Origin of the sequence: Lactococcus termiticola, from assembly GCF_003116835.1 — a bacterium.
GTDB lineage: Bacteria > Bacillota > Bacilli > Lactobacillales > Streptococcaceae > Lactococcus > Lactococcus termiticola.
The window spans coordinates 57,404-114,088 of record NZ_BFFO01000007.1 but is presented as its reverse complement, the minus strand read 5'-3'; the positions used below and the strand labels follow the sequence as shown (position 1 = coordinate 114,088).

Annotated in this window: 49 protein-coding genes, 1 tRNA gene, 1 other RNA gene and 1 pseudogene (1 of these 52 running past the window's edge); 43 read left to right on the top strand and 9 right to left on the bottom strand. The window is 48.3% G+C overall.

Annotation, left to right across the window (positions count from 1 at the left end):
* Nucleotides 1–782, bottom strand: a pseudogene (locus NtB2_RS06430) (MSCRAMM family adhesin SdrF); the annotation flags it as partial.
* On the opposite strand from NtB2_RS06430, the gene NtB2_RS06425 reads away from it, so the two are divergent.
* The 11 genes from NtB2_RS06425 (at nt 709) to NtB2_RS06375 (ending at nt 12,361) form a co-directional block, all read left to right on the top strand.
* Nucleotides 709–1,656 (top strand): hypothetical protein, encoded by a 948-nt coding sequence (locus NtB2_RS06425; protein ID WP_125194983.1) that lies wholly within the window; start codon nt 709–711, stop codon nt 1,654–1,656. The pseudogene NtB2_RS06430 and the gene NtB2_RS06425 overlap by 74 nt on opposite strands.
* 195 nt (nt 1,657–1,851) lie before the next feature.
* A complete protein-coding gene (ahpC, locus tag NtB2_RS06420; RefSeq protein ID WP_109246125.1) occupies nt 1,852–2,415 on the top strand; it encodes an alkyl hydroperoxide reductase subunit C in 564 nt (187 codons plus the stop codon).
* A 54-nt stretch (nt 2,416–2,469) separates the two neighbouring features.
* Nucleotides 2,470–3,999, top strand: a complete 1,530-nt coding sequence (gene ahpF / locus NtB2_RS06415) for an alkyl hydroperoxide reductase subunit F (RefSeq protein WP_109246124.1) — start codon at nt 2,470–2,472, stop codon at nt 3,997–3,999.
* A 158-nt stretch (nt 4,000–4,157) separates the two neighbouring features.
* Nucleotides 4,158–6,206 carry an adhesive domain-containing protein gene (locus NtB2_RS06410; RefSeq protein WP_109246123.1) on the top strand — a complete coding sequence of 683 codons (2,049 nt, stop codon included), beginning with the start codon at nt 4,158–4,160 and terminating at the stop codon, nt 6,204–6,206.
* A 249-nt stretch (nt 6,207–6,455) separates the two neighbouring features.
* The gene (locus tag NtB2_RS06405) at nt 6,456–8,456 is read left to right on the top strand and encodes a cellulase family glycosylhydrolase (RefSeq protein WP_109246122.1); all 2,001 of its coding nucleotides are present in this window, start codon (nt 6,456–6,458) and stop codon (nt 8,454–8,456) included.
* Between the two features lie 192 nt (nt 8,457–8,648).
* Nucleotides 8,649–9,437, top strand: a complete 789-nt coding sequence (locus NtB2_RS06400) for a dihydroorotate dehydrogenase electron transfer subunit (RefSeq protein ID WP_109246121.1) — start codon at nt 8,649–8,651, stop codon at nt 9,435–9,437.
* A gap of 53 nt (nt 9,438–9,490) precedes the next feature.
* The gene (locus NtB2_RS06395; protein WP_109246120.1) at nt 9,491–9,790 is read left to right on the top strand and encodes a hypothetical protein; all 300 of its coding nucleotides are present in this window, start codon (nt 9,491–9,493) and stop codon (nt 9,788–9,790) included.
* Nucleotides 9,783–10,712, top strand: coding sequence for a dihydroorotate dehydrogenase (locus tag NtB2_RS06390; protein WP_109246119.1), 930 nt, complete (start codon nt 9,783–9,785; stop codon nt 10,710–10,712). The genes NtB2_RS06395 and NtB2_RS06390 overlap by 8 nt, the downstream gene beginning before the upstream one ends.
* Nucleotides 10,699–11,409 carry an orotidine-5'-phosphate decarboxylase gene (gene pyrF / locus NtB2_RS06385; RefSeq protein WP_109246118.1) on the top strand — a complete coding sequence of 237 codons (711 nt, stop codon included), beginning with the start codon at nt 10,699–10,701 and terminating at the stop codon, nt 11,407–11,409. Before NtB2_RS06390 ends, pyrF begins: the two co-directional genes overlap by 14 nt.
* Nucleotides 11,406–11,873 (top strand): hypothetical protein, encoded by a 468-nt coding sequence (locus tag NtB2_RS06380; protein ID WP_109246129.1) that lies wholly within the window; start codon nt 11,406–11,408, stop codon nt 11,871–11,873. The genes pyrF and NtB2_RS06380 overlap by 4 nt, the downstream gene beginning before the upstream one ends.
* A 23-nt stretch (nt 11,874–11,896) precedes the next feature.
* Nucleotides 11,897–12,361 (top strand): hypothetical protein, encoded by a 465-nt coding sequence (locus tag NtB2_RS06375; RefSeq protein ID WP_109246117.1) that lies wholly within the window; start codon nt 11,897–11,899, stop codon nt 12,359–12,361.
* A gap of 10 nt (nt 12,362–12,371) precedes the next feature.
* Here NtB2_RS06375 and rsmG read toward each other — a convergent pair whose 3' ends face one another.
* The 4 genes from rsmG to NtB2_RS06355 are packed head-to-tail and all read right to left on the bottom strand — an operon-like array spanning nt 12,372 to nt 14,636.
* Entirely contained in the window at nt 12,372–13,085 is a 714-nt protein-coding gene (rsmG, locus tag NtB2_RS06370) for a 16S rRNA (guanine(527)-N(7))-methyltransferase RsmG (protein ID WP_109246116.1), read from the bottom strand.
* Nucleotides 13,082–13,612 carry a Gx transporter family protein gene (locus NtB2_RS06365; RefSeq protein ID WP_109246115.1) on the bottom strand — a complete coding sequence of 177 codons (531 nt, stop codon included), beginning with the start codon at nt 13,610–13,612 and terminating at the stop codon, nt 13,082–13,084. Before NtB2_RS06365 ends, rsmG begins: the two co-directional genes overlap by 4 nt.
* A complete protein-coding gene (locus tag NtB2_RS06360) occupies nt 13,609–13,995 on the bottom strand; it encodes a NusG domain II-containing protein (RefSeq protein WP_109246114.1) in 387 nt (128 codons plus the stop codon). The genes NtB2_RS06365 and NtB2_RS06360 overlap by 4 nt, the downstream gene beginning before the upstream one ends.
* Nucleotides 13,992–14,636 (bottom strand): glycoside hydrolase family 73 protein, encoded by a 645-nt coding sequence (locus NtB2_RS06355; RefSeq protein WP_109246113.1) that lies wholly within the window; start codon nt 14,634–14,636, stop codon nt 13,992–13,994. Before NtB2_RS06355 ends, NtB2_RS06360 begins: the two co-directional genes overlap by 4 nt.
* 403 nt (nt 14,637–15,039) lie before the next feature.
* On the opposite strand from NtB2_RS06355, the gene carB reads away from it, so the two are divergent.
* The 5 genes from carB (at nt 15,040) to NtB2_RS06330 (ending at nt 25,210) form a co-directional block, all read left to right on the top strand.
* Nucleotides 15,040–18,231 (top strand): carbamoyl-phosphate synthase large subunit, encoded by a 3,192-nt coding sequence (carB, locus tag NtB2_RS06350; RefSeq protein ID WP_109246112.1) that lies wholly within the window; start codon nt 15,040–15,042, stop codon nt 18,229–18,231.
* A gap of 145 nt (nt 18,232–18,376) precedes the next feature.
* Nucleotides 18,377–20,776, top strand: coding sequence for a 5'-nucleotidase C-terminal domain-containing protein (locus NtB2_RS06345; RefSeq protein WP_109246111.1), 2,400 nt, complete (start codon nt 18,377–18,379; stop codon nt 20,774–20,776).
* A 110-nt stretch (nt 20,777–20,886) separates the two neighbouring features.
* Nucleotides 20,887–21,861, top strand: a complete 975-nt coding sequence (locus NtB2_RS06340) for a ribose-phosphate diphosphokinase (RefSeq protein WP_109246110.1) — start codon at nt 20,887–20,889, stop codon at nt 21,859–21,861.
* Nucleotides 21,862–21,972: 111 nt separating this feature from the next.
* Entirely contained in the window at nt 21,973–24,453 is a 2,481-nt protein-coding gene (gene leuS / locus NtB2_RS06335) for a leucine--tRNA ligase (RefSeq protein WP_109246109.1), read from the top strand.
* A 43-nt stretch (nt 24,454–24,496) separates the two neighbouring features.
* Nucleotides 24,497–25,210: a demethylmenaquinone methyltransferase gene (locus NtB2_RS06330; RefSeq protein WP_109246108.1), complete on the top strand. Its 714-nt coding sequence runs from the start codon at nt 24,497–24,499 to the stop codon at nt 25,208–25,210.
* Between the two features lie 76 nt (nt 25,211–25,286).
* Here the strand turns inward: NtB2_RS06330 and pta are convergent, their stop codons facing one another.
* Both pta and udk read right to left on the bottom strand, forming a co-directional pair.
* Nucleotides 25,287–26,264, bottom strand: a complete 978-nt coding sequence (pta, locus tag NtB2_RS06325; RefSeq protein WP_109246107.1) for a phosphate acetyltransferase — start codon at nt 26,262–26,264, stop codon at nt 25,287–25,289.
* Nucleotides 26,265–26,720: 456 nt separating this feature from the next.
* The gene (gene udk, locus NtB2_RS06320) at nt 26,721–27,347 is read right to left on the bottom strand and encodes a uridine kinase (protein ID WP_109246106.1); all 627 of its coding nucleotides are present in this window, start codon (nt 27,345–27,347) and stop codon (nt 26,721–26,723) included.
* 128 nt (nt 27,348–27,475) lie between these two features.
* On the opposite strand from udk, the gene NtB2_RS06315 reads away from it, so the two are divergent.
* The 5 genes from NtB2_RS06315 (at nt 27,476) to NtB2_RS06300 (ending at nt 30,361) form a co-directional block, all read left to right on the top strand.
* Nucleotides 27,476–28,459 (top strand): Gfo/Idh/MocA family protein, encoded by a 984-nt coding sequence (locus NtB2_RS06315; RefSeq protein ID WP_109246105.1) that lies wholly within the window; start codon nt 27,476–27,478, stop codon nt 28,457–28,459.
* A 21-nt stretch (nt 28,460–28,480) separates the two neighbouring features.
* Nucleotides 28,481–28,553: transfer RNA gene (locus tag NtB2_RS06310), tRNA-Arg, on the top strand.
* Nucleotides 28,554–29,036: 483 nt separating this feature from the next.
* Nucleotides 29,037–29,195, top strand: coding sequence for a hypothetical protein (locus NtB2_RS08645; RefSeq protein WP_165814972.1), 159 nt, complete (start codon nt 29,037–29,039; stop codon nt 29,193–29,195).
* A gap of 9 nt (nt 29,196–29,204) precedes the next feature.
* Nucleotides 29,205–30,101: a hypothetical protein gene (locus tag NtB2_RS06305; RefSeq protein ID WP_439956813.1), complete on the top strand. Its 897-nt coding sequence runs from the start codon at nt 29,205–29,207 to the stop codon at nt 30,099–30,101.
* Nucleotides 30,102–30,202: 101 nt separating this feature from the next.
* Nucleotides 30,203–30,361, top strand: a complete 159-nt coding sequence (locus NtB2_RS06300; protein WP_109246103.1) for a type II toxin-antitoxin system RelE family toxin — start codon at nt 30,203–30,205, stop codon at nt 30,359–30,361.
* A 92-nt stretch (nt 30,362–30,453) separates the two neighbouring features.
* Here the strand turns inward: NtB2_RS06300 and NtB2_RS06295 are convergent, their stop codons facing one another.
* Nucleotides 30,454–31,239, bottom strand: a complete 786-nt coding sequence (locus tag NtB2_RS06295; protein ID WP_109246102.1) for a Cof-type HAD-IIB family hydrolase — start codon at nt 31,237–31,239, stop codon at nt 30,454–30,456.
* A gap of 63 nt (nt 31,240–31,302) precedes the next feature.
* On the opposite strand from NtB2_RS06295, the gene NtB2_RS06290 reads away from it, so the two are divergent.
* The 10 genes from NtB2_RS06290 (at nt 31,303) to yjeM (ending at nt 44,546) form a co-directional block, all read left to right on the top strand.
* Nucleotides 31,303–32,046, top strand: a complete 744-nt coding sequence (locus NtB2_RS06290; protein WP_109246101.1) for a MurR/RpiR family transcriptional regulator — start codon at nt 31,303–31,305, stop codon at nt 32,044–32,046.
* Nucleotides 32,047–32,130: 84 nt separating this feature from the next.
* Nucleotides 32,131–34,179, top strand: a complete 2,049-nt coding sequence (malX, locus tag NtB2_RS06285) for a maltose/glucose-specific PTS transporter subunit IIBC (protein ID WP_109246100.1) — start codon at nt 32,131–32,133, stop codon at nt 34,177–34,179.
* Nucleotides 34,180–34,188: 9 nt separating this feature from the next.
* Entirely contained in the window at nt 34,189–35,364 is a 1,176-nt protein-coding gene (locus tag NtB2_RS06280; RefSeq protein WP_109246099.1) for a MalY/PatB family protein, read from the top strand.
* A gap of 105 nt (nt 35,365–35,469) precedes the next feature.
* The gene (locus tag NtB2_RS06275; RefSeq protein WP_109246098.1) at nt 35,470–37,809 is read left to right on the top strand and encodes a DNA translocase FtsK; all 2,340 of its coding nucleotides are present in this window, start codon (nt 35,470–35,472) and stop codon (nt 37,807–37,809) included.
* Entirely contained in the window at nt 37,806–38,828 is a 1,023-nt protein-coding gene (gene holA / locus NtB2_RS06270; RefSeq protein WP_109246097.1) for a DNA polymerase III subunit delta, read from the top strand. Before NtB2_RS06275 ends, holA begins: the two co-directional genes overlap by 4 nt.
* 112 nt (nt 38,829–38,940) lie before the next feature.
* Entirely contained in the window at nt 38,941–39,378 is a 438-nt protein-coding gene (locus tag NtB2_RS06265) for a DivIVA domain-containing protein (RefSeq protein WP_109246096.1), read from the top strand.
* A 29-nt stretch (nt 39,379–39,407) separates the two neighbouring features.
* Nucleotides 39,408–39,775: RNase P RNA component class B (gene rnpB, locus NtB2_RS06260), an RNA gene on the top strand.
* A gap of 90 nt (nt 39,776–39,865) precedes the next feature.
* A complete protein-coding gene (locus NtB2_RS06255; RefSeq protein WP_109246095.1) occupies nt 39,866–41,023 on the top strand; it encodes a THUMP domain-containing class I SAM-dependent RNA methyltransferase in 1,158 nt (385 codons plus the stop codon).
* Nucleotides 41,024–41,044: 21 nt separating this feature from the next.
* A complete protein-coding gene (locus NtB2_RS06250) occupies nt 41,045–42,664 on the top strand; it encodes a cell division site-positioning protein MapZ family protein (RefSeq protein WP_125194979.1) in 1,620 nt (539 codons plus the stop codon).
* Nucleotides 42,665–42,998: 334 nt separating this feature from the next.
* The gene (gene yjeM, locus NtB2_RS06245) at nt 42,999–44,546 is read left to right on the top strand and encodes a glutamate/gamma-aminobutyrate family transporter YjeM (protein ID WP_109246093.1); all 1,548 of its coding nucleotides are present in this window, start codon (nt 42,999–43,001) and stop codon (nt 44,544–44,546) included.
* A 19-nt stretch (nt 44,547–44,565) separates the two neighbouring features.
* Here the strand turns inward: yjeM and NtB2_RS06240 are convergent, their stop codons facing one another.
* A complete protein-coding gene (locus NtB2_RS06240; protein WP_109246092.1) occupies nt 44,566–45,651 on the bottom strand; it encodes a M24 family metallopeptidase in 1,086 nt (361 codons plus the stop codon).
* A gap of 180 nt (nt 45,652–45,831) precedes the next feature.
* Between NtB2_RS06240 and ccpA the strand changes: the two genes are divergently transcribed.
* The 12 genes from ccpA to NtB2_RS06180 all read left to right on the top strand — a co-directional run.
* Nucleotides 45,832–46,827: a catabolite control protein A gene (gene ccpA, locus NtB2_RS06235; protein ID WP_109246091.1), complete on the top strand. Its 996-nt coding sequence runs from the start codon at nt 45,832–45,834 to the stop codon at nt 46,825–46,827.
* A 220-nt stretch (nt 46,828–47,047) separates the two neighbouring features.
* Nucleotides 47,048–48,019 (top strand): NAD(P)/FAD-dependent oxidoreductase, encoded by a 972-nt coding sequence (locus tag NtB2_RS06230; protein WP_109246090.1) that lies wholly within the window; start codon nt 47,048–47,050, stop codon nt 48,017–48,019.
* Between the two features lie 52 nt (nt 48,020–48,071).
* The gene (locus NtB2_RS06225; RefSeq protein ID WP_109246089.1) at nt 48,072–49,631 is read left to right on the top strand and encodes a ClC family H(+)/Cl(-) exchange transporter; all 1,560 of its coding nucleotides are present in this window, start codon (nt 48,072–48,074) and stop codon (nt 49,629–49,631) included.
* A 150-nt stretch (nt 49,632–49,781) separates the two neighbouring features.
* Complete coding sequence (locus NtB2_RS06220) at nt 49,782–50,645, top strand: bifunctional methylenetetrahydrofolate dehydrogenase/methenyltetrahydrofolate cyclohydrolase (RefSeq protein ID WP_109246088.1); 864 nt, start codon at nt 49,782–49,784, stop codon at nt 50,643–50,645.
* A 184-nt stretch (nt 50,646–50,829) separates the two neighbouring features.
* Nucleotides 50,830–51,189 carry a hypothetical protein gene (locus NtB2_RS06215; protein WP_109246087.1) on the top strand — a complete coding sequence of 120 codons (360 nt, stop codon included), beginning with the start codon at nt 50,830–50,832 and terminating at the stop codon, nt 51,187–51,189.
* 1 nt (nt 51,190) lies between these two features.
* On the top strand, nt 51,191–52,447 hold the full coding sequence (xseA, locus tag NtB2_RS06210; protein ID WP_109246086.1) for an exodeoxyribonuclease VII large subunit: 1,257 nt from the start codon (nt 51,191–51,193) through the stop codon (nt 52,445–52,447).
* Nucleotides 52,437–52,661 (top strand): exodeoxyribonuclease VII small subunit, encoded by a 225-nt coding sequence (locus NtB2_RS06205; RefSeq protein WP_109246085.1) that lies wholly within the window; start codon nt 52,437–52,439, stop codon nt 52,659–52,661. Before xseA ends, NtB2_RS06205 begins: the two co-directional genes overlap by 11 nt.
* Nucleotide 52,662: 1 nt before the next feature.
* The gene (locus NtB2_RS06200; protein WP_109246084.1) at nt 52,663–53,709 is read left to right on the top strand and encodes a glycerate kinase family protein; all 1,047 of its coding nucleotides are present in this window, start codon (nt 52,663–52,665) and stop codon (nt 53,707–53,709) included.
* A gap of 59 nt (nt 53,710–53,768) precedes the next feature.
* Nucleotides 53,769–55,004: a phosphoribosylamine--glycine ligase gene (gene purD / locus NtB2_RS06195; protein ID WP_109246083.1), complete on the top strand. Its 1,236-nt coding sequence runs from the start codon at nt 53,769–53,771 to the stop codon at nt 55,002–55,004.
* A 1-nt stretch (nt 55,005) separates the two neighbouring features.
* Nucleotides 55,006–55,494 carry an LURP-one-related/scramblase family protein gene (locus tag NtB2_RS06190; protein WP_165814971.1) on the top strand — a complete coding sequence of 163 codons (489 nt, stop codon included), beginning with the start codon at nt 55,006–55,008 and terminating at the stop codon, nt 55,492–55,494.
* Nucleotides 55,495–55,503: 9 nt separating this feature from the next.
* Nucleotides 55,504–55,992 (top strand): 5-(carboxyamino)imidazole ribonucleotide mutase, encoded by a 489-nt coding sequence (purE, locus tag NtB2_RS06185; RefSeq protein ID WP_109246081.1) that lies wholly within the window; start codon nt 55,504–55,506, stop codon nt 55,990–55,992.
* 144 nt (nt 55,993–56,136) lie between these two features.
* On the top strand, nt 56,137–56,685 hold the 5' portion of the coding sequence (locus tag NtB2_RS06180) for an alpha/beta hydrolase (RefSeq protein WP_109246080.1). 315 nt of this gene lie beyond the right edge of the window; only the first 549 of its 864 coding nucleotides appear in the window; its start codon is at nt 56,137–56,139; the stop codon falls past the right edge of the window.

Below are 56,685 nucleotides of genomic sequence, written 5' to 3'. Positions count from 1 at the left end.
AGCTCCGTTTCAGGTTCTATCTCCGAATCTGAGTCAACGAAGGAATCTCTGAGCGAGTCGAGTTCCGTCTCCGGGTCCATCTCAGAATCTGAGTCGACGAGAGAATCGTTGAGTGCATCCAGCTCCGTTTCAGGTTCCATTTCCGAGTCTGAGTCAACGAAGGAATCCTTGAGTGAGTCCAGCTCCGTTTCAGGTTCTATCTCCGAATCTGAGTCAACGAAGGAATCTCTGAGCGAGTCGAGTTCCGTCTCCGGGTCCATCTCAGAATCTGAGTCGACGAGAGAATCGTTGAGTGCATCCAGCTCCGTTTCAGGTTCCATTTCCGAGTCTGAGTCAACGAAGGAATCCTTGAGTGAGTCCAGCTCCGTCTCAGGTTCCATTTCAGCATCTGAATCGACGAGAGAATCTCTGAGCGAATCGAGCTCCGTCTCAGGTTCCATCTCAGAATCTGAATCTACGCAAGAATCCTTGAGCGAATCGCGTTCCCTTTCAGGCTCTATCTCTGAATCCGAGTCTAGGCAAGAATCTTTGAGTGAATCCAGCTCCGTCTCAGGCTCCCTCTCCGAATCTGAGTCTATGAAGGAATCTCTTAGCGAATCCAGCTCCGTCTCAGGCTCTATCTCCGAATCTGAGTCTACGAAAGAATCCTTGAGTGAGTCCAGCTCCATCTCAGGCTCTATCTCCGAATCAGAGTCTAGGCAAGAATCTTTGAGCGAATCGAGCTCCGTCTCTGAGTCTACGAAGGAATCTCTGAGTGAGTCAAGTTCGCTCTCAGACTCCATCTCAGAATCCGAGTCTACGCAAGAATCTCTGAGCGAATCATCCTCAAGTTCTGTATCGGAATCAACATCAACATCCGAGTCAGCGAGCAGTTCTCTGAGTGAGTCTACATCAGCATCTGAGTCTAGCAGTAGCTCATTAAGTGAGTCTGAATCAGCATCAAGCTCACTATCAGAATCGACCTCTAGCTCAATTTCTGAATCTGAATCGTCTAGTACGTCTCTGAGTGAATCTGAATCAGCTTCCGACTCCACAAGTAGTTCCCTGAGTGAGTCGCGTTCAACATCCAACTCAATCGCTCCGAGCCAATCTATCAGCCAGTCCACCTCAAACTCTGAAAGTCAGACCCAGAGCAGTAGTAACACCACTAGCCAAAGCCAGACTGAAAGCAATAGTCAAAGCTCCAGCAACAAGCAGAGCCAGACGACCAGCACAAGGACAAGCGAGTCTAGTGGCAGCAGCAGTCCAGCAGCCAGCAGGCCAAACGACCAGCAAAAGGACGACCACATCCTCCCAGAAGTAGGCTCCATCGCTGGCCGTCAAGCTCTGGACCGTCAAACCGCTACGGCTAGCCCAGCTTCATCAGCTGGTGAATCTACCACAACAGCAACAGAAGAAGCAACAAGTCCAATCTCTTCAGAAAGTTCTGCAACAGGCTCAGAAGCTTCAACGACAGACAGTCCGCCAAGCCCGAACCTCATCGGCCAGACCCCTGAAAAGAAAGCAAAGCAGGACCACAAGCGACATGGCGATGGGGTCAAAATCGAGGAAAATACACTCGCAGAAGCAGGCATCGCCGCCGGTCTCTTCTCCATCTTTGGCCTTGCGAAGCGCCGGAAGAAAAAAGGAGATGACAGCAGTCAAGACAAGTCCTAGTCTCTATTAAGAAGAAGGAGAACAAAATGAGGAAAGTAAGTTTCGGCTTACTTTTCTTATAATTTACAAATAAAATTATGTAAATCATTCAAAACAAAAGCTTTCTAAACTTATCCCAATCCCTTAGAATCCTATTGTTCGACAAGTTCACAAAGATTTGATAAAATTAAGATATTACTAATTGGAGGTAACCCTATGTCACTCGTTGGAAAAAAAATCGAAGAATTCCAGACAGATGCTTATCTGAATGGTGAATTTATAACGGTCTCAGACCAAGACTTTATGGGAAATTGGAGCGTCCTTTGCTTCTACCCAGCAGACTTCTCATTTGTCTGCCCTACAGAACTCGAAGACTTGGAAGAACAACACGCCACATTGAAAGATTTGGGTGTGAAAGTCTTCTCAGCTTCTACAGATACACACTTTGTCCACGCAGCTTGGCATGAACACAGTGATGCGATTTCTAAAATCACATACACCATGCTTGCTGACCCTTCACAAAAGATTTCACGCAACTTTGATGTCCTCGATGAGGAATCTGGCCTCGCACAACGCGGCACCTTCATCATCGACCCAGACGGCATCATCCAAGCCGTAGAAATCACTGCTGATGGTATCGGGCGTGATGCTAGCCAGCTGATTGACAAGCTCAAGGCGGCTCAATATGTTCGCAGCCATCCAGGTGAAGTCTGCCCAGCCAAATGGAAAGAATCTGGTGAGACCTTGACTACAGGGATTGACCTTGTCGGCAAAATCTAAAACATGATGAATAAGGTGAGTGCAAGCTCACTTTTTCTATATAAGAGGTAAAATATGATTATCAATGAAGAACTCCGCAATCAGCTCAAGCCTTATCTTGAGTTGCTCGAAAATCCTATCGTCTTGAAGTACGATGTGGATGATTCTGAAAATGGCCAAAAAATTAAAGACTTTGTGACAGAGCTGGCCAGTCTTTCTGACAAGATCACAGTGATTGAAGCAAGTCTAAGCCGTAAAAACGCCTTTGAAATCGCCCGAGAAGGTGTGGTTTCAGGCTTGCTCATGGCAGGTCTCCCCCTCGGTCATGAGGTTAATTCACTGGTATTGGCCCTGGTCCAAGTTTCAGGCCGTCCACCTGTTGTTGAGCCTGAACTCATTGAACGTATCAAGAAGATTGACAAGCCCCTCCACTTTGAGACCTATGTCAGCTTGACTTGCCACAACTGTCCAGACGTCGTCCAGGCCTTTAACGTCATGACTGTGCTCAATCCAAATGTCAGCCATACCATGATTGAAGGCGGTATGAATCAAGCAGAAGTAGAAGCCAAGGGCATCATGGCTGTTCCTACCGTTTTCCATAATAATGAAGAATGGGCCAGCGGACGGACCAATCTTGAAGAACTCCTCAACAAGATCCTCGGCGGGGCGGATGCTTCTGAATTTGAAGGCAAAGAATACGATGTCCTGGTCATCGGTGGTGGTCCTGCAGGGGCTGCAGCCTCTATCTATGCTGCCCGCAAAGGTATCCGGACCGGCCTCCTTGCTGAACGCTTTGGGGGTCAGCCTCTGGAGACCCTCGGCATTGAAAACCTGATTGGAACGCCTTATATCGAGGGTGTCCAGCTGGGAGCCCAGCTTGAAAACCACGTCAAGCAGTACGATGTGGACCTGATGAACACACAGAGGGCCATCAATGTCGAGAAGAAGGAGCAGGTCGAAGTCACGCTCGAAAATGGAGCTGTACTCAAGACCAAGGCCTTGATTCTTGCGACCGGTGCCCACTGGCGTGACATTGGCGTGCCAGGCGAGCAGGAGTTCAAGACCAAGGGTGTGGCCTATTGCCCGCACTGTGACGGCCCCCTCTTTGCTGGTAAGGACGTCGCTGTTGTCGGTGGTGGGAACTCAGGAATTGAGGCCGCAATTGACCTGGCTGGTGTCGTCCGCCATGTGACCGTCCTTGAATTTATGGATGAGCTCAAGGCTGATAAGGTCCTGATTGAGAAGGTCAAGAGTTTGCAGAACGTTACAATTTTAACAAGCGTTGCAACAAAAGAAATTTTAGGAACAGACAAGGTCACTGGCCTTGACTATGAAGAGCGTGAGAGCGGAGAAATCAAGCATCTTGACCTGGCCGGTGTCTTCATCCAGATCGGCCTGGTGCCAAACACAGAATGGCTTAAAGACACTGCCGTTGAGCTGAATGCTCGAGGTGAGATTGTTGTAGATAAGAATGGGCAGACAAATGTCGACGGTATCTTTGCGGCTGGTGACGTGACAGACCAGACCTACAAGCAGATTATCATCTCGATGGGGTCGGGAGCGACAGCGGCTCTATCTGCTTTTGATTATATGATTCGGAACTAGTCTAAAGGCTAATGATAAAGAGGGAAAGCCTCTTTTTTTGTTTTGTTTTAGAAACGCCATTAAATTATCTTGAAATTTAGCTTGACATTTTTTGCATTTAGGTTATAATGAAATTGTAATATTAAATTATCTGCTCTATTAAAAAAGGAGACTAGGACATGAAAACAATCAAGCGGACAACGGGAGCTGCCCTGCTTTCTGCTGGACTCATTGGAGGCACCAGTCTTGCCTTGCCAGTGATGAACGCTACAACAATCACGGCACAAGCATCTGTACTTGGTGCGACGGTAAACTCAAAGACTTCTTTGAACACCACTTTACCAAATATTATCTCAGCACCAGGTGCACAAACGGGAACATTTACAGTTGCTAACTCAACACTTGCAAGCCTTCAACTGGGTCTTGCGAGTTTGACGACAGCACAAATCCAAATTCCTCAAGAATTAGCAGGTTATTTGACAGCGACAGGCAAGGCCAATGTTAAGATTACCTCAGACTGGAATCTTTTTAACATCCCTACCATCGGCCCTCTGCTTGCACAGCTTTTGAATATGGCTAATGACCAGGTCATCAAGTTGCTTCAACAATATGCAGACAATGGGATTTCTGTCTCATTGAGCGACTTGTTGAACAATCCAATTCTGAATGCAATTCCTGGTGTCAAAGACATTCTATCTAGCATCAACGGGACGATTACCAATATCAATAACCTCATCAATACAGCTAACAGTGGCTTGGGTGTAGTGGGTGCCCCACAAATTCCTAAAATTGATCTCTCCACCCTGAAAATCAGCATTTCAGTCAATGTCTCTGAAGTGTATCAGGCCTTGATTAAGCTGCAACAACTTGAAAACCTTGGGAATGCACAGAGCACGTCTAACATCACAACGACAAGTAATGGTACGATTCTGAACGCCAAGTTTGATAACACCAGTGCTCAATTTATCAGCAATGTGGTGGGTGGCATCCTTCAAAATATTGAAGATGCAGTTAATGCATTCCAAATCAAGGTGGCGGTTTCTATCCCTGGTTTAGACACTACCAACATCAACAACATGCTTTCTCAATGGGGTATTGATGGGACTCAGTTGGGTATTCCAAACGGAAGCATTTCCGATTGGGTTGCTGCACCAATTAACACTGGCCTGAACGGTATCATCGCACCTGTGAAGAACACCATCAATGGCACGGTTGATAAGATTAAGGCACAACTGCCTAACCTGACTTCATTGCTTGCAACTGTTGGTGACCTCAGCCTCCTCAAGTCAGCATCAGTAGAATTCCCAGTGAAGATGGATACAGAGCAGTCATGGTTTGAACAATACGCACCAAACGGCTACACTGCTAAAATTACAGGTCAATTTGGTTCTACCAATGTCGGAAACCTGAATATCTTTGAAGACCTTGGTAAGAACACACAAACCATTAACTTCGCCGATATCATCAAACCTGTGAAGCCTGTCTTGAAAAATGCAAGCACAAGCAAGCTTGATGTCACAGCCGAAAACATGTCTACTGTAACGGTTACTGATAAACGTACAGGTGAAGTTGTTTCGACAACAGTTGAACCAGGTACAATCAAAGTCAACGCTCAAGCCTCATTGCCAACAAGCCTGCAGACGGTTAGCCTTTCAAATGTGAAGGCTGGCGATGTCCTTATGGTTACCTCTACAGATACACATGGCAATGTCTCTGACGTGTCAACGATCACTGTGCCTAATCCTACTACACCAAGCACACCAAGTAAGCCAAGCACACCAAGCAAGCCAGCGGAACCAAAAAATGTCACTGTCTACCGTCTTTATAATAAGAAAAATAAAGAACACTTGCTTTCAACGGACAAGTACGAGTACAACAGCCTTCCAAAAATCTCTTCAGACTGGAAACAAGAAGGAACTGCCTTCACTGAACCAGCGAAGTCATCAACAGGCATCCACCGTGTTTACAATCCAAAATCTGGTGAACACATTTACTCTAAAGACTCAAACGAAATCCGTACATTGAAGTCTATCGGATGGAAGGACGAAGGCGTGACCTTCTACTCAGCTTCTAACACAGCTAAGCCAGTCTTCCGTCTCTTTAACCCAGCTGCAGGCATCGGTGCCCACTTGGTTACTGCTGACTCAAACGAACGCAATGTCCTTTCTAGCCAACGCGGTTGGAAATATGAAGGCGTAAACTTCTACGCACTTTCAGCAAATAAATAAGCGATTCGCTTTATTAAAGCCCGCTCATCATTGAGATGAGGGGCTTTTTTGATGCTCTTTTTAAGCGTGAAGCTGGAGTTTTCATCATTTTTCTAAAGTTTTAATCTGATAGAATTAAAATTGTAAGATTTATTTAATACATAAAATTAAAATTGTGCTATAATATCATTAAATGACATTGAAAACGTTTTCAATCTCGTTTAATCCATCACAAGATTATTTTTGGAATTATTAGTTGGAGGAATTGGAATGAAAAAAAGAAGTAAGTTTGCCCTTGCTGCTGCAACAGCGCTTGCAGCGGCATCAGTCCTGCTTGCAGTACCTGGAAAAGCTGATACGCTTCACGTTTCAGGCAAGTGGATGACAGATGATGAGGGGCGTGTTGTCTTGACTCACGGTCTCAACGCTGTCCAGAAGTCAGCCCCATATTATCCCATGAACGTGGCCGATGGCATGACAGACAAAGACGGCCAATGGTTGCAAGACCACGGCTTTAATGCGATTCGTCTCGGGACACTTTTTGAAGGTATCATGCCGACCCGTGGCCAGATTGATAACAACTACCTGAAAAATATCGACCGGGTGGTCAAGATGCTGGCTAAGCACAATGTTTATACGATTTTGGACTTCCACCAAGACGTCTACAATGTCCGCTGGGGTGGTGATGGCTTCCCTGACTGGGCTGTGGATACTAACGGTATTCCAGACATCCCAGGGATGAGCGTCTTCCCTACTTCATACTGGCAACCTTCTACCCAGGCCGCCTTTACCAATTTTTGGAATAATAAAAACGGCATCATGGATGAGTATATCAAGGCTCAACAAGCGGTTGCTGGATACTTTAAGGATTCGCCTGGCATCATGGGCTTAGAATTGATCAATGAACCGACACCAGGCTTTTGGCAATATTCTTCATGGACACCGCTCGGTAATCCAATCTTTGATGGGACGATGACAGCCTCTTATGCTAAGATGACAAAGGGAATCCGTCAAGTTGCACCAAATATGCCAGTACTTGAAGAGCCTTCTATGCTTGCTCAGGCAGGTGGCTCAACCTACCTTGGGGATGCCCATGACTCGCAAACGGTTTATGCCTTTCATGATTATGTGAACTATCAATCTTTGGCTGAGCTTTATAAGCAACTCTTTGGCCCAAATTATAATAAATTGTTGGATGCTGCCTCTGAAGAAAACCTATGGAACCTGGCCAAGGGACAGGCTGAAAAAATTAATGGTGGGGTCCAAGTCCTGAGTGAATTTGGGGCGACAGATAACATTTCTTCATTGAATGCCGTCACCGTCCAGGCAGATAAGAATTTGACGGGATGGTTCTACTGGAACTACAAGATTTTGGGCGATAACTCAACCTCTGGTCCAGGCGAAGAAACCATGTTTGAAAATGACGCTGACCTTTCAACAGTCAAGCTTGATAAGCTCAAAGCCCTTGAATACACCTACCCACAAGCTACTCAGGGGACACCTGATGCGATGAACTTTGATCAAAAGACAGGTGCCTTCAGCTATGACTATACAGCAAATGCAAGCAAGGCTGTGACAGAAATTTACGTTTCTCCGCTTCATTATCCAAAGAATGGCTTTAATGTCTGGGCAACAGGGACAACGATCCAATCTCGGACATCAAACCGCATCACACTAGCTCCAGCTAAGGCTGGAACGAAGGTCCATGTATCCATCACAGCTAAAGCACCAAATCAAGGCGAATCCGCTGACTTTGGGACAGATACTGCGAAGGCGAGTACAGCTGCTCAAGCAGCAAAACCAGCCCAAGCACCCCAACCATCAAAGCCTGTCGCTGTAAAACCTGCTGGAGCCAATGAGCAAAACATTTACCGCCTCTATAACAAGCAGAGTCAGGCCCATCTTTATACCTCAGATGCACAAGAATATGCTAATCTTCCAAAGCAAGACAAAAATTGGCAACAAGAAGGTCTGGCCTGGAAGGCTCCAAAATCAGGAGCAGCGGTCTACCGGGTCTACAATGCAAAATCTGGCGAGCACATCTATACAAACTCTAACTACGAGCTCTCAAGCCTCGTCAAACAAGGCTGGAAATCTGAAGGTATCGCCTTCCACTCAGCAACTGCCAAGACTGGTAAGGCTGTCTACCGCCTCTATAATCCAAAAGCTGGCATTGGTGGTCACTTTAACACCATGAGTAGCTATGAAAGTCAAAGCCTGCAAAAACAAGGCTGGGCTTATGAAGGTATCGCTTGGTACGCTTCAAAATAGCAGATAAAGCAGGTCTCTGACCTGCTTTTTTGACCTTGAAAATGCCCTCCAAATAAGTTATAATAAAGAAAAACCTTTAATCTGGTCCAGAGAGGCCGGCAAGGGAAACTCAAGACTAGCTTTTTTGTGCTAACTTCAGGGACACTTGCGGCCATTTGCAGGTGTTTTTTTAGAAAATGAGGGGTATTGATAGTGGCGATATTACAGGAAATGATGACAATCAAGGGTCAAAGAGAGGTCGCAAAAGACATCTTTGAGCTGGTCCTGACGGGCGAGTTGGTGGCTGACTTAGCTCAGCCTGGCCGATTCTTGGACCTGGCTGTGCCCAATGACAGCATGCTGCTCAGACGACCGATTTCGATTTCCAGCTGGGATAAGGCTGAAAAAACGGTGACCCTGCTCTACCGGGCAGGCGACGAGACAACAGGTACAAGAGCACTGGCGACCTTGGAGACCGGTGACAGATTAGACGTTCTGGGCCCTCTGGGCAATGGTTTTGAAGCAGCTGACCTCAAGGCCGGCGACTCAGCTGTTCTCGTCGGTGGCGGGATTGGCGTGCCACCCCTTTATGAGTTGGCCAAGCAGTTGGTCGCTAAGGGAGTCAAAGTGACGGTTATCCTTGGCTTTGCCAGCCAATCAGTTATGATTCTTGAAGAAGCCTTTCAAGCCCTTGGCGTTGAGGTCCAGATTGCGACGGATGATGGCTCTTACGGGACCGTTGGCCATGTCGGCCTCCTTCTGAATGAGCTGACTGAAAGCCCAAGCGCGGTCTACGCCTGTGGCCCCAATGTCATGCTGAAGGCCGTTGCCAACTTCTTTGATGGCAAGACCGATAACATCCAGCTGTCACTGGAAGAACGCATGGCCTGCGGGATTGGTGCCTGCTATGCCTGCGTGGTACACGATAAGGAAGATGAGACTAAAGCCTATAAGGTCTGCAATGATGGGCCGGTATTTCAGGCTGGAAAAGTTTCCTTATAAAATTGCTATGGCTAAAGATAGTCAATCGTAAAAATAATCAAGAAAGAGCAGTAATGAAAAGCGAGAGTAAACGAAAGGGATTAGGCATATTTACAAGCTTGCTAGGTGCACTGGTTTACTTTTCCTTAATTGATTTCATTGCTGCCCCCTTATTATCTTCACTATTTCGTACAAAGATTGTGTTACTATCAAAACATCAAAGTCAAACAGTATTAGAAGGGGTAAATTATGGAGCTTCATTACTCTTTACGATTTTGAGTTGGGGGAGCTTCATAGGAATTGTTGTAGTGGCTGATTTAGTTAGCTCTAAAATTAAGCTAAGAAAAAACAAAAAAGTGAGAAGACATGAATAATAGACTTGCAATAAAACTCCCAGGCCTCGACCTGAAGAACCCTGTCATCCCTGCCTCAGGCTGTTTTGGCTTTGGCGAAGACTATGCCAAATACTACGACCTCAACCAGCTCGGCTCAATCATGGTCAAGGCGACGACGCTTGAGCCCAGATATGGCAATCCGACGCCCCGTGTGGCTGAGACCCCTTCTGGAATGCTCAATGCCATCGGCCTGCAAAATCCGGGTCTTGAGGCGGTCATGGCTGACAAGCTCCCTTGGCTGGCTGACAACTTTCCAGAGCTTCCTATCATCGCCAATGTCGCAGGCTCTGAGGTCGATGACTATGTGGCCGTCTGTGCCAAAATCGGCGATGCCCCAAACGTCAAGGCTATCGAGCTCAATATTTCCTGCCCCAACGTCAAGCACGGTGGCCAGCAGTTTGGGACCAATCCTGAAGTCGCCTACGAGCTGGTCAAGGCCTGCAAGGCGGTCGCTAGCGTACCGCTCTATGTCAAGCTTTCGCCAAACGTGACTGACGTCACTGAGATTGCCCTGGCGGCTGAGCGGGCAGGGGCTGACGGCCTCACGATGATCAACACACTGATGGGGGTCCGCTATGACCTGAAGAGCCGCCAGCCTATCCTGGCCAATATCACAGGCGGTCTCTCTGGCCCTGCGATTAAGCCGGTGGCCATCAAGATGCTCCGCCAGGTGGCAGAAGTGGTCAATATTCCTATCATCGGGATGGGCGGGATTTCGACCGCCCAGGATGTCCTCGAGTTTTACATGGCCGGTGCTTCAGCCGTTGCCGTTGGTACGGCCAACTTTGCTGACCCTTATGCCTGTCCTAAAATCATCGAGGAGCTTCCTCGGGTCATGGACCAGTATGGCATTGAAAGTTTAGAATCTTTAATTGAAGAGGTTAAAAATGCGAGAAAATAGACCTGTCATCGCCTTAGATTTTCCGACATTTCAAGATGTCAAAGATTTCCTGGCGAAATTCCCAGAAGAAGAAAAGCTCTACGTCAAAATCGGCATGGAGCTCTACTACAGTGTCGGCCCTGACGTCGTCGAATACGTCAAGTCTCTCGGACACGCTGTCTTTCTTGACCTCAAGCTCCACGACATTCCCAATACCGTCCAGTCGGCCATGAAGGTCCTAGCCGGCCTCGGTGTCGACATGACCAATGTCCATGCGGCGGGTGGCCGTGAGATGATGCGGGCCGCACGAGCAGGCCTTGATCAGGCAGGCGGCGAGGCGACCAAGCTCATCGCGGTGACCCAGCTGACTTCGACCTCAGAGGCCATCATGCAGGCCGACCAAAACATCCAGACCAGCCTCCAAGAGTCAGTCATCCACTACGCTCAAATGACCGCAGATGCCGGTCTTGATGGCGTGGTCTGCTCTGCCCAGGAGGTCGAGCTGATTAAGCAGGCGACCTCAAGCGACTTTGTCTGCCTGACCCCAGGCATCCGGCCTAAGGGGACTGCGACGGGCGATCAGAAGCGGGTCATGACACCTGCAGATGCATCAAGCATCGGCTCCGACTATATCGTGGTCGGCCGGCCGGTGACCCAGGCGTCTGACCCGGTTAGAGCCTATCAAGAAATTTATAAAGAATGGAATCATCTGCCATGAAAAAAATACCCCACCTTCTGATCGTGCTTTTAGGCGGTCTGACTGCAGTTTTCCTGGGCTATTTCTTTATCATCCTTTATCGCTTTGCAGGTAATGCCCTCCTCAGGGTCGACGACACGACACTGACGCTATATAAGGTCTTGGTTAATATTCCCTGGGATGGGGTCGCCATTGCCTTTGCCATGGTCTTTATCTACATGTTTGTCATGGATATTATTGTGAGCCTGGTCGTCCGTTCTTGGAAAAAGCTCCAGATTGAAAATGACGGCTATAGCAGCCGGGGCTTTCTTTACCGCTACTGGATTCGCTACCGGACGGTACATCTGGTCTTTATCCTGCTGACGATTTTTGTGACCCTGTCACTGACGGCCCCAGCTATGGTCATGAACAGCTTTACAGCGATTGTTTCTATTTCAGTTTTGGTTTCTAATTTGACGAAAAAAATAGATAAAAATGAGAAGTAAATCTTAGGCTTTGGAGTTAAAAAGTGAAAAAACTAAAACATATTCTCATTGTCCTCATCGGAGGCTTTATTGCCGTATTCTTAGCCTATGTCTTCTTTGGGGCCTATCGCTTTATCGGAGATGAGCTCCAGCAGATTGACAGCAAGACCCAGACCCTCTATAATATCCTGTCTGGGATTGATTTCAAAGGCGTCGCGATTGCCTTTGTGATGGTCCTGGTCTATATGCTGGTCCTGGACCTTATCGTGACGACGGTCGTTCATTCCTGGCAGGTCGTGAAGTTTGAAGGCGAGGAGTACCTGGACAAGGGCTTTCTCTCCCGTTACTGGACCAAGTACCGGCGGGTCCACCTGACCTTTATCCTGCTGACGATTTTTCTGACAATTGCCCTGACCGCTCCAGCACAAGTCATGGGGAGTTTCACAGCGATTGTCTCGATTTCAGTCCTGGTGTCGAACCTGACCAAGAAAATCGATAAGACGAAATAAAAACCGCTGATTAGAGCGGTTTTTTATTCGGCGTTCCGGCCTTTCGGGGGTATTTATTTGGGGTTTCTTTTTTCTTAGAAATCACAGCAATATGGCGTTCTGACTCATCAGGCAGGCTATAGTCGATTTGTTCTTCAAACTTGGCTCCGAGAAGAGCAATCGCATTTTTGGCCTCGACGAGCTCCTCGTCAAATTGGGCGGCCTTGAGTGACAAGAGTCGACCCTCCTTCTTCAAGAAGGGGAGGGTCAGCTCAGAGAGGACGTTGAGGCGGGCGACGGCACGGGCAGTGACCAGATCAAACTGGCCCCGGTAGTTGCTGTTCTGGCCGAAGTCTTCTGCCCGGCCATGAAGAAGACTGACATTTTCCATATTAAGACTGTCAGTTAAATGAGTCAGGAAGTTAATCCGCTTGTTCAGTGAATCAATAATCGTGACCTGGAGCTCAGGGCAGAGGATTTTCATGGGTAGGCTTGGGAAGCCAGCACCAGCCCCGATGTCGAGCAGGCGGACCGGCTCGTTTTTAATCAGTCCATAGAGCACTGGTGCGACCGAGTCGTAGAAGTGCTTGAGATAGACCTCTTCCTCATCTGTGATGGCGGTCAGATTCATCTTTTCGTTCCATTCGACTAGAAGCTTAAAATAGAGCTCAAAGTCAGCCTTTTGCTGGTCTGTGAGTACGATGTTAAATTTGCCTAATGCTTGATAAAATTCTTCCTTTTTCATGAAAGCCACTCCTTGTTTTTATTATTAAATAATCTGTTAATATTTTCAACCCTCAGAATCATCTGATTGGCTCCGACGCCGATGGCGAGGCCAGCTAAGAGGCCGAAAATCGTAAGCACTGGCAGGTAGTAGAGGACCTGGGGGCTCTGGGCAATGAGACTCGCGACCAGAAGCTGGCCGAGATTATGAAAGAAGCCACCCACCACTGAAATCCCAATCATCGAAATGAGCCTGGGTCCGAACTGCTTGACCACATACATGGCAAGCAGGCTCAAGACGGCCCCGGCAAAAGAATAGAGGAAGACGGAAAAGCCTGTAAAGAGAGCGGTGAAGCCCAGTCTCAGAATCTGAATGGTCCAGACCTGTCGCCAGTTGAGCGTAAACATGGCGATGATGATAATCAGGTTGGGCAGGCCAATTTTAGCCCCTGGTGCAAAGGCAAAGAAGGCGGGAATCATGTTTTCAAAGATTCCGAGCAGGACGGCAATCGCAGTTAAAACTGAAAGATAAATCTTTTCATTTCTCATAATTGATAATCCACCCCTTCCTGCTTGTCGCCGGAGATGACCTCGACGACGAGCTGATGGGGCAGGCAGACGATGGACTGGTCGACCTTGGAAATCCAGCCCTGACGGACGTCGAGCTTGTCAGGACAGTTGGCCTCTCTCACATGGACCTTTTTATCCTTGACCTCGATGATGTTTTGCTCGCCGTTGTCTGCATATGTCCAGGTCTGGTCCTGCTTGAGGTTGAGTGTCTTTAAGACCTTGCCATCGACCCTGACCTGGGCAAAATAGCCCTGCTCTTCTTCATGAAAAATAAAAAAGACAGAAAATGAAGCCAGAAAAAGGCTTGCGATAATCACAAGGTCTAGGGGCTTCATTTTGAGGTCTTTTAGAAATTTAATCATGCTTTGTCGTATTGGTTGAGCTTGTATTTTTCGATGATGCTAATCAGCTTGGTCGAGTAGTCGGGGTCGGTCGCATAGCCGGAGGTCTGGACAGCCTTAGCCGCTGTCTTGTAGTCTTTGGCCGCAAGGACAGAGGCGTATTGCTTGGGATTCCAGGTCGTCCCTTCAACAAAGAGCTGACTGTGACCGTTGACCGAGTCCTGCCAGCTGTCATAGACCCGGAATTGGCCTTTAATCGTAATCCATTGGCCATTTTCAAATTCCTGGGTATCCAGTGAGACGGTCGGTACATTACCGTAGGCCTTGACTCCAAAGAGGTTGTGGTATTTAGCAGCAAGGCCGCTCTGACCAAAATCACTCTCCAGAATCGCCTGGGCCAGTGTCAATGAAGGCAGGATCTTGTATTTCTGGTAGGCCTTCTGGGCTAGCGGGCCAATGTCACGGATGAAGTTGTACTCGGTCATGGTCGTCAGCTGGCTATTCAGCGAGCTGTCTGAAACCTGGTCTGACGTATCGTCGACCCTGGCAGACATGAGACCGGCCAAGACGGCCAGGACAATCAGGACCTGAAAGATGACGAGGAGAAATTTGAGGCTGTATTTATTTTTTCTTTTTTGCTTTGTTACTAGGCTTTTGGGCATAGTTATATTGTAACATAAGAAGGGAATCTTATTTTAATATAATGACTAAGGGGGATAGAAGTGCCTGACTGGATTGCTTAGAAGAAACGGAGTCAGGTTTCTTGACAGCCTACTAACTGAGTTAACGCTGACTCTTGTCAGCGTTTTTCTTTTTTCCTGGCCTTAACTTGTACTTGTGAAAATGAGGGGCCTAGCTAGCTTTGATTAACTTTCATATACATCAATCCACTCTCATTTGACCCCACCCAAAAAACCTGCTATAATAAGCTCAGAAAACTTTTAATCTAGTCCAGAGAGGCTAAGAAAGTTGTGACGGGAAAGTAGGCGTATTTTAGTCTGCTCTATTTTGGCACACTTGCTTGGTCTTTGGCAGGTGTTTTTTTGTACAAAAGGAGAAGAAAATATGCCAAAGCGTAAAGACATCAAGAAAATCATGATTATCGGTAGTGGTCCTATCATCATCGGACAAGCCGCTGAATTTGACTATGCAGGGACTCAGGCCTGTCTGGCCCTCAAAGAAGAAGGCTATGAGGTGGTGCTGGTTAATTCTAATCCTGCGACCATCATGACCGACCGTGAAATTGCTGACCGGGTCTATATTGAGCCTATTACTGTAGAGTTCGTCAGCCGGATCCTTCGCAAGGAACGGCCAGACGCGCTTTTACCTACACTTGGCGGTCAGACCGGCTTGAACATGGCTATGGACCTAAGCAAGTCCGGCATTCTTGATGAGCTTGGGATTGAACTGCTCGGAACCAAACTCTCAGCCATTGACCGGGCCGAAGACCGGGAGCTTTTCAAGGAACTCTGTGAAGAGATTGGCGAGCCCCTCTGTAAATCTGACATTGCGACGACGGTAGATGAGGCTGTTGAGATTGCCAACAAGATTGGCTATCCGCTGATTGTCCGGCCGGCCTTTACCATGGGCGGGACCGGTGGCGGTATCTGTGACGATGAAGCGAGCCTGCGTGAAGTGGTGGCGAATGGCCTGAAGCTGAGCCCTGCGACCCAGTGCCTGATTGAAGAATCCATTGCCGGCTTCAAGGAAATCGAATACGAGGTCATGCGGGACTCTGCAGATAACGCGATCGTCGTCTGCAACATGGAAAACTTTGACCCGGTCGGCGTCCACACTGGCGACTCGATTGTCTTTGCACCGACTCAAACACTGACGGACGTGGAAAACCAGATGCTGCGTGATGCCAGTCTCAACATCATCCGGGCCCTCAAAATCGAGGGGGGCTGTAACGTCCAGCTGGCCCTCGACCCTGAGAGCTATGAATACAGGGTCATCGAGGTCAACCCCCGGGTTTCACGCTCATCAGCCCTGGCTTCAAAGGCCACAGGTTATCCGATTGCCAAGATGTCAGCTAAGATCGCGGTCGGTCTGGCCCTTGATGAAATCATCAATCCTGTGACTGGCACGACCTACGCCATGTTTGAGCCGGCTCTTGATTATGTGGTCTCAAAGATTGCTCGCTTCCCATTTGATAAGTTTGAAAATGGCGACCGCCATCTGGGCACCCAGATGAAGGCGACAGGTGAGGTCATGGCCATTGGCCGCAACATCGAAGAAAGCCTGCTCAAGGCTGTCCGTTCGCTTGAAATCGGAGCCTATCACAACGAGCTTGAAGAAGCTGTTGAAGCCGATGACGACCTGATTCTCGAGAAGATGGTCAAGGTCCAAGACGACCGGCTCTTCTATATCTCTGAGGCTATCCGTCGGGGCATGAGCATCGAAAAGATTGCCGAGCTCACAAAAATCGATATTTTCTTTCTTGATAAGCTCCTCCATATCGTTGAGCTGGAGCGACTGCTCGAAAAGAATGTCTTTGACACCGACCTCTTGAGCCAGGCCAAGAAAAACGGCTTTGCTGACCGCAAGATTGCTGAGCTATGGAAAATCAAGCCTGAAGAGGTCCGGAAACGTCGTAAGGACATTGGCCTCCTGCCAGTCTACAAAATGGTCGACACCTGTGCGGCTGAGTTTGAGTCGACGACACCTTACTTTTATAGTACTTATGCCTTTGAAAATGAATCGGTCAAATCCGACAAGGAAAAGATCATCGTCCTGGGTTCTGGCCCTATCCGGATTGGTCAAGGGGTCGAGTTTGACTATGCGACCGTCCACTCTGTCAAAGCCATCCAGTCCATGGGCTATGAAGCCATCATCATTAACTCGAATCCCGAGACCGTCTCTACCGACTTCTCTATCTCTGATAAGCTCTACTTTGAGCCTTTGACCTTTGAAGACGTGATGAACATCATCGATTTGGAAGAACCAAAGGGCGTGATTGTGCAATTTGGGGGGCAGACAGCGATTAATCTAGCAGAGCCCCTGTCTCAGGGCGGTGTGACTATCCTCGGTACACAGGTTGAAGACCTGGACCGGGCAGAAGACCGGGACGAGTTTGAAAAAGCGCTGAATGCCATTGACATCCCGATGCCGCCTGGAGCCACAGCCACCAATGAAGAAGAGGCAGTCGCCAATGCTAAGGCCATCGGCTACCCTGTCCTTGTGCGTCCCAGCTTTGTCCTCGGAGGCCGTGCCATGGAAATCGTTAGCAACGAAGCTGACCTGAGAAATTATATGAATCGGGCGGTCAAGGCTTCACCTGAGCATCCTGTCCTCGTCGACCGCTATCTGGTCGGCCAAGAATGTGAAGTCGATGCGATTTGTGATGGGACAGATGTCCTCTTGCCAGGCATTATGGAGCATATCGAGCGGGCCGGTGTCCACTCGGGCGACTCGATGGCTGTCTATCCGCCACAAACCTTTAGTCCGGCGATCATTGACAAGATTGTCGACTATACCAAGCGCTTGGCCCTGAGCCTGAACTGCATTGGCATGATGAATGTCCAGTTTGTCATCTTTGAAGATGAGGTCTATGTCATCGAGGTCAATCCTCGGGCCTCACGGACCGTGCCATTTTTATCAAAAGTTACAGACATCCCGATGGCCCAGCTGGCGACCAAGATGATTTTGGGCAAGAAGTTGGCTGAGTTAGGCTACAAAGCAGGCCTGGCTGAGACGCCTGACATGGTCCACGTCAAGGCTCCAGTCTTTAGCTTTAGCAAGCTCTCCAAGGTCGATAGCATCTTGGGACCTGAAATGAAGTCGACCGGCGAGGTCATGGGCTCTGATTATACGCTTGAAAAGGCTCTCTATAAGAGCTTTGAAGCGGCCAAGCTCCACATGGATGACTACGGGACAGTCTTCTTTACGATTGCTGATGATGACAAGGAAGAGGCTCTGGGCCTGGCTCAAGGCTTTGCAGAGATTGGTTATTCGCTGGCGGCGACCGCAGGGACCGCTGAGTTCTTTACTGAAAATGGCCTCTATGTGCGTGAAGTCGGTAAGCTAGAAGGGGCTGACGAAGAAGAAGGCACCGTGATCGATGACATGCGTCAGGGCCGGATTCAGGCGATTATCAATACCATGGGTCGCAAGCGGGACAGCTCTGTTGAGACCGATGGCTACCGGATTCGTCAGGAGGCGATCAGCCGAGGGATTCCACTCTTTACTTCATTTGATACGGCTGCGGCGATTTTGAAGGTGATGGAGAGTCGGAGTTTTGTGACAAGGACGATTTAAGATAGAAAGCTCTTTTAGGGCTTTCTTTTTATTGTTCAGGAATGACAGATGAAAAATGCAGTTTTTTTAATAAAACCAAAAGAAAGCATTTACATTCTGATAATATTTGCTATAATGAAAGAAAAATATTCTAAAAGGAGTCCTAATGAAAACCGCAGTCAAAATTGGCTTTGCTACTACAGCAGTAATGAGCCTTTCTCTGGTGGGTCTAACGGCCCATGCTGAAAGCTCAAAGCCACAAGATGTCTATCGCCTCTATAACAAGGTCAATCATGCCCACCTCTGGACCAGCTCAAGCTATGAAAATAGTCAGCTTCCAAAGATTGATAAAAATTGGACAGCAGAAGGCAAAGCCTGGCAACAACCCTCATCGGGCTCCGCAATCTATCGCCTTTATAATCCTAAGTCTGGCGAACACCTCTATACAAGTTCGAGCTATGAAAAGACTGTCCTAACTGGTCAAGGATGGACAGCAGAAGGCATCTCTTTCCACTCTGCTGATAAGTCAGGCCAAGCGGTCTACCGCCTCTACAATCCAGCAGCGGGTGTAGGCTCTCACCTCAATACAGCAAGTAGCTATGAGCGGGATGTTTTGGTCAAGGAACATGGCTGGAAATATGAGGGCATCGCCTGGTACGCCTATAAGCAGGCCAGTCCACAAGCTGAAAAGGTCCCCGTCCAAATTTTGGGTATCAATGACTTTCACGGCAATGTCGCAACCGCCAATCAAAAAGTGACGCTGCCGGCCATTACAGGGGATCCAACAGGAAAAACCACGGACTATACCGGGACAGCTGCGATGCTTGCAGGCTATCTCAATCAGGCCTCAAGTCAGTACCTGAGCGAAAACAAGAACGGTCTAAGCCTTCGCCTTGAAGCTGGGGATATGATTTCGGCGAGCCCAGCCCAATCAGCCCTCATTTATGATCAGCCGACGATTGCTGCCCTTCATGCCATGAAGATTCAGGTGGGGACGCTTGGCAATCACGAATTTGATAAGGGCCTTCCCCAGCTCAATACGATCATGCAGGGGAAAAATCCTGTGAGCAACCCTACATCAAACTTGGACAAGCTGGCTGCAGGCTTCTATAATCAATTTTCAAGTGACCAGCTTTCAGGAGGCTACCAGATTGTCGTGGCCAATCTGACCAACAAGTCTGACGGCAAGATTCCAAATGGCTATAAGCCCTACACGATTTTGAATCAAAAGACGGCCAATGGTACGACGGTGAAAATCGGGGTTATTGGTGTCATTACTCAAGAAACCCCAAGTATCGTCCTTAAAGACAAGGTCGAAGCCTATAACTTTGGGGACCCATCAGAGGCGATTGCAAAATACTCCAAAGAACTCCAAGCCCAAGGAATCAATGCTATCGTTGTCCTAGGCCATACAGCTTCAGACAATACAGATAATGACCCTAATAAGCCAGTCTACGGCGAGACCGCAGACATCATCAATAAGCTGGATAAGATTGACCCTTCAAATTCAGTAGATTTGTATGTCGCGGGCCACTCTCACACCTTTACCAACGGTGTCGTAGGTAAAATTCGTGTGGTTCAAGCCCTTTCCTTTGGGATGGCCTTTGACAATGTCAATGCGACTTATGATACCAAGACGCAGGACTTCACAGCCACGCCAACAGCTAAGATTGTGCCAACGACCAGCTATTCTATCGACGGCAATGGACAAAGGACAGATGCAAGCGTTAAAGCAGATGCCACAGTAGAAAATATCGTGGACAAGGCCTCTGCCATTACTGACCAAATCGCCAATCAACCTATCGGTAAATATGCTGATGGTGCGACTTATCGGCCAGGAAACCCAATCTTGTCAAGCGGTCGTGGGGGCAAGGCCTTCTTGCCCGTCTCAGGCCTTCCTGATATTTCAGGAATCAACGGCAGTCCAAACATCAGTCCGACAGACCTTGGCGAGAGTCTTTTAGGACAATTTATTACCAAGGCTCAATACGATGCAGCCAATGCCAATAATGTCAAGGTCGATGTCGCCTTCACCAATAATGGAGGTATCCGGGCCGACCTCAAGAAAAATGATGACGGCACCATCACTTGGGGGCAGGCCCAGGCTGTTCAACCTTTCAGAAACGTGATTCAGGTCGTCAATATGACCGGCCGTGAAATCCTCGCTGCCCTCAATGAACAGACCTACCATGCTCCAGATGCCGGCAGTGGCTCAGGCCTCTTCCTCCAGGAATATGGCATCAAATACAGCGTAACCACAAATCCTGACTTAGCTTCTGGCGTCCACCCTAACCAATCGCCATATGTCGTGAGCAAGATGAGCTTCCTAGATGGTAGTCCAGTTGAGCTCGATAAGAGCTATCATGTGGCCATTAACAACTTCCTGCGTGGCGGTGGTGATGGCTTTGAAGCCTTTGCTCGGCCAACAGTTACTGATGTGACAGGTTTCCAGGTCGATGATACAGACATCTTTGTCAATGCCATTCAACAACTCGGTACCATTCCAGCAGATAGCAGTTTCCAGCAGGAGAAGAGCTTTGATAGTACAGGAAGTCCTTTGAAATAAGGTCACAGCTCTGAGACGATATAGCCCGGCTTGAAAAAATCCCCTATTCAAGGTAAAATATAACTATCTCAATTTCTGATATTTAGCTGTTTATTTAAGAAAGGTAGTCCATGTCCTATTCAAACATGAAGTTGTTTGCCCTCTCGTCAAATCGGGAACTTGCCAAGAAAGTCGCTGCTGAGATTGGCATTGAGCTCGGTAAGGTCGAGGTCCAGTCCTACTCTGATGGAGAAACTGGCATCCAGATTGGCGAGAGTGTGCGTGGAGAGCACGTCTACATCCTCCAGTCTACCAGTGCCCCTGTCAATGACAATCTGATGGAGTTGCAAATCATGATGGATGCTCTCCGGCGTTCTTCAGCAGCCAGCATCAATGTGGTCATGCCCTACTATGGCTATGCCAGACAAGACCGCAAGGCCCGGGCCCGTGAGCCTATCGCCTCAAAGCTGGTGGCCAATGTCCTTCAAAAGACTGGGGCTGACCGCCTCATCACCTTTGACCTCCATGCCCCACAAATTCAAGGTTTCTTCAACATCCCTGTTGACCATCTGGTCGGGGCTCCATTAATTGCAGAATACTTCATCCGCCATGGCCTATCAGCCTCTGACGATCTGGTTGTCGTCTCGCCTGACCACGGTGGCGTGGGCCGTGCCCGCAAGCTTGCGGCCTTCTTGAAGGCTCCGATTGCCATCATTGACAAACGCCGGCCAAAGGCTAATGTGGCGGAAATCATGAACATCATCGGGGACGTCGAAGGCAAGCGTTGTATCCTGATTGACGACATGATTGATACAGCCGGCACCATTACGCTGGCAGCTAATGCCCTCAAGGAACTGGGTGCCACTGAGGTCTACGCCTCATGTACACACGGTGTCCTCTCTGGTCCTGCCATTGACCGGATCACAGCCTCAGGCATCAACAAGCTGGTCGTTCTTGATACGATTGACCTGCCAGAAGCCCATCAGGCCTGCGAGAAGATTGTGCAGATTTCGATTGCTCCGCTCCTGGCTGATGCGATTGTAAGAATCCATGAGCACCGGCCATTGACCCCCCTCTATGAGCCACATGTATTAAAAGAATTTTAAGGAAAAAGTGACCAACAGGTCGCTTTTTTGAAAGCAAAAGGGGCATGAGCCCGGCTTACAATATCGCCTAATTTTTGATATAATTGAAGCAATCTATTTTAAGGAATAACTATGGAATATAATCACAAGCAAATCGAACAAAAATGGCAAAAATACTGGGCGGAGAACCAGACTTTCCGCACTGGAACTGACGCAAGCAAGAAGAATTTCTATGCTTTAGACATGTTCCCTTATCCATCTGGCGCCGGCCTCCACGTTGGCCACCCAGAAGGCTATACAGCGACCGACATCCTCAGTCGCTTCAAGCGGGCACAGGGCTACAATGTCCTTCATCCAATGGGCTGGGACGCTTTTGGCCTGCCTGCTGAAAACTATGCCATGAGCACAGGCAATGACCCAGCTGATTTTACGGCTGAAAACATCGCCAACTTTAAGCGGCAAATCAACGCCCTGGGCTTCAGCTATGACTGGGAGCGTGAAATCAACACGACTGACCCAGAATACTACAAGTGGACCCAATGGATTTTCACCAAGCTCTATGAAAAAGGCCTAGCCTATGAAGCAGAAGTGGCCGTCAACTGGGTCGAAGAACTGGGCACTGCCATCGCCAATGAAGAAGTCCTGCCCGACGGGACCTCTGAGCGTGGCGGCTATCCTGTTGTCCGCAAGCCCATGCGTCAATGGATGCTGAAGATCACAGCCTATGCAGAACGCCTGCTCGAAGACTTGGAAGAAGTCGACTGGCCTGAGTCTATCAAGGAAATGCAACGCAACTGGATTGGGAAATCCAGCGGTGCGGATGTGAACTTTAAGGTCGCAGGGACTGAGCTTGATTTCACGGTCTTTACGACCCGTCCTGATACGCTGTTTGGTGCGACCTACGCCGTCCTTGCCCCTGAGCATCCACTAGTGGACAGCATCAAGACGCCTGAGCAGGCTGAAGCCGTCGACAACTACAAGCACGAAGCCTCCCTCAAGTCTGACCTGGCCCGGACCGACCTGGCCAAAGACAAGACCGGTGTCTTCACAGGTGCCTATGCGGTCAATCCAGTCAACGGTAAGGAAATCCCAATCTGGATTGCCGACTATGTCCTGGCCAGCTACGGCCACGGAGCCATCATGGCTGTACCTGCCCACGATGAACGTGACTGGGAATTTGCGAAGACCTTTGGCCTTGAAATCATTCCTGTCCTTGAGGGCGGCAATGTCGATGAATCAGCTTTCACTGAAGACGGTGTCCACATCAATTCGGACTTTCTGGACGGCCTGGACAAGGCCACAGCCATCGAGAAAATCTTGAGTTGGCTGGAAGAAAAAGAAGTCGGTAGCAAGAAGATTACCTACCGCCTCCGTGACTGGCTCTTCAGCCGTCAGCGTTATTGGGGAGAGCCAATTCCTGTGATTCATTGGGAAGACGGGACTTCGAGCGCTGTCCCTGAAAGCGAACTGCCACTGATTCTGCCAAAGACCAGCGACATCAAGCCTTCAGGTACTGGTGAAAGCCCATTGGCCAATCTGACCGACTGGCTTACCGTCACTCGTGAAGACGGCGTGAAGGGCCGGCGTGAGACTAATACCATGCCACAATGGGCGGGCTCTAGCTGGTATTATCTCCGCTATATTGACCCTAAAAATGACCAGCAATTGGCTGACCCTGAGCTTTTGAAGGCCTGGTTGCCGGTTGACATCTATATCGGTGGGGCTGAGCACGCCGTCCTGCACTTGCTCTACGCCCGTTTCTGGCATAAGTTCCTCTATGACCTTGGTGTCGTACCGACCAAAGAGCCCTTCCAAAAACTCTTTAACCAAGGGATGATTCTGGGGACTTCATACCGTGATAGTCGGGGAGCTTTGGTGGCGACCGATAAGGTTGAAAAACGTGACGGGAAGTTCTTCAATATCGAAAATGGCGAAGCGCTCGAACAGGCTCCAGCCAAGATGTCCAAGTCACTCAAGAACGTCGTCAATCCTGACGATGTCGTTGAACGCTATGGGGCTGATACATTGCGTGTCTATGAGATGTTCATGGGACCGCTCGACGCCAGCATCGCCTGGTCAGAAGAAGGCCTCGAGGGCTCTCGCAAGTTCCTTGACCGGGCTTGGCGTTTGATTACTTCGGCTAGTCTCTCTGATGACAATGATGGCAAGCTCGACAAGGTCTACAACGAGACCGTCAAGAACGTCACAGAGCGACTCGAAGGCATGCTCTTCAATACCGCTATCTCTCAGCTCATGATTTTCGTCAATGCTGCTAATAAGGAAGCAAGCCTGCCTAAGGCCTATGCCAAAGGCTTTGTCCAACTCCTCGCTCCAATCGCCCCACACATGGCAGAAGAGCTCTGGAGCTTCCTCGGCGAGGCTGACGGCATCTCTTATGTGGCTTGGCCAGCTTATGACGAAAGCAAGCTCGTCGAAGCCGAAGTCGAAATCGTCGTCCAAGTCAACGGCAAACTCAAGCAGAAGCTTGTGATTCCAAAGGATACCGACCGGGAGACCATGGGCCAGCTGGCACTGGATGCAGTGAAGCCTGACGGCAATGTTGTGAAGCTTATTGCTGTGCCTAGTAAGTTGGTGAATATTGTTGTGAAATAAGGAAATCTCCCGATTGGGGGGATTTTTTTGCTATACTTAAAACATGACAAATAAGGTAAACCAAGAACGTGTCCATGAAATTTTCAATAAAATCTCAGGAGACTATGACAAGATGAACGCCATCATCAGCTTCCGCCAGCACGACCGCTGGCGGGCAAGCACGATGAAGAAGATGACGATTCCTAAAGCTGGAGCCGTCCTCGACCTCTGCTGTGGGACGGGCGACTGGACCTTTGACCTGGCAGAAGCTGTTGGTCAGGAAGGGCATGTCACTGGTCTTGATTTCTCTGAAAATATGCTCCAAATTGCAGAGAAGAAGCTCATGATGCTATCAGCCCAGGGGCTGAATAATGTCAAGCTGATTCAGGGAGACGCCATGTCGCTGGACTTTGCTGATGACAGTTTTGATGTGGTCACGATCGGCTATGGCCTGCGAAATACGCCCGATTATCTGACCGTCCTCAAAGAAATCCGCAGGGTCCTCAAGCCAGGAGGTCAGGTCGTCTGCATCGACACCTCCCACCCGACGCTGCCGGTCTACAAGCAGGGCTTTGAGCTCTACTTCAAGCATATCATGCCTGCCTTCGGCCGGATTTTTGCCAAGTCCTACAAGGAATACCAGTGGTTGCAAAAGTCAGCCCAGGATTTTCCAGATGCGAAGACGCTTAAAGGCTTGTTTGAGGAAGCTGGATTCAAGGATGTCCGCTACCAGATGTTTGGCGGTGGGGCTGTAGCGGCTCATTTCGGAAAGAAATAGTTTACATAATATAAAGAAAAGAACACAATAAAGCTCCTGCTAGAGGAGCTTTTGTTTTACATCATTTATTAAAAGCTTACATCGCCTGAGCAGCAGTGATAATTGCCAGCTTATAGACGTCCTCTTCATTACAGCCCCGAGAGAGGTCAGAGACAGGCTTGTTCAGGCCTTGCAGAATTGGACCGATAGCTTCAAAGTTTCCGAGGCGTTGGGCAATCTTGTAGCCGATGTTGCCGGCTTGAATGTCTGGGAAGATGAAGACGTTGGCCTTGCCGGCTACCGGACTGTTTGGAGCCTTTTGGCGGGCAACGGATGGCTCAAAGGCCGCATCAAATTGGAGTTCGCCGTCAGCCTGGATTTCTGGATGGGCTTCTTTAAGCAATTTAGTGGCTTCGACCACCTTAGTCACGTCATCAGATTTCCCAGAACCCAAAGTAGAGAAGGACAGCATGGCCACCTTAGGGTCGATGTCGAATACTTCAGCCGTCTGAGCAGAAGCGTAGGCAATGTCAGCCAGCGTTTCAGCATCTGGCTCGATGTTGATGGCACAGTCGCCAAAGATGTATTTTTCATTGTCATCACGGCCCTTGGTCATGATAAAGGCACCAGAAACAGATTTCACACCTGGCTTGGTTTTGATGATTTGCAGGGCAGGCCGGACCGTGTCAGCAGTCGAGTGGATGGCACCAGAGACCATGCCGTCAGCGATGCCCATGTAGACCAGCATGGTGCCAAAGTAGTTAGGGTCTTTCAGGATTTCCTTGGCCTGCTCAGCTGTAGCCTTACCCTTACGCTGTTGAACAAAGAGCTCGATCATGTTGTCAAAGCGACCGCAGTTGTTGGGGTCGTAGATTTCAAAACCTTCAGGGTTAATCCCCCGGGCCTTGAGAGTGTCTGTCACTTCTTGGACATTGCCGATAAAGACTGGTGTGATGAGGTGGTCGGCATTCAGGCGGTTGGCTGCTCCCAAGATACGGGCATCCGTACCTTCAGGGAAGACAATCTTGAGGCCCTTGCCAGAGATTTTAGTCTTTAACGATTCAAAAAGTTCCATGAGTGATTCCTTCTTTCTTTTAATAGCTCTAGTATATCATAAATGAGAAGAAAAGTAAGCGTTTTTTTCGCTTACTTTTCTATGACTAATCGTTCCAGCCAAAGGGCTCCAAGCACTGTGAGGTCACAAGCGAAGCTTCGCTTCCATTGCTAAGTTTGGAGCCTAATGTCTCCAAACTTCCCTTTTTCACAGTGCTTGGAGCCCTTTGGCTTCCACTCATTGTACAATTTTAGACTAGGAATAAATCGAACATAGGAAGCTTAAAACACTAAATTAAGATAAATAACTGGCACGAGTGCAGTGGAGGAAATTCTGAAAAGCACTGTGAAAAAGGCAAATGGCGAGACCGAAAGGGCTCGCCATTTAAGAATGAGTCAGCAAAACTGTCTGCTTCTGTGCCTCACAGTGCTTTTCAGAATTTCCGGAACGAAACGGGACAAATACAGGAGTAAATTCCTAATTCCCCCCCTGAAGAATACTGGCAATTTTAGTAATCAAAATATCCACACCAACAGTATTTGACACCCCTTCGGGGATAATCACATCGGCATAACGCTTAGTGGGCTCGATGAATTGATGATACATGGGTTTGACGGCATTGAGGTATTGGTCGATGACAGAATCTAGCGTCCGGCTCCGCTCTTCGATGTCACGACGGATGCGGCGGATGATGCGGACATCGTCGTCAGTATCGACGAAAATCTTGATGTCCATGAGGTCTCTGAGCTTTTCATTTTCAAGGACCAGGATGCCTTCGACAATGACAACATCGACGGGCTCTTGGCGTTTGGTCTTGTCACTCCGGGTGTGATTGGCATAGTCATAGGTCGGGATATCAACCGCCCGGTCGCTAGAAAGCTCCTTGAGCTGGGCGATGAGGAGGTCGGTGTCAAAGGCCAGCGGGTGGTCATAGTTGGTCTTGGTCCGCTCTTCAAAAGTCAGATTAGACTGATCCTTATAGTAGCTATCATGCTCAATCATGGCAATTTTTTCATTTTCAAAATTATCGAGAATGGCGTGGGAAACAGAGGTTTTACCAGAAGCAGAGCCTCCGGTAACACCGATGATGAGAGGTTTTTTCATTGGTCATCCTTTATATATGAGTTTGTATCCATTTTATCATATTTCCCTCAAATCCACTGAGATGTGAAAATTCAGTCTCCTTTTGATATAATAGAAGAACGAAATTGCAAGTCTATAAGGAGAAAAACATGCTAAAGCTTGGCGTGATTGGTACAGGTTGGATTTCTTCATCATTTGTTGAAGCTGCCCTACTCACAAAGCAATACGATATTGATGCCGTCTATTCAAGGACGCTTGCTGGAGCCGTCTCCTTTACGGAAGACTGGGACCACGTAGCCGTCTACAATGAACTCGGCGAATTTTTCCAGCATGACCTGGATGTCATCTACATTGCAAGCCCTAACAGCCTGCACTTTGAGCATGCCAAGCTCGCTATCGAGGCTGGCCACAATGTCATCGTCGAAAAGCCAGCCTTCTCTAATCCCAAAGAATTGGCAGAAATCATCGCTCTTGCTGAGAGCAAGGGCAAGCTCTTCTTTGAGGCGGCCCGAAACATCCACGAAGATGCCTACAAGAAAATCAAGGACTTCCTGGCGGATAAAGAAGTCATCGGGGCTGATTTTACTTACTCGAAGTACTCGTCTAAGATGCCGGCCCTCCTTGAAGGTAAGAAATTGCCTAATAAATTTAATAAAGCTTTCTCAGGTGGCCTCTTAGCCGATCTCGGTGTCTATATGCTCTACGGCTCTGTTTATTGGTTTGGCAAGCCTGATTCTGCCTATTACAATGCTGTGGTTCTGCCTTCAGGCGTTGACCTTTCAGGCGTGGGTTGCCTTGATTATGGCAATTACAAGGTCGCTGTAAAAAATGCAGGTAATTTTAATAGCTACCTGCCTTCAGAGATTTACACGACGACAGGGACGCTGGTCCTTGATGCCATCTCTGAAATCAAGTCAGCAAAATTCATTGACCTCGAAGGCAATGAAGAAAAGCTCGTCTGCAAGCCAGCCAAGCATAATCTCTATGATGAGGCTGTTGATTTTGCAGGGATTCTCAATGACCCTGCTGGCCAGCAGGCCGCATATCAGGAGCTGATGGACTACGCTCTTGCCGTGGCTGAGACCTCTTACAAGATGCGTGAGCGGGCGGGCATTGTCTATGATGCTGATTAAAAAGGATGAATCCTTTATTTTGATCCCTTAGTTAAGCTGGATATAACAAGAACCTCCTAAGTTCTCGTCGCCGGTTCGAATCCGGCAGGGGTCATTTTGTAGCGTTAGAAGTAAGAAAAGCTCCAGTGGAGCTTTTCTTGCCCTAACGCTCAAAATGAGGTTGTGGATAAGGAAAGTGAAACTTTCCTCTTTCGTGTAGTGTTGGGAGTGAAAAATGTTCCGGGGGACCATTTTTGGCCCCAACAATCAAAATGAGGTTGCAGATAAGGAAAATGCAATTTTCCTCCTTCGTGTAGTGTTGGGAGCCAAAAAAGGTCCGGGAGAACTTTTTTGCCTCAACACTCAAATCCTAAGGCAAGTGCTAGCCTAAGATATTCACTTTTCAAATTCCTTCGCATATTCTATAAGTCCTTGTATTGATTTCACGAAAAAAAAAGGTATATAATGATGATATAGAGAAAAGGCTTTCATAATGACGATTTTATTAAGAATTGAAGCAGCAGATGCAAGACTTTTCAAAAAATATGCTAAATTTAACGGCTAAACATTGAGTGGCTTTATTAAGGGGAGGCTTTTTATGAAAATCAATAAGAAAATCATTAGCACATCGGCAGTAGCCCTCGCAGTGCTTGCTGGCTCTGTGGTCGCTTCAGCAAATGCACAGGCAGATACTGTTTACCGTAACTTCAACTCAGCTACTGGTGAACACCTCTACGCAAGCTATAATGAGTGGTAGACGCTTCCAATCCTTTCTAAATACTGGCATGAAGATACCGTAACCTTTGACGAGCCATCAACGGGTGCGAACGTCTATCGTTTGTATAATCCAGCTTCAGGGGAACATCTCTTCACGACGGATGCTAATGAAAAATCTGTCTTGTCTAGTCAAGGATGGCGTTATGAAAGTGTGGCCTTCCACTCAGGGGGGAAGGTGCCGGTCTACCGTATGTTTAATGCGAAGGCCGGTATCGGTGCTCACTTAAACACTGCGAACGCCAATGAGAAGCAAGTGCTTCAGAGCCAAGGCTGGAAGTATGAAGGCATTGCCTGGTATGCGACGGCTGCTGGAAGTGCGGCTACAACTGGCTCAGGCCCAGCTGCCAGACATGTCTTGTTAAACACCAAGGCTCAGGCTAAGCAAGACGCCATCGATGCTTGGAATCAAATTGATAAAACTAAGTTGGGACAAGCATATACTGCGATTGTAAATGAAAACCAAAAGAAGAATGGCTATACAGTGACGCCATTTTCGTCAGACCTTCAGGCGAATCTTCAAAAGCGGGCGGATTACTTCTGGAATAACAACATTTCGCCTTATCACACCAATAGCTTACCGGGAGCGGACGGAAGCTTGTATCGGGGAACGGTCGGTATAGTTAATCTAACTGGGCAACCTGTACTAGATTATAAATATCTGGCTCAAGTGTTCTATGTCTGGGCAACAGCAAACCAAGCCGACTTTAAACAGATTATGATCAACCCCTCTCACGGACTAGGAGTTGCTGCTCCTAGAAACATCAGTGAACTTCCAGATTCTTCACCAAATTCTGCAGCTGTGAACATGATACGTAAGGATACAAACACAGGAATTTCGTATTATACATACACTAGCGAACTACCTTATATTGAAGTCGCTCACTAATTGTAAACTTTCGCTAAAAAGCACAAGCGGTTAGGCTGGTGCTTTTATTGTGCTTCTGTATACTCTATAGGCGTTTTTTTTGACATCAAGCAAAAGAGATCATGACAAATCTGGAAAACTGCGAAAACCCAAGAATTCACGGGAAAGCTTTGGTTGAGAATCATTCTGGTGAGTGGCGATATCGTATCGGTGATTACCCTGTGCTTGCTCTCATCGATGATGATAATATCAAAATTTCGGTCATCAGAATTGGACACTGAAAGGATGTATATTGAGCTGAGGCTTCGCAAGTGACAGCAAAGTATTGATCATAAGAAAAAAGAGCCAGTCAGACTGGCTCTTTTTGAGATGCTTACAAAATCCCCCAATGCTCAAAAGCATTTACAATCCCATGATCTGTATTTGCTGTCGTCACAAAATCCGCCAGCTCCATCAACTCAGGCACAGCATTGCCCATGGCTGTCTTATGGTCGCAGGCAGAAAGCAAATGCAGGTCATTGCGGCCGTCACCAAAAGCGTAAGTCTCGCCGGTAAATCCGAGGACCTCCTTGAGATGCTTGACGCCCGTCCCCTTATTGGTCGAGATATTGGTGATGTCAATCGAGGTCGGCGTGTTCATAAAGAAATTAAGCTCAGGCACAGCCTCTCTATAGAAATCAACCTGAGAGAGCTGGTCAGTCAGGGCCAGCATCATGTAGACCTCACCTTGCCAGGCCTTTTCAGAATCGACCGCTGGCAGTGGCATGTGAGTATGGCCATAGGCACGCTTGACAAAGTCATTCATCTGGTCGACCCAGTAGCCATTGTCATCATAATAGGCCAGGGCCTCCTGCTGGCTCTGTGCAGCCTCAGCTAGTTTTTTAATGCTCGTTTTGGGAATTGCCTCCTTATAGAGCACCTCGCCGTCCAAGACGATGTACTGGCCGTTCATGGCAATGGCTCCAGTGATGCCAGTGGCCTCCATGATAGGGCCCAGCTCAAAGTGGCCCCGCCCAGTCGCAATTAGTGGCAACACACCATTTTCACGAATCTTAGCGATGGCCCAAGCCACCTCAGCGTCGACCTTGCTCTCTGCATTTAAGAGGGTGCCATCCAGGTCAAAAAAGGCCAGGGCCCGGTAGTCTGTGATTTTTTTCATAGCTCTATTTTAACATAAAATTTGCTATAATTTTCTACAGATAAGAAAGAGAAAGGATCCCTTATGCTGACCTTTTATGAGCGGGTAAAAAACGCTGAAGACCGCTTGACAGAGCTAGAAGAGGGTATTGTTGATTATGTCCTGAAGCATCAGACAGCAGTCAGCCAGGAAAAAATCGCAAGCCTGGCCTCACAATTCTATACGGTCCCCAACACCATCAGTCGCCTGGTCCATAAGTTGGGCTATGAGTCCTTCAGTGAATTTCGCCATGCACTGAAAGCTGAAGTCGAGGAGCAACACTATAAAAGCGAGCAGGAAAAGGCCATCCTCAAAAACCTTGAATTGGCCCGCTCAGATAAGTTAACTAAGATAGCAGAGCAGATTTCAAAGGCAAAAGCGGTCAACTTTTATGCTTCAGACCAGACGGGTCTCTTGACCAAGCTGGCCGTCCAGTCTTTCTATGCCCTAGATGACAAGTTTCAATTTTACGATTATGAAAAAGAGCTGAGACGGCGGATGAGTTCAAAGAAGGATGAGGTATTTTTCTTAGTTTCCATGTCCGGAGAAACACAGTCTGTCCTTGATCTTGCTGTCTTTTGTAAGGAGCAGGGCCATCGCCTCATCAGTTTGACCAATCTGACAGATAATCCACTGTCTAGGCTGGCTGACGAGGCCCTCTATTGCTTATTACAGGAGGAAGAAATCAACGGCTACGATGTGACCGATAAGACTGCCCTCATGATTATTCTAGAAGCCCTCTTTAGAAAATGCTGTGTAATTTTACACGAAAAAGAAGCCCTCGATTAAATTGAGGTGTTTTTTTAGCTCTTTTCAAGAAAGTGCTTTCATTTCAGTTATAATGGACTCATAATAAAATGAAAGGATGATGTTATGACAGTGAACTTATTCGCCCCATTTTCTGGGGAATTGATGGCCTTAACATCCGTATCAGACGAGACCTTTGCTTCCAAGATGATGGGAGATGGCCTTGCCATCAAGCCTGAAACAGACGAAATCTACGCCCCAGTCACAGGAAGGATTGAAGTCATGCAAAAGCATGCTCTGGGCTTTAGCCTGAAAGGAGGCCTCGAGGTCCTGCTCCATATCGGCATTGACACTGTAGCTCTCCCAGATGAGGTCTTTGTCTATTCGGTAAAAGCAGGAGACGAGGTTACAGCAGGACAAGTCATCGGACGGGTCGACTGGCAGGCTGTAGATAACGCTGGACTAGAGCGAACGACCATGCTGGTCGTGACCAATTCAGCTGATAAACTAGAAAAGTTGACAGCTAAGAAAGGGACAGTCAAGGCGGGCGAAGCCTGTGCAGAATTGCTAATCAAGGGAGCAACAGAAGCAAAAACAGTGAAAAAGCCAATAGCGAAAAAGCAGAAGTTCAAACTCGGAGGCTTTTTCCAAGAACTCGGCAAGACCTTTATGCTCCCCGTCGCCCTCATGGCCTTTATGGGCCTGATGCTAGGGCTTGGTTCATCCTTCTCAAGTCCATCGACGATTGATGCCTTTCCATTTTTAGGCAACAGTGTCCTGCAGGTCATTTTCAGGTTCTTAGGAGCCATTGGTGGCTTTGCCTTTAGCAATTTGCCGGTCATGTTTGCCATGGCCATTCCGCTTGGCCTGGCCAAGAAGGAAAAAGGCGTTGCTGCTTTCTCAGGCTTTGTCGGCTACATGGTTATGAATCTGTCGATCAATTTCTTTTTGACAGAGACAGGTCATCTGGCTAAGGAAGAGCTGATGCAAAAGGCGGGGCAAGGCATGGCCCTCGGTGTTCAGACCATTGAAATGGGCGTGCTTGGTGGGATTATCACAGGGATTATTGTCTACAATCTTCATAAGAAATTTTATAATATCCAGCTCTCGGACAGTTTTGCCTTCTTTGGTGGGCCACGTTTTGTGCCGATTATCAGCTCGCTTGTTATGGCCATCGTCGGCATTATCATTCCATTTATCTGGCCTCTCTTTGCCTTCTTGATTGGTCAGGTGGGAAGATTGATTCAGTCAGCCGGAGTCTTTGGGCCGTTCTTATTCTTCTCAGGCGAACGCCTTCTCTTGCCTTTTGGACTCCATCATATCCTGGTGGCAACCATCCGCTTTACACAGGCAGGTGGCTCTGCCATGATTAACGGTCATGAAGTTTTCGGTGCCCTCAATATCTTCTATGCTGAGCTCCAAAACCATCTGCCAATCTCAGGCCGTGTGACGTCGTTCTTGTCACAAGGGAAGATGCCGACTTTCATGTTCGGTCTGCCTGGTGCAGCTTTGGCCATGTACCATACTGCCAAGCCTGAAAATCGTAAGAAGATTAAAGGGCTCTTGATTTCAGGTGTGATTGCGACCTTCGTGACGGGGATTACTGAGCCCATCGAGTTTCTCTTCCTCTTTATCAGTCCCTTCCTCTGGATTTTCCACGTCATCATGACGGGTGCTGGTGCCCTGGTCGTTTCCCTCCTGGGTGTGAAAATCGGAAATACTGATGGTGGCATCCTCGACTTCCTCATCTTTGGGGTCATGCAGGGTGGCTATACCAAGTGGTATCTAATTCCTCTTGTTGGTGTCATCTGGTTCTTCCTTTACTATTTCATCTTTAAGAAGGTGATTCTCTGGAAAAATCTCAAGACACCGGGACGTGAAACCCAGCTTGAGCCGGAGTACTCTGATGAAGAGCTGAGCAATAATGGTACTGCCAATTCTGAATACGATGCCCCAGCTATTCTTTCGGCTCTGGGTGGCAAGGAAAATATCGAGAGCTTGGATAACTGTATTACTCGTTTGCGTCTGATTTTGAAAGATGGCAATATTGTCGATGATGCAAAACTCATGAGTCTCGGAGCTCTAGGTGTTGTTCACCTGGATGATACCAGCCTTCAGGTCATTATCGGAACCAAGGTTACGACGGTCAGAAATGCCCTCGACCAGCTGATTTAGAGGTGACCTATGAATTTTGACGAAATTATCGACCGGAGAAATACCTACTGTACCCAGTGGGACTACATTGAAGACCGTTTTGGTGAGGCAGACCTCCTGCCATTTACCATTTCAGATACAGACTTCGCTGTCCCCGAGCCAGTGAGTCGAAAGCTCCTAGAACGCCTGCAACATCCTATCTTTGGCTATACTCGCTGGAAGCACCCGCATTTTAAGCAGGCTGTCAAAGGCTGGTTTGACAAGCGTTTTGACTTAGACATTAATGAAGACTGGATTCTTTATAGTCCTGCCGTGATTTATTCGCTGGCCCAGCTGATTGAATTAAAATCTGCCGAAGGAGAAGGGGTCATCATGCAAACACCTGCCTATGATGCCTTTTTCAAGACCATCAAGGCAAATGGCAGACAATGCGTCGAGAATCCCTTGATTTATGAAGATGGAAGCTACAGCATTGATTTTGACGGCCTCGAAGCCCTGATGGCTGATGAAAACAACAAAATCCTCCTGCTTTGTTCTCCCCACAATCCGACGGGGAGGGTCTGGACGAGCACAGAGCTTGAACGCCTTATCCAGCTCTGTGAGACTTATGATGTTTTTCTAATCTCTGATGAAATCCACATGGACATCCTGAGAAAAGATAAAAAGCATCATCCTATTTTAGAAATCTGCCAGAAAAACGTCGCCCTTTTGAGCTCTGCCAGCAAGACCTTTAACTTCCCAGGCCTGGTATTCTCCTACCTTTTGATACCAGATGAGGCGTTAAGATTGGCCTTTAGCAGACAGCTGAAGGAAAAGGACGGGCTCTCTTCGACCAGCATCCTGGGCATGGAAGCGACCATCACAGCTTATCAGGAGGCAGACAGCTTTCTGGACGAGCTCAATGCCTATATCGGAGAAAATCAAAAGCTTGTGAGAGCCTTTCTTGAGGAGCATCTGCCTGAAATAAAACTTGTACCACCAGAAGCCAGCTACCTGCTCTGGCTTGATGTAAGCCAGTTAGGCTTTAGCATGGCCGAGCTTCAAGAAAACCTAATCAAAGTCGGAAAGGTCGCCATCATGGACGGTGGGCTCTACGGCGATACTGGGCGTGATTTTATCCGGCTAAATATAGGATGTTCCAAAGAAAAGCTTCAGCAGGGCTTGGAGGGGCTCTTAAAGAGTATTACTGCCTTGAAAAATTCCTGAAGAAAAAGTGTCTTAGTTGTTGATAACTAGGACACTTTTTTCTTCAAAAGCCCCTATTTCAAATATGTTATAATAAAGCTAATACCATCCCGAGAAAGTGAAGTTATGCCAGCCAAGAAAAAACCAGCTCAGAAGAAGAGTCCAGCCAAGAAAAGCACTAAGTCAAAAAGTAGCCGGACCTCTGCCAAGAAAAATAGAGCAGCCACTGAAAAGATGATTGCCTTTTTAATTGCCCTCTTTTTGATTTTCTTTGCCCTGACGAGATTGGGGATTTTTGGCCTCCTTCTCTATAATATTAGTCGCTTGCTCACAGGCTCACTGGCTATTTTGGCCCTGCTTTTGACGGCGGCTTATATGATTGTCCGGGTCTTCAAGAAGGACTTTTTCGCAGAGCACAAGCGATTGCTGCCAGGAAGCCTGCTGGTCTTCGTCTCCCTCCTCCTCTTTTTTGCCTATGAGCTGGACAGAAAGACCGGCCTCAACAACCCTTGGATCCTCCTGACTAGCGATCTGACGCATTTTAAGGTCAGTCATTTTGCAGGTGCTGGCATGCTGGGAGCCCTCTTTTATATTCCGGGCAAGACCATCTTTTCTGAGATTGGGGTCATCATCGTCGCTGTACTTTTGCTCCTGATAGGCCTCTATCTGATGATGCCAAGCCTGGTCAGCAAGGCTAGAGTCGCCCTGAAAGAAAGCTACGCGAAAAGTCAGGAGAAAAAGGCAGAAGCCAAGCGACAGGCTGAGCTGGATGCTCAAAATGAAAAGCTCAAAGCTATCACGACGCCTGAGCCAGTGATTCAAGAAGGGGTCATCCAAGAGCCGGCTATTCCAGAAGTCACTGAGCCAGAAAAATTTGAAGTCCCTATCGATATTCCTGTGCCTCCATTTATGGAAAATCAGCTTGAAGAAGTCACTGAGGAAGAAGTATTTCCAGCAACGGAAACAGAGATTGACTTTGCTCCTGAGGCCTTTCAGAGAAGATACGCTCTGCCTACGATTGACCTGATGGCTGAAGTGCCGATTAAAAACCAATCTGGCGAACGGGAGCGGGTTCGGACCAATATCAAGGTCCTGGAAGAAACCTTCAAGTCCTTTGGGATTGCGGCGACGGTCGAATCTGCTGTCGTGGGACCCTCTGTGACCAAATATGAAATCAAGCTGGCGACCGGTGTCAAGGTCTCCCGTGTCGTCAATCTCTCTGACGACCTGGCCCTGGCCCTGGCCGCACAGGATGTCCGGATTGAAGCCCCTATTCCAGGCAAATCACTGGTCGGAATTGAAATTCCAAATGCGGAAGTAGCCACCGTTGGCTTCCGTGAGCTCTGGGAAAACGGCAAGACAGACCCAGCCAAGCTCATTGAAGTCCCGCTCGGCAAGGCCCTTGACGGGACCATCAAGACCTTTGATTTGGCCCGGATGCCCCACTTGCTGGTCGCAGGTTCGACCGGCTCAGGGAAGTCTGTCGCCGTCAACGGCATCATTACCTCCATCCTGATGAAGGCCCATCCGACTGAGGTCAAATTCCTCATGGTGGACCCTAAGATGGTCGAGCTCTCTGTCTACAATGACATTCCCCATCTCCTGATTCCTGTCGTGACCAATCCCCGCAAGGCCGCACGGGCCCTGCAGAAGGTGGTCGACGAGATGGAAGACCGCTATGAAAAATTTTCTGCTTCAGGCGTGAGAAACCTGGAAGGCTACAATGCTAAGATTGAGCAGTTTAATGCTCAGTCAGAAGAAAAGATGATGCCACTGCCTTTGATTGTCGTCATCGTCGATGAGCTGGCCGACCTGATGATGGTGGCCTCTAAAGAAGTCGAAGATGCCATCATTCGGCTGGGTCAAAAGGCCCGTGCAGCTGGGATTCACATGATTCTGGCCACACAACGGCCTTCTGTTGATGTTATCAGCGGTCTGATTAAGGCCAATGTGCCGTCTCGTGTTGCCTTTGCCGTCTCATCTGGGACCGACAGCCGGACCATCATTGACCAAAATGGGGCTGAAAAATTGCTCGGCCGGGGCGATATGCTCTTTAAGCCCATCGATGCCAATCATCCGATGCGGCTCCAAGGGGCCTTTCTCTCTGACGATGACGTTGAAGCCGTCGTGACCTTCATCAAGAATCAGTCAACCGCTGAATACGACGAGCGCTTTGACCCAGGAGAGGCAGCAGAAGACGACAATCGGACTGCTGGCTCGACAGCTGGCGGAGGCCTATCTGGCGACTATGCCGACCCCCTCTTTGAGCAGGCCAAGACCATGGTCATCACAGCTCAAAAGGCCTCAACTGCCCAACTCCAGCGGGCACTTAAAATCGGCTTTAACCGAGCCAGCGAACTCATGGCTGACTTGGAGTCCGCCGGTGTCGTAGGGCCAGCCAAGGGGACCACACCAAGAAAAGTCCTCATCACAGCCGATGGGGAGATTCAAGAGGAAAATCAATGACCGCCTTTGACGACTTTGAAAAAATGAAGAAAACAGGCCTGCCGGAGATATTAGTGATCTATGGCGAAGAACAGGCCATGGTTCAGGAGCTCAAAGAGCAGTTCCTGAGCTGGGTCAACTACGACCCGGCTGATATGGCCCAGAGCTATTTTGATTTGGCAAGCAGCGACCGGGACCTGGCCCTAGAAGAATTAGAAAGTCTACCTTTCTTTTCTGACAGCCATCTCGTGATTTTTGAAAATTTAAGCAATGTCACGACGGTCAAGAAAAAGGTTTTTGACGACAAGCAGATGGCCCGCTTTGAGAGCTATTTAGGAAATCCGTCAGAGACGACCCAGCTGGTCATCATCCTCTCTGGCAAACTGGACAACCGCCTCAAGGCGACCAAGCTTCTAAAGAAGTCAGCCAGTCTAATAGAAGCCAAGGAGCTGAATCCCAAAGAGCTGGCCAGCTATTTTAGCAGGCAGACCAACTGGCCAACTGCCCCTTTGAATAAGATTTTTGAAAAGTCTAATTTCAGCTTTTCAGTCATCAAGCAGAATATCGAGCTAGTCAAGACCTATATCGGGGACAAGGAAATCAGCCTCGAAGCCATCGAAAAGGCTGTGCCAAAGTCTCTTCAGGACAATGTCTTTGACCTGACCAGCATGATTTTTTCAGGCAGAATCGAGCAAGCCAGGAGCCTGGTTGCTGACCTGAGACTGCAAGGCCAAGAGCTCATCCAGATTCTTGCCATTCTCAATAATAACTTCAGACTTTATTATAAAGTCGCCCTCATGAGGGAAAGAGGCTGGTCAGAACAGCAACAAGTTGACTTTCTCAAGGCCAATGGAAATCCCAGACAGCACCCCTATCCTGTAAAGCTGGCCAATCAGGCCGTGAGTCGCATGGCTAAGGGAAAACTGGCCACTGGTCTTCAGATTTTGGTTGACTTGGACTATCAACTGAAATCGTCGTCTGCTAACAAGGACTTTCTCTTTGACCTGGCCCTCATAAAGTTATCTGAAAAAAAGGCCTGAGGCCTATTTTTTTATGTAAATTTTTTCTTGAAAATAAAAATTTTTTTTGATAAGATAGATTATAAGGTTTACAGCCCTGTAAATTATGAATATGAGATAAGAGGATATAACAATGGCAGACTTCAAATATACACCTAAAGACATCTATGAAGCAGACTTCGACAAGAAGATGCGTGGTTACGACCCTGAGCAAGTTGATGAACTTTTGGATGATGTCATTGCCGATTATGAGACCTTCCAGGCTGAAATGCTCCGTCTGGAAGAAGAAAATGAATTCTTGAAGAAGAAGGTCATTGCCCTTGAAAGCCAAGCCAGCCAGGCTTCTTCAACACCAAATGACGCCAATATGGGCGACACACAACGCTTCAATCCGAGCCAGCTTTCACAGGCTGCAGTGACTCCAGTTGCTCCAACGCCAACGCCAGCTCCAACTGCCAAGCCAGAAATCACTAACCCAAGTAATTTTGAGTTGCTCAAGCGAATCAACCGCTTGGAGCAGGCAGTCTTTGGCTCTAAGGGCCGTGAAGCAGCAGCTTCAGCTGTTGAATAAGGGATTGAATAAGCTTTTTTAACAAAACAGTTTTCGGATAATCGCGTGCAGGTGACTGCATGAGGAAAGTCCATGCTCGCACGGGCTGTGATGCCCGTAGTGTTTGTGCTTGCTGAAACAATAAGGCAAGGTAGCTGCGTCACAGCTAACGGCTGCAATCAGGCTAAGTCTTAGGATATGCTGACATTGCTGTAAAAGTGCCAAAGAGACGAGCCGACAAGGAAACCTGTCGGAGTGGAACGTGGTAAACCCCTCAAGCGAGCAACCCAAACTTATGGTCGGGGCACTTGACTAGGCGAAACGAAGCCGTGGTCGAGGCGATATTTTATCGCAGACAGATGATTATCGAAGGCAGGGCCTGCAAAGACCCTGCTGGAACAAAACATGGCTTATAGAAAACTGTATGACAGCGGCTGGAGCGTGAGCTCTGGTCATTTTTTTAGAAGAATAACTACTCAATATATTATGTAAAAAGAATGAGAGATGAATGAAAAAACAATTCAAATTGAATGCGACCGCAGCTGCCGGGATTGAAAGCCTGGTGGCCCGTGAATTGAAGGACTTGGACTTTGAAAATGTTCAGATTGATGACCGCTCACGGGTCTTCTTTGAAGGCGGATTGGACAGTATTGCCAAGGCTAATCTCTGGTTGCGGACGGCTGACCGGGTCAAGATTGTAGTCGGAGAGTTCAAGGCTAAGAGCTTTGAAGAGCTCTTTGACAAGGTATATGCCCTGGACTGGGAAGAGTACATTCCCTTTGGCTCTGCCTTTCCAGTATCTAAGGCCAAGGCTATCAAGTCGACTTTGCACAATGAACCCAGCGTTCAGTCGATTACTAAGAAGGCCATTGTCAAGAAACTTCAGACCCAGTACCATCGTCCTGAAGGGGTACCGATTCCTGAAAACGGCCCAGTCTTCAGTATTGAAATCGCACTTTATAAGGATGTCGCAACACTTTATATTGACACGACTGGAGATTCTCTATTTAAGCGGGGCTACCGTCAGGAAAAGGGGGAGGCACCACTCAAGGAAAATATGGCTGCCGCCATCATCAAGATGACCAACTGGTTGGCCAATCCTAAACGGCCACTGGTTGACCCGACTTGTGGTTCTGGGACCTTCACGATTGAGGCCACCATGGCGGCACTGAATATGGCACCTGGCCTACACCGGAAGTTTGCTGCTGAGAGTTGGCCTTGGATGGATGAAGCCGTCTTTAATCAGGCACGCAATGAAGCCAGGGCTGCTAAGCGAGAAGACCTAGAGCTTGATGTCCAAGGCTTTGACATTGACGGCAAGATGGTTGCCATTGCCAAAAGTAATGCATTTGCGGCCGGCCTAGGCGATGTGATAAAATATAAGCAAATGAGATTGCAAGACTTTAAGTCTGAAGCCTTAGACGGCGTCATCATCTCCAACCCTCCTTACGGGGAGCGGATGGGCGATGAAGAGGCAGTCATCCAGCTTTATAAGGAGATGGGCGAGACCTTTGCCCCGATTGAGACTTGGAGCAAGTACATCTTGACCAGCGACCTCCAGTTTGAAGGCCACTATGGTCAAAAGGCAACTAAAAAACGCAAACTTTATAATGGAACCCTGCGTACTGATCTCTACATGTATTTTGGAAAACGCATCAAGCACTGATTTATTTAACAGGGGATGAAGATGAGCAAGAAGAAAAATAAAAATCATAATACAAATAAGAAAAAACAGGCTGAAAAGGTCCTCAAAATGGAGGATGCCTCAAACCTGACCGTGGGCGAAGTCTTGGAAAAAACCGAGGCCATCAACCAGGAAAATGCAGGCAATGCCAATCCTTTAGACAAGTATATCCAGAGCCACCGCAAGGAAATCGAAGAGGCGAAAAACCGGGACCTGGACAGCTTTATCTCTGGGGAACGTGAAAAAGTCGAAGCTAAGAAGGCTGGAAATAAAGAGGCGGTCAAGAAGGCAGCAGCTATTTTGGGACTTGCTGGTGTTGAGGCCGGAGCTGAAGCTGTGAAGGCAACAGAAGAAGCGAAAAAAGAAGAGCTTCAGCCAGAAAGTAAGGAAACGAAAACCGATTCAGCAGATGCAAAATCAGCTGAGCTTGATAAGGTCGAAGTCGAAGACAAGGGGACTGAAAAAGCTGTAGCAGGAGCTGTAGCTGGGGCAGTGGCTATGGATGAGGTCAAGGTCTCAGCCGATGCTGAAAAGCCTAAAGAAACTGTATCTAAAGATGAAGCTCCTGCAGAAGCTGAAGAAAGTTCTAAAGATTCGGCTGAAAGCGAAGCTCCAAGTAAGGAAGCAGAAAGTCAAGGCAAGAAATCTAAAAAAGCTCCAATCATCATCGCTGCAGCCGCAGTCCTGGTCCTCGGAGCAGGAGCCTTCGGCATTTCCCAAAGCAATCTGGTCAAGGGCAACAAGCCTGTCAGTACCACAAGCACAAGCAATAAGAGCATGTCAGACTTTTTTAATCATTACAAGGCCTTCTTTTCTGATGATAAGCAGACCATGCTCTTAAACAGCAAATTTGACAAGCTCCCAGACCTTGAAAAGGAAATCTCAGCTCTCAAGGATTCAGACCAGCCTAATGCCAAGGCTGAGTACAAGAACCTTAAAGAACAGATAGATGCTATCAAGGAAGTCAATGCCCTCTTTGATAAGCCGGCTTTGGTGGATGGCAAGCTCGATAGCACAGCCAAGGTCAAGGATGGTGTAAGCATTCCAGAGATGCATAATACCTCCAATGTGGTCTTGAATAAACTCTTGAGCCAGGTCATCGAGCAGGCCAAGAGCCAGCAAGCTCAAGCCAAGACCGCTGCCTCTCAGGCAGCGGAAGCCAAGGCCTCAAGCGAAGCAGCTGCAGCTGCAGCTCAGGCTACTGCCAGTCAGCAAGAGGCTGAGCAGGCTGAAAGCTCAACGACAACAAGTCAGAGCGACCAGTCGTCAAGTCAGACGAGTGAAGTGACAGCTTCTGCCGGAAGTACAGCTCAAAACCCAACAGGAGTAGCTGTCGACAATGCTTCAGCCCGGGTACAACCCCAGGCTGGCGTCGATACCTCAGACCCTGCCTTCAACTGGGCACCAGGCGTGCTTGAAAACATCCTGAACATCTGTCGCCAACGTGGCTATTTCACAGGCGATAACTATATCCTCCAGCCTGTCGCCATTCATACGACCAAGGCTGGTGTTGTCAGCGGTTACTATAACCTCTATAAGGCCGACGGCTCTTACCTGGTTTCGATCAACTGTAAGACAGGTTATTGGTTTGGGACTTCTAAGGGATTGCCACTTGATTATTAAAAAAGTTGTTGTTTCTTAAAAATGAGGAATGAGTGTAGTGAAGGTGAGTCTGAAGGGCTCGCCTTTTAGCAATGAAAGAGAAGCTTTGCTTTGTCCCATGCGACTGACTGCTTTAGCAGTCTAGCGAGCAAGGAGAGCCTAGTGGTGAAGCCAGGAAGATGGCCTTCACGGTACTTTTTCAGAAATTCCGGAAGGCAGTGGACCTTATCAACAAATTAAAATCCGAGTCTAAAAAAGACTCGTTTTTTCATATATTCGCAAATTCTTCACTGAATAATGGCATTTTCAGAAAAATAGCCGTATAATAAGGGCGTAGGAATACAAAGGAGTCCTGATGTCTAATTCAAAAAAAGCAAAATTAACCGCCATATCGCTGGCACTGATGATTTTTACCAGTGTATATGGCTTTGGTAACGTCCCCTTAGCCTTTTACCAGATGGGTTACGGGGCCATCCCCTGGTATGTCATCTCTGCCCTGGTCTTTTTCCTCCCCTTTTCATTGATGGTGACAGAATTCGGTTCTGCCTTCAAAAATGAAAAAGGCGGAATTTATAGCTGGATGGAGAAATCCATCGGCCAGGGCTTTGCCCTCATTGGTACCTTGATGTGGTACATGTCCTGGGTGACCTGGTTTGTCGCCGTCGGCAACCGGATCTTGGTTCCTATTGCCAATGTGATTTTCGGGAATTCTGACGCCATTGCCCATGTTAATACCGTCACACTTTCCATCCTCGCCATCATTATCATGGCCATTGTCACCTTCACTTCAATGAACGGGATTGGCTGGATCAAGCGGGTTGCCTCAGTCGGCGGTGTTGCTGTCATGTCGCTCAACTTTGTCCTGATTATCGCGGCCATCATCCTGATGATCCACCAGCACGGTATTCCTGCGACTGAGCTTAACTGGCATGCCCTCTGGTCAACACCCAATCCAACACTGAAGCCCGTCACTATCGTGACCTTTGTGTCATTTCTGGTCTATGCTATCTTTGCCTATGCAGGCGTTGAGTCAGTCGGTGGCCTGGTTGACGAGACAGAAAAGCCTGAGAAGAACTTCCCTCGAGGCATCCTACTGTCTACGCTGGTCATTACTGTCGGCTATTCCCTTATGATTCTCCTCAACGGCTTTGTTATCAACTATGCCAAGGACTGGTTGCCTGATATTCAAGCAGGCACGCTGAATCAGGGGAACCTGACCTATATCATGATGCAACAGCTGGGAGAAAAACTTGGCATGGTCTTTGGACTTGACCATTCAGGCGTCCTCCTCCTTGGCTCTATCTTTGCCCGCTATGTCGGTCTTTCTATGTTTCTGGCCCTGGCTGGTGCCTTCTTCACGCTGATTTATTCACCATTGAAACAGCTGATGGAAGGGGCACCAAAGGAAATGTGGCCTGGCAAGCTCGGCGAAGTCAAGAAGGGCGTTCCTCGTAACGCCATGCTCTGGCAGTTTATCGTCGTGTCAGTTCTCATTCTCATGAACATGGGGATTTCCTTAGTCAACAAGGGTGCCGCCGACCAGTTCTTCCTGGTCTTGACCAATATGGGGAATGTGGCCTCTAGCCTGCCTTATGTCTTCATTGTCTTGGCCTATATTAAATTTAAGAAAAACGAGTCGATTGAAAAGCCTTTCGTTGTCTTAAAGAATAAGACTTTTGCCATCGCTATTGCTTGGCTGTCAGCCATTCTCATTATTCTGGCAGACTTATTTACAGTCATCCAGCCTATCATTGACCGGATTGACGACCCAGGAGACAATCCTATCGCTGGGATTGTGACGAATATCTTATCCATGGTTGCTGGTCCTATTATCTTTGCCATTATCGGTTGGTGGATTCTTAAAGTTTATAAGAAAAAAATGAATGCAAAAAAACAGGATTAAATTTCCTGTTTTTTATGACTTAGAAAATCATCAATTCCTTATTCGTATGGGTCAATGACTCAGCACCAGTAGAGGTCACATAGAGGCAGTCCTCAATGCGGACACCGACCTTGCCTGGGATATAGATACCAGGCTCATCTGAGAAGACCATGCCTTCTTCGATGACGATGTCTTCAGTACCACCGATAGATGGAAATTCGTGAACGTCCATTCCGATACCGTGACCGAGACGGTGAGTGAAGTATTCACCGTAGCCCGCCTTTGTGATAACATCGCGAGCTACTTTATCGACTTCAAAGGCTGTCACGCCTGGTTTGATAAAGTCAGCTGCAGCAAGTTGTGCTTCAAGAACGATTTTATGGATGTCCGCATCAAAATCAGAAGGTTTACCGATAGAGATGGTACGTGTGGCATCAGAAGCATAACCGTTCTTCATGACACCAAGGTCAAAGAGGAGCAATTTGTTTTCTTGAATTTTCACATCTTCTGGGTAGCCGTGTGGATTTGCAGCACGTGCACCTGAGAGCACGATGGTTTCAAATGACATTTGTGGCACGCCCATACGTTTCATTTCGTATTCGATTTTAGCGACAACGTCAGTTTCTGTCCGGTCTGGATTGGCATAGTTAAAGCCAATTTCAAAACATTTGTCTGCGAAATCACCTGAAATTTTCATTTTTTCGATTTCATCAGCTGATTTGATCAGGCGCATGTGTTGAACCAAAGGGGAAACGTCGATAAATTCAACGCCGTCAAATTGTGATTTAAGCCCTTCGATTTTTGCTAAAGTAATATCAGCAAATCCAACAGCGATTTTCTTGACATTAAATTTCGCCACATTTTCTTTAATGACAGCCCAAGGATTTTGTGAATCCGCATAGCCGAAGACATCAAAACCAGTTGTTGCTGCTTTTGCCTTTTCCACTTCGAGTTCAGGCGTAAAGATTTTTGGCTGAGCGTCAGGGAAGATCATAAGGCCTGCAATACGCTCGTGGGGATCGATTGCTAATCCTGTTAAGTAATTGATAGCCGTAGGGTTGGTGATGAAGGTCATGTCTGCCTGATTTTCCTTGAGGAAATCAGCAATGCGTTCTAGTTTGCTCATACGTGTTTTCTACTCATTTTTGAGATGAAAATGAGTGTCCTTTCTCTATAATAATTCTATTGTAACGAAAAAAAGCTGAAAAAGCACGCGTTATTTGCTTGAAAGTGCTTTCTGAAAATGGTATAATGATTTTCATAAATTATAATTAATGTTAAATAAATGTGAAATCGAGGTTAGCCTATGGAAGAAACGACAACAACAATTTACGATGTGGCAAGGGTTGCCGGCGTCTCTATGGCGACTGTCTCTCGTGTCGTCAACGGGAATACCAACGTCAAAGAAAAGACTAAGAACAAGGTCCTGGCTGCAATCAAAGAGCTGGACTACCGACCAAACGCTGTCGCACGTGGCCTGGCCAGTAAGCGGACAACAACTGTCGGTGTGGTCCTCCCTACCATCACAAGTTCTTACTTTGCAGGCATTGCCCGGGGCGTTGATGACATTGCCTCTATGTATAATTACAACGTCATCCTTTCTAATTCGGACAGCGACGAGGAAAAAGAACTCAAGATCATCGAAAGCCTGCTTTCTAAGCAGGTCGATGGGATTGTCTTTCTCGGGACAGGTCTGAGCCCTAAGGTCAGAGAGGCTTTGGCAGGTACGAAGACGCCGGTTATCTTGGCCGGTACGATTGATGCTGAGCGGGAGCTGGCTTCTGTCAATATCAATTATACGAAGGCTGCTTATGAGTGTACGGACCTCTTGCTGAAACGCCACAAGAAGGTTGCTTATGTGCTTGGTTCGCTAGATGATGCGGAAAATGCTGACCGGATTGCAGGTTACAAGCAGGCCCTGGAAGACAACAAGATTAAATTTGCAAAAAATCTTGTTTTTGAAGGCAATTACAGCTATGAAAATGGCAAGGGCCTGGTCGATAAGATTATTGCCAGCAAGGCAGAAGCAGCGATTGTGGCCAGTGACAACACGGCTGTCGGCCTCTTAAACGCCCTCTTAGAAAAGGGTATTAAATTGCCTGACGACTTTGAGATTATCTCAGGTTCTAATTCACCAATTACCATGTACACTAATCCAAGTATGTCTTCTATCTACCAACCCCTCTACGATATGGGAGCAGTAGCCATGCGACTCTTGACCAAGCTCATGCTCAAGGAAGAAGTGGATGAAGAGCAACTCATCCTGGATTATGAATTTATCAAACGCCACACGACGAAATAAGCGGTGGCTTTTGTTTTGTCTGGCTGTCGTTTCGCAAAGGCCTTCCGGCTGTCTGTTGTAGGCCGCAAGTAAACCGCTTTGCGGTTTACTTGCTAAATCTGGAGCCTTTGGTCTCTGAGTTTGCCTTTTTCACAACAGGCAGCGCTCTACTTTTTAAGTACAATCAAAATCCTCAAACAAAGCAAGAAGTATTTTCTAAAGCGGATGTTATAATGAAAGCATGAAAACTTACGACATTACAATAGTGGGAGCGGGGCCTGTTGGCCTTTATGCTGCCTTTTATGCCGGTATGCGGGGCCTGTCGGTGCATATTATTGAAGCCTTTGACCAGGTGGGGGGGCAGCCCAGGTCGCTTTATCCAGAGAAGCATATCTATGACATTGCGACCCATCCAGCGATTACAGGCGAGGCCCTGGCGAAAAACCTGCTCAAGCAGTTGGAACGGGTGGATTATGATTTGTCCTTGTCGACCCGGATTGATGATATTTCCAAAAATGGAGATGTTTTTGAGTTGAGCTCGGCTGAGAGACTCTTTAAGAGCAGGAGCGTGCTTTTGACGACCGGGGCGGGACGGATTGTGCCTCGTCCTGCTGGGATTGAAGGAGAAGAAGACTGGAAGACAGCCGGAAAGCTCCATTATTTTGTGCCGTCACTCGAAGCCTATCGAGGCCAGAAGCTGGCTATCCTGGGCGGTGGCGACTCGGCTGTCGACTGGGCATTGATGTTGGAAGGCATTGCCAGTGAGGTCCATCTGATTCATCGCAGGCCTGATTTTCGGGCCCACGAGCACAGTGTGCAGGCCTTGGAGAAGTCATCTGTCTTTATCCATACCCCATTTAAGGCGGTTCAGCTAGACAAAAGCTTGGAAATAAAAGAAGTCAAAGGGGACAGGGAAGAAGTACTTGAGATTGACCAGGTCCTGGTGAATTTCGGTTTTCTGACCCAGCCACAAGAGCTGGCCAAGGGGCTTGAAGTCAATCGCAACGGCCATATCCCGGTTGATAGGCAGATGAAGACGAATATCGATGGTCTCTATGTCGCCGGAGACGTCGCCGACTATGAGGGCAAGGTCCCGCTGATTTCTGTCGGCTTTGGTGAGGCTGTCCTTGCGATTAACAGCATCCAGCAGAAGGTCAGCTTTGACCACGCCTTTAAGAAAGGGCACTCTTCCTCATTATTTGATGGGGACTGAGGCTCTTTTTCTAGTGCCTCAGCCTGCCTAATTCTGCTATAATAAAGTTATCATGGAATCTAAAATCGTCTCAAAAAATTATAAGGACATGGAAAAGAGTCCCCACAAGAATCTCTATCTTCTTTTGCTGAGTGTGCTTGTGGGCCTGGTGGCGGGCCTAGTGGCCAGTCTCTACCGGCTGAGCCTCGAATATGCAGAAGGCTTTGGCCTCTCTATCTACCATTTTTTGGCAGGGCATCTGATTTATCTTCCGCTCTTGCTTCTTGCTATTCTTATATTATCTGCCATTATCAGTTTTCTTATGACCCGTTATCCGATGAGCTCTGGCTCAGGGATTCCCCAGGTCAAAGGCCAGCTCCTGGGTTATTTTAAGCAGAATTGGTTCACGACGGCCTTTTCAAAATTCATCGCTGGCAGTCTTGCTATGCTAGGAGGCCTCTCACTTGGCCGTGAGGGGCCGTCTGTGCAGCTCGGGGCGGCTATGGGTGAGATGGTCGCAGGACGCTGGGCAAAGACCGAACGCCACAGGCGCTTGCTGATTGCTTCTGGGGCCTCAGCCGGCCTCTCGGCTGCCTTCAACGCTCCCCTGTCAGGCCTGATGTTCACACTTGAAGAGGTCTTCAAGTACTTTTCTCCCCTGATTCTCCTGACCAGCCTGGCTTCAGCCATGGCAGCTGACTTTGTCTCAAGGCTGATTTTCAGCGGTGAAGCTGTCTTTCATTTTAATATTTTAGGAGCCATCCCACTTCAAGATTATTGGCTGCTCGTCTTGCTTGGCCTGATTTTAGGCCTCTTTGGGGCTTTCTATAATAGGGTTCTCCTGGCCAGCCAAAGCCTGATGAATAAGATTCATTGGCCCTATCTGCGGGTCTTGCTTAGCTTTCTGGTCGTAGCCTCTACGGCCCTGGTTTTCCCGATGGTGGTTGGGAGTGGTCATAGACTGATGGATCAGTTGAGTCTAGGCTTAGGGATAGGCTTTCTGGCCCTCATCTTCGTCCTGAAATTCTTGATTTCCATGGTCTCTTATGCATCAGGGATTCCCGGCGGGATTTTCTTTCCTTTGCTGGTGCTGGGGGCGAGTCTGGGGAGCATCTTTGCCTCACTGGCCATCTCTAGCCTGCATTTGCCGGCCTATCTCTTTGCAAACTTTGTGATTCTTGCGATGGCAGGGACCTTTACAGCCATTGTTCGGGCCCCTCTGACGGGGATACTCCTCTTGGTAGAGATGACCGGCTCCTTTAACCACTTGTTGCCACTGGCCTTTGTCTCGCTGATTGCCTATGTCATGGCCGACCTACTGAAATCCCAGCCCATCTATGATTCCCTCCTCTCCCGCATGATTGCTAGTCAAGAAGAGGACGCTAGGGTGGCGGATGGCCAGATGATGTTTGAGACGATTCTTGAATTTGGGGCGATAGCTGATCAGAAACGGATTGCTGAGCTGAGCCTGCCTGAAGGTTGTCTGATTGTAGGCCTCCATCGGAGCGGTCGTGACATCATTCCCCAAGGATCTAGTCAGCTTCAAGCTGGCGACTACCTGACCTTCTTGATTAAAAAAGAAGATGAAGTGGCTTCGAGAAGGGCTATCCGACAGATTTTTACCGCTCATTAGGAGTGGTTTTCTTTTTCGATTCATTTTTTGATATAACTAGCAAGGCTTGTAACTCACTGTGCTCGAATAAGCAAAGGCCAGCTCCTATATGAGCTAGCTAGCTCGTTAGAAAAAATTGTCGTTTTTCTTTTTTTCCGTTATAATAGATGTATGAAAATTATCGACGGAAAAGCACTGGCAGCGAAGCTCCAGGAGGAATTGAGAGTCAGGGTAGAAGGCATGGCGGTCAAGCCGGCCCTCATGGTTATCCTGGTGGGCGACAATTCTGCCAGCCAGGTCTATGTGAGAAATAAGGCGAGGGCGGCTGAGCGGATTGGCATCAAGAGCGAGACACTATTTTTGCCTGAGTCGACCAGCGAGGCTGAGCTTCTTAATTTGATTGATAAATATAATGCGGATGAGCAATGGCATGGCATTCTGGTCCAGCTTCCCCTTCCGGCACAGATTGATGAGGACAAGGTCCTGCTTGCGATTGACCCGAATAAGGATGTGGATGGCTTCCATCCGATGAATATGGGACGTCTCTGGACGGGCCAGCCTGTCATGGTACCGAGCACACCGGCTGGTGTGATGGAGATGTTCAAAGCCTATGATATCTCACTTGAGGGCAAACAGGCAGTCGTGCTTGGCCGGAGTAATATCGTCGGCAAACCCATGGCTCAGCTGATGATGGACCAAAATGCGACCGTGACCCTTTGCCATTCAAGGACTCAGGGGCTCAAGGCTATCTGCCAGAAGGCAGACATTATTGTGTCTGCCATCGGCCAGGCCGAGTTTGTCAAGGCTGACTTTGTCAAAGAAGGGGCGGTTGTGATTGATGTCGGCATGAATCGCAATGCTGAAGGCAAGCTCTGTGGCGACGTTGCCTTTGATGAAGTCGCTGAAAAAGCGAGCCTGATCACACCCGTGCCAGGTGGCGTAGGGCCGATGACGATTACGATGCTGATGAAGCAGACGGTGACGGCCTGTGAGCGCTTGACGGCCGGATTTGATAATGAAAGAGTTGATAAATAAAAATGATTATTTTATTTTTACCCTTACTGCTTGCTAGTCTGCTCTTGTTTTTAGGCTTTCGAGAGAGCTTTTCAAGCTTGAGTCTGATGCAGAAGGCGGGGATTATCCTGGTTTATCTGGTGACTCTGCTTTATCTGGCTCTCTTCGTTTTAATATTTTTCGCACATTAAAGAACTGAGGACTTATGTTATTTCTATTTTTGTTAGGCCTTCCTGCCCTGGCCCTGATTTTCCTGGTCTACGCCTTTAGCTTTGGGGCCAGGATTGAGCCGACCAAAGAGGCAAAAAGCCTTGGCTTATCTGCCACGCTGATTAGCTTTGTCTTTGTTTTGCTCAATTTTTTCCTGCCAGGCTTTGGGATTCCCTCTTGGCTCTTGATTGTCTACAGTCTTATCCTGCTTGGCCTTCTTATTTTCTTTGCTAGAAAATTTCATTTTAAAAAGCTCAAGGGTATCCAACGGCTGAGCCTGGTCTTTGTCGGCATCTGCCTGCTGTTGGTGGCCGTCATTTCCATCTTTTTGACAGCAACAAATGGAGGAGCTTAAAATGGCAGAATATTTATCTGTTTCCCTCCTGACCAAGTACCTCAAGGCCAAGTTTGACAAGGACCCTTATTTGGAGCGGGTCTACCTGACTGGCGAGGTCTCAAATTTCCGGCAACGGCCCAGCCACCAGTATTTCGCCCTCAAAGACGAAAATGCTGTGATTCAGGCGACCATGTGGGCTGGAAATTTTAGAAAACTTAATTTTCAGCTGGAAGAAGGCATGAAGGTCCTAGCCATTGGCCGTGTGGCCCTCTATGCACCGAATGGCTCTTATTCGATTCAGATTGAAGAGCTGGTCCCTGATGGGATCGGGGCCCTCGCCGTCCAGTTTGAGCAGCTCAAGAAGAAGCTGACGGCCGAAGGCCTCTTTGATGACCGCCATAAGCAGGCCCTGCCCCAATTTTCAAAGAAGATTGCAGTGGTGACCAGCCCGTCAGGTGCTGTCATCCGAGACATTATCACGACGGTCAACCGACGTTTCCCCATGTCTGAGATTGTCCTCTATCCGACCAAGGTTCAGGGGGAGGGCTCAGCCCAGGAGATTGCTGAAAACATCCGCCGGGCCAATCTTCGGGAGGACATTGACCTCCTGATTATTGGCCGGGGTGGGGGTTCGATTGAGGACCTCTGGTGTTTCAATGAAGAAATCGTGGTTAGGGCCATTTTTGAGAGTCGCCTGCCGATCATCTCCAGTGTAGGCCACGAGACCGATACGACCCTCTCAGACTTTGCAGCAGACCGACGGGCGGCGACGCCAACAGCTGCGGCAGAGCTGGCAACGCCAAACAGCAAGGCGGATTTACTCGCCTGGCTAGCTGATGCAGAACAGCGGGAACGTAATGCCTTGCTTAATTTGACAAAACAATTAAGGATTCGCTTAGAAAAGCTCTCTAATGCAGTGGTCTTCAGACAGCCGGAACGGCTTTATGACGGCCATATCATGAAGCTGGAACAGCTGACCGAGCGGATGCATCGACTCACAGAGCAAAAGCTGACCCAGGGCAAGCACGACTATAGCATGCTAGATAGCCGTTTGACACCGGCCTATAAGAAGCTACTAGAAGCTAGAAAACACCGCTTTGAACAACTCTACCAGGCCATGCTCTTACTTGATATTTCAAATATCAAGGCCAGAGGCTTTGCTCTGGTAACCAATGAAGACGGAAAAATTATAAAATCTAAAAAAGATGTGAAGGCTGGAGACAAGGTAGAACTTGACCTAGCTGACGGAAAGGTAGGGGCGACCATTGCCAACTAAAAAAGAAGCGACATTTGAAGAAAATCTCTCGGAGCTTGACAGTATCGTCAAGAAGCTGGAATCTGGAGATGTTGCCTTAGAGGATGCGATTGCTGAATTTCAAAAAGGCATGAAGCTTTCTGATAAGCTTAAAAAGACCCTCGATGAGGCCGAACAAACGTTGGTCAAAATCGTGGCAAAAGACGACAGCGAAAGTGAATTTGCAGGAGAATAAGATGAAGATTCTTGTTGCAGTTGACAGCTTTAAGGGCTCAGCCAGCTCTCATGAACTAAATCAGGCAGTGAAAAAGGGCGTCTTGTCCCTTTTTTCGGATGCGGAAGTTTTGACCTTTGATGTGGCCGATGGTGGCGAGGGGAGCCTTGAAGCTATTCGCCAGGAGGTTACTGGAGAGATGATTCCTGTTGAGACGCTAGACTTATTGGGACGGTCTGTCCAGGCGAGCTATCTTTTAGCCGGCCAGCAGGCCTTTATCGAGGGAGCGACAGTATTGGGCATTGACAAGATCAGGCCGAGTTCTGAGACGGTCGCAGCGGCTAGTTCCAGAGGTTTAGCTAAGCTTGTCCTGGATGCCAAAAAGCGTGGGGCGACGGAGATTCTGCTTGCCCTAGGTGGGACAGGGAGCTCTGACGGTGGCTTGGGATTTTATGAGGCGTTAGAAAAAGAAAATCTGTCTGGTCTCCGACTGATTGGGCTGACAGATGTCGATAATGTCTACGCCGGCCCTGAAGGCTATGCCAGGACCTTTGCCAGACAAAAGGGGGCGAGCCCAGAGCAGATTGAAGCCATGGACCAGCAGGCCCTGCAGTTTGCTAAAATGATGAAGCAAGAAAAAGGCATCGACCTTCAGGCAATTGCGGGAACAGGTGCAGCTGGCGGTCTTGGTGGCGCGATTGCCCTGCTTGATGGTGAGCTAAAATCAGGCTTTCAGACGATTGCCAGCATCATCGGCCTTGACCAGGCGATTCCAAAGGTGGACTTGGTCGTCACTGGCGAAGGCCGGCTGGATGCCCAGAGTCAAAAAGGCAAGGTCCCTTATGGGATTGCCAGACTGGCTGAGCGGGCTTCTGTACCGGTCATTGCCCTGGCAGGAACTGTGGAGGCCGACCTAGGTCAGCTTGATGAGCTACTCCTGGCCAGCTTTTCCATCCAGTCAAGGCCTCTGCCTCTTGATGAAGCCATGAAAAAAGAAGGCACACTGGCCAATGTCGAGCGGACAGCCCGAGAAGTCAGCAAGGCCTTTTTCCGAACAATAAAAAGATAAGCGTCCTGGAATCAGGACTTTTTCTTTTCAAAGACGAACAATTTGCATAAAATATAACTATGAATATACTAGTAATTGGAGCAGGCGGTCGTGAGCACGCCATTGCAAAGAAGATGATGGAGAGCCCGCTGGCAGAGCGGGTCTACGTTACCCCTGGCAATCCTGGGATGAAGCAGGACGGGATTGAGCCCGTCGCTATCAGTGAGCTGGATAATCAGGCCCTGGTCAACTTTGCCAAGGAAAATAAGATTGGTCTGACCTTTGTAGGGCCGGAAACTGCCCTGGCAAATGGCATTGTCGACGCCTTTTTAGAAGCCGGCCTCAAGATTTTTGGTCCGACTAAAGAAGCTTCTGAAATCGAAGTCAGCAAGGACTTTGCCAAGGCCCTGATGGCAAAATATGATGTCCCAACGGCGGTCTACTCCAGCTTTGAGAGCTTAGAGGCTTCTCTAAGCTATGTCCGTGAGCAAGGGGCACCGATTGTCATCAAGGCAGATGGCCTCGCTGCTGGCAAAGGTGTGACCGTCGCCATGGATTTAGACACAGCAGAAGTCGCCCTCCGAGACATTTTTGAAGGTGACCAAGGCAAGGTCGTCATCGAAGAATATCTGGAAGGCGAAGAATTCTCACTTTTTAGCTTTGTCCATGAAGGCAGAATCTATCCGATGCCGATTGCCCAGGACCATAAGCGGGCCTTTGATGGCGATAAGGGGCCAAACACAGGAGGCATGGGGGCCTATAGTCCGGTGCCCCATATTCCTGAAGCAGTGGTCAATGAGGCCTTTGAGCAGGTGGTCAAGCCGACAGTCGCTGGCATGATTGCTGAAGGACGCTCTTTTACTGGTGTCCTTTACGCTGGCCTCATGCTGACAGCAGATGGGATAAAAACCATAGAATTCAACGCCCGATTTGGCGACCCAGAGACCCAGGTTGTCCTGCCCCGACTCGAGTCTGACCTGCTGGAACTGATTTTAGCCCTTCTTGAAGGCAGGAAAGTCGAGCCTCGCTGGGAGAAAGATGGCGTCAGGCTCGGTGTTGTCATTGCCTCAGAAGGCTATCCTGGCAAGGTCGAGGCTTCTGTGAAGCTTCCAGAGCTGGGCGATGATATGGAGCTTTACTATGCAGGTGTGACGGAAAAAGATGGTCAGCTTTATTCCAAAGGTGGCCGGGTCCTGCTTGTATCTGCGAGCGGTAGAGAGCTTGCAAAAACCCAACAATTACTCTATGATAAACTTGATAAAATAAAATTTGACGGCTTATTTTACCGTCATGACATCGGAAGTAAGGGAGTTTAGCATGAGTATGTTAGAGGTCAACGGAAAAATCTTTTCACTGGCTGGCGAGTTTTGGGTCGAAGATGAGGCCGGCAATGAAAAATATCGCCTCAAAGGCAGTTTTTTGAAGGTTCCAAAGGAATTTACGATTTATGATAAGGACGGCAAGGCCCGGGCCCGTGTGGTTCACAAGTTGGTCAGTCTCCTGCCAAAATTTTTCCTAGAAATCGACGGCGAGACCGTTGCGACCATCACGAAGAAGCTTTCTGTCTTTAAGCCGAAATATGATATTGATGCCCTGGGCATCAAGCTTGTCGGTAATATTTGGGATATGAATTTCGAGATTCAACGCAATGGCCAGACCCTGGGCCGGATTGATAAGGCCTGGGTTTCCATCCGAGATAAGTACCAAATCGAGGTCATGAATAAGGCAGATGAGCTCCTGGTGCTGGGGCTGGTCCTTGCGATTGATTATGTGAAGAAAGAGGAGAATCTTGTCGCTATCGACTAAGGAGAAAAAATGGCAAAAATAGCAATCATCATGGGTTCTATCTCAGACTGGGAGACCATGAAAGAAGCAGGAAAAATCCTGAACGATTTTGGAATTGAATACGACAAGAAGGTCGTCTCAGCCCACCGGACACCTGCCCTTATGGCAGACTTTGCGGCTGGAGCAAAGTCTGCTGGCTACAAGGCCATCATCGCTGGAGCTGGTGGGGCCGCCCACCTGCCTGGCATGGTCGCCGCCCAGACACTGGTGCCAGTGATTGGGGTGCCCATACAGAGCCGGGCCCTGTCAGGTGTTGACAGCCTCTATAGCATTGTGCAGATGCCGGCTGGAGTGCCGGTGGCCAGCATGGCGATCGGTGTGGCCGGGGCAAAAAATGCAGCCCTCTATGCGACCCAGCTCCTGGCCAATGAAGATGCCCAGCTTTACAAGAGCTTAGAGGCCTTCAGAAATGCGTCTGCTGAGCAGTCAATAGCCTCAACTGAAGAACTGAACAAGTAAAAGGCTTCTGGCCATAACGCTTAGATAAACAGCGTTGTTGTGCCAGAGGCCTTTCTCAGACAATCGTAAATTTTCCCACTCATTTCAGCTGGCTTTCAGTTCAATGACTTATAATTTTCTAAAATAGCTCGCGAGGACAAAATAATGAAAAAAACGGTGAAAATTAGCTTGAGCATTGCTACAGGGCTCGCCCTCCTGGCCGGAGGCTTTGCCTCAGGTATTGCCTATAGCAATGCGACCCACGAGCCTCCAGCTGAAAAATCAGGCGGCAAGCTTACTATCTATCCGACGATTTACATCACAGGCTCGGATGGCCAAATCTCAAGCATTGACCCAATGATTACCGAAATCTTGAAGGATAAGACCGTCCACGCTGAGCGGGGTCTTGAGATTGTCGTGAACAAGGATAACAGCCTGAAGGTCTCAGGCAAGCTGGATAAGCGAAGCCATAACCCCATCATCGAGGTCGGCATGGAAAAGGGGACCAATAACTCTACCAAGTACGAGGAGGCCCTCCACGCTGTCATGTCCTATCTGGCCGGCAAATACGATGTTCCCTATGTCAATGTCATGGGCTATTCAGCCGGTGGTTCAGGCGTCTATCACTATCTGATTGATTACAGCTTTGACCGGAGCCTGCCTCCTGTTAAGAAGTTCCTCTCGCTTGATGGCCAGTACAATGCCTCAACCGCC

Coding starts and splice junctions, on each gene's coding strand:
- pyrF (WP_109246118.1), top strand. CDS start 10,699: ATGCGAGAAAATAGACCTGTCATCGCCTTAGATTTTCCGACATTTCAA.
- purD (WP_109246083.1), top strand. CDS start 53,769: ATGAATATACTAGTAATTGGAGCAGGCGGTCGTGAGCACGCCATTGCA.
- NtB2_RS06345 (WP_109246111.1), top strand. CDS start 18,377: ATGAAAACCGCAGTCAAAATTGGCTTTGCTACTACAGCAGTAATGAGC.
- NtB2_RS06215 (WP_109246087.1), top strand. CDS start 50,830: ATGTTATTTCTATTTTTGTTAGGCCTTCCTGCCCTGGCCCTGATTTTC.
- NtB2_RS06290 (WP_109246101.1), top strand. CDS start 31,303: ATGCTGACCTTTTATGAGCGGGTAAAAAACGCTGAAGACCGCTTGACA.
- malX (WP_109246100.1), top strand. CDS start 32,131: ATGACAGTGAACTTATTCGCCCCATTTTCTGGGGAATTGATGGCCTTA.
- rsmG (WP_109246116.1), bottom strand. CDS start 13,085: ATGAAAAAGGAAGAATTTTATCAAGCATTAGGCAAATTTAACATCGTA.
- NtB2_RS06405 (WP_109246122.1), top strand. CDS start 6,456: ATGAAAAAAAGAAGTAAGTTTGCCCTTGCTGCTGCAACAGCGCTTGCA.
- NtB2_RS06230 (WP_109246090.1), top strand. CDS start 47,048: ATGAAAACTTACGACATTACAATAGTGGGAGCGGGGCCTGTTGGCCTT.
- NtB2_RS06410 (WP_109246123.1), top strand. CDS start 4,158: ATGAAAACAATCAAGCGGACAACGGGAGCTGCCCTGCTTTCTGCTGGA.
- NtB2_RS06355 (WP_109246113.1), bottom strand. CDS start 14,636: ATGCCCAAAAGCCTAGTAACAAAGCAAAAAAGAAAAAATAAATACAGC.
- NtB2_RS06395 (WP_109246120.1), top strand. CDS start 9,491: ATGAAAAGCGAGAGTAAACGAAAGGGATTAGGCATATTTACAAGCTTG.
- holA (WP_109246097.1), top strand. CDS start 37,806: ATGACCGCCTTTGACGACTTTGAAAAAATGAAGAAAACAGGCCTGCCG.
- leuS (WP_109246109.1), top strand. CDS start 21,973: ATGGAATATAATCACAAGCAAATCGAACAAAAATGGCAAAAATACTGG.
- NtB2_RS06225 (WP_109246089.1), top strand. CDS start 48,072: ATGGAATCTAAAATCGTCTCAAAAAATTATAAGGACATGGAAAAGAGT.
- NtB2_RS06240 (WP_109246092.1), bottom strand. CDS start 45,651: ATGAGCAAACTAGAACGCATTGCTGATTTCCTCAAGGAAAATCAGGCA.
- ccpA (WP_109246091.1), top strand. CDS start 45,832: ATGGAAGAAACGACAACAACAATTTACGATGTGGCAAGGGTTGCCGGC.
- NtB2_RS06300 (WP_109246103.1), top strand. CDS start 30,203: ATGACAAATCTGGAAAACTGCGAAAACCCAAGAATTCACGGGAAAGCT.
- yjeM (WP_109246093.1), top strand. CDS start 42,999: ATGTCTAATTCAAAAAAAGCAAAATTAACCGCCATATCGCTGGCACTG.
- NtB2_RS06200 (WP_109246084.1), top strand. CDS start 52,663: ATGAAGATTCTTGTTGCAGTTGACAGCTTTAAGGGCTCAGCCAGCTCT.
- NtB2_RS06280 (WP_109246099.1), top strand. CDS start 34,189: ATGAATTTTGACGAAATTATCGACCGGAGAAATACCTACTGTACCCAG.
- NtB2_RS06315 (WP_109246105.1), top strand. CDS start 27,476: ATGCTAAAGCTTGGCGTGATTGGTACAGGTTGGATTTCTTCATCATTT.
- NtB2_RS06255 (WP_109246095.1), top strand. CDS start 39,866: ATGAAAAAACAATTCAAATTGAATGCGACCGCAGCTGCCGGGATTGAA.
- purE (WP_109246081.1), top strand. CDS start 55,504: ATGGCAAAAATAGCAATCATCATGGGTTCTATCTCAGACTGGGAGACC.
- NtB2_RS06275 (WP_109246098.1), top strand. CDS start 35,470: ATGCCAGCCAAGAAAAAACCAGCTCAGAAGAAGAGTCCAGCCAAGAAA.
- NtB2_RS06190 (WP_165814971.1), top strand. CDS start 55,006: ATGAGTATGTTAGAGGTCAACGGAAAAATCTTTTCACTGGCTGGCGAG.
- carB (WP_109246112.1), top strand. CDS start 15,040: ATGCCAAAGCGTAAAGACATCAAGAAAATCATGATTATCGGTAGTGGT.
- NtB2_RS06295 (WP_109246102.1), bottom strand. CDS start 31,239: ATGAAAAAAATCACAGACTACCGGGCCCTGGCCTTTTTTGACCTGGAT.
- NtB2_RS08645 (WP_165814972.1), top strand. CDS start 29,037: ATGAAAATCAATAAGAAAATCATTAGCACATCGGCAGTAGCCCTCGCA.
- NtB2_RS06330 (WP_109246108.1), top strand. CDS start 24,497: ATGACAAATAAGGTAAACCAAGAACGTGTCCATGAAATTTTCAATAAA.
- NtB2_RS06380 (WP_109246129.1), top strand. CDS start 11,406: ATGAAAAAAATACCCCACCTTCTGATCGTGCTTTTAGGCGGTCTGACT.
- udk (WP_109246106.1), bottom strand. CDS start 27,347: ATGAAAAAACCTCTCATCATCGGTGTTACCGGAGGCTCTGCTTCTGGT.
- NtB2_RS06250 (WP_125194979.1), top strand. CDS start 41,045: ATGAGCAAGAAGAAAAATAAAAATCATAATACAAATAAGAAAAAACAG.
- NtB2_RS06390 (WP_109246119.1), top strand. CDS start 9,783: ATGAATAATAGACTTGCAATAAAACTCCCAGGCCTCGACCTGAAGAAC.
- pta (WP_109246107.1), bottom strand. CDS start 26,264: ATGGAACTTTTTGAATCGTTAAAGACTAAAATCTCTGGCAAGGGCCTC.
- xseA (WP_109246086.1), top strand. CDS start 51,191: ATGGCAGAATATTTATCTGTTTCCCTCCTGACCAAGTACCTCAAGGCC.
- ahpF (WP_109246124.1), top strand. CDS start 2,470: ATGATTATCAATGAAGAACTCCGCAATCAGCTCAAGCCTTATCTTGAG.
- NtB2_RS06340 (WP_109246110.1), top strand. CDS start 20,887: ATGTCCTATTCAAACATGAAGTTGTTTGCCCTCTCGTCAAATCGGGAA.
- ahpC (WP_109246125.1), top strand. CDS start 1,852: ATGTCACTCGTTGGAAAAAAAATCGAAGAATTCCAGACAGATGCTTAT.
- NtB2_RS06265 (WP_109246096.1), top strand. CDS start 38,941: ATGGCAGACTTCAAATATACACCTAAAGACATCTATGAAGCAGACTTC.
- NtB2_RS06360 (WP_109246114.1), bottom strand. CDS start 13,995: ATGATTAAATTTCTAAAAGACCTCAAAATGAAGCCCCTAGACCTTGTG.
- NtB2_RS06220 (WP_109246088.1), top strand. CDS start 49,782: ATGAAAATTATCGACGGAAAAGCACTGGCAGCGAAGCTCCAGGAGGAA.
- NtB2_RS06365 (WP_109246115.1), bottom strand. CDS start 13,612: ATGAGAAATGAAAAGATTTATCTTTCAGTTTTAACTGCGATTGCCGTC.